Genomic DNA, 55,223 nt, shown 5'->3' with positions numbered 1-55,223 from the left:
GATCGGACATGATCAGGGCTTCCTCAATCTCGTCGAGGGTCTGGTCGTCGAGTGCGGCCTTGGTGAAAAGGCCGGTCAGATTCTCGCCGAGCTTGTCGGATGTGCGCTTGAGGCCGCCGAAGAGGCGGTCGCGCCAGCTGGTGCCGGTGTCAGTCATTATTGCGCCTCTTGCGCGATCAGCGCGCCATTCTCAAGGCCGCTGATGCGGGCCGCGACGATCGTGGAGGGGGGCTGGGGCGTGGTGAAGCGCACCGGCGCGAAATTTTCGGCATGGCCCGACAGGCCATTGCGTTCGACCAGCACCGACTGGCGGGTGCCGACCAGCCGGGCGAGCCAGGCGTCGCGCTGCGCCGCGCAGGCATCGCGCAGCAGCGCGGCGCGCGCCTTGATGGTGGCGCGATCCAGCTGGGGCATGCGCGCGGCGGGCGTGCCGGTGCGCGGCGAATAGGGGAAGATATGGCCATGGACGATGTCGCAATCGGCAACCAGCGCCAGGCTGTTGGCGAACATGGCATCATCCTCGGTCGGGAAGCCGGCGATGATGTCGGCGCCGATGCTGATGTCCGGGCGGACGGCCTTCACCCGCTCGACGATGCGCACGGCATCGGCGCGGGCATGGCGGCGCTTCATGCGCTTCAAGATCATGTCGTCGCCCGCCTGCAGCGAGAGATGCAGATGCGGCATCATCCGCGGCTCATGGGCGATGAGGTCGAACAGCCGCTCGTCAATCTCGACGCTGTCGATCGAGGAAAGGCGCAGCCGGGGCAGGTCCGGCACATGGCGCAGCAGTCGTTCGACAAGCTGGCCGAGCGAGGGGCTGCCCGGCAGGTCGGGGCCATAGCTGGTGACATCAACGCCGGTCAGCACGATCTCGCCATAGCCCGCGTCGACCAGTTGCTTCGCCTTGTCGATCACCGCGCCGGCGGGCACGGAGCGGCTGTTCCCCCGGCCATAAGGGATGATGCAGAAGGTGCAGCGATGGTCGCAGCCATTCTGCACCTCCAGAAAGGCGCGCGCATGTTCGGCAAAGGCGCTGGCCATGTGCGGCGCGGTGTCGCGCACGGCCATGATGTCGGAGACGTTGACCTTATCCGCCACCGGGGCGAAGGCGGCTGCCTCCAGCTTCTCCCGGTTGCCGATCACGCCGTCCACTTCCGCCATGGCGGCGAAGGTCTGGGGTTCGGTCTGGGCGGCGCAGCCGGTGACGAGGATGCGGGCGTCGGGGCGGTCTCGCCTGGCGCGGCGGATCGCCTGCCGGGTCTGGCGCACGGCCTCGGCCGTCACGGCGCAGCTGTTGACGACGATCAGGTCGTCCTGTGCGCCGGCCATTTCGCGAATAGCCTCGCTCTCCGCGATGTTGAGCCGGCAGCCCAGGGTGATGATGTCGGGACCGGGCACGGTCAGAAGCGGTCCCAGTCCGCCTCGCCGTCGAACACATGGGTGGCGGGGCCGGTCATGCGGATCGTGCCGCCCGGTGCCCAGTCGATCTCCAGGTCGCCGCCCGGCAGGCTGACCGTCACCGGGCCGGCCATCAGCTTGCGCCGGATCGCCGCGACGGCGGTGGCGCAGGCGCCGGTGCCGCAGGCGCGGGTGAGGCCGGCGCCGCGTTCCCAGACGATCAGGCGCAGATGCTGCGGGCCGACGACCTGCGCGAAATTGACGTTCACGCGGGCGGGGAAGAGCGGATCATGCTCGATCAGCGGGCCGAGGCGCTCGAAATCGACCGCGTCCAGATCCTCGACGAAGAAGATCACATGCGGGTTGCCGACATTGACGGCGGCCGGCGCGGGCAGGTCTTCCCAACTGGCCGACATCGTCAGCGTGTCCATCGGATAAGCGAGCGGGATCGCGTCCCAATCGAAGCGGGGCGCGCCCATGTCGACGCTGGCGCCGCCGTCCACGCCCTTGGCGTCGAGCAGCCCGGCCCTGGTCCGGATCAGCACGTCCTTGCCGACGAACAGTGGCACGCAGCGGGTGGCATTGCCGCAGGCTTCCACTTCCGAACCGTCGGAATTGAAGATCAGCATCGACACGTCGGCCTGGTCGCCGGTCTCGGCATCGCCGATGACGATCAACTGGTCACAGCCGATGCCGGCATGGCGATCGGCAATGGCGCGGGCGCGCGCCTCCGTCATCGCGACCGGCGCTTGGCGCGCGTCGATCACGACGAAATCATTGCCCAGACCATGCATCTTGGAAAAGCGGCTCATCATGGCGCCGCATTTAGTGCGGGACGGGGCAAAAGACCAGCGGTCAGGCGTTCGGGCCGCCGATGATCGCGGCATAGGTGGCCGGATCGACATTGGCGCCGGAGATGACGAGGGCGGTGGCGCCGTCGGTGGGCGGGGCGAGGCCGGCAAGCATGGCGGCGAGCGCGACTGCGCCGCCTGGTTCGACCACCAGCTTGAGCATGGTGAAGGCGAAGCGCATCGCGTCGCGCACCTGATCGTCGCTGACGACCAGGCCGCCGGCCAGCAGGGCATGGTTGATCGGGAAGGTCAGCGCGCCGGGGCTGGGCGCCAGCAGCGCGTCACAGATGCTGCGCGCGTCGGGCGAGACGCTTTCGCGCACGCCGCTGGCAAGCGAGCGGGCGGTGTCGTCGAAACCGGCGGGTTCGACCGCATAGACGCTGATGTCGGGGCGGGCGGCCTTTACCGCTGTCGCCGTGCCCGCGACCAGCCCGCCGCCACCGCAGCAGACGAGAATCTGCTTGAGGTCGGCGCCGGCGGCCTGGGCCTGCTCCAATATTTCGAGGCCGATCGTGCCTTGGCCGGCGATGATGAAGGGATCGTCGAAGGAGGGAACCAGCGTCGCGCCGCGTTCGGTGGCCAGGGCGGTGGCGATTGCCTCACGGCTCTGGGTGAAGCGGTCATAGGGGACGACCTCGGCGCCGAGCGCACGGGTGTTGGCGGTCTTGATCGCAGGGGCGTCGGCCGGCATCACGATCGTGGCGGGAATGCCGAGCAGGCGCGCGGCAAAGGCGACGCCCTGGGCATGATTGCCCGAGGACCAGGCGACGACGCCCGCCGCGCGTTCCGCAGCGTTCAGTCGGGCGAGGCGGTTATAGGCGCCACGGAACTTGAACGATCCGCTATGCTGGGCGCCCTCGAACTTCACCAGCACCCGCCGGCCGCAATGATCGTTGAGTGCGGCATTCTCGATCAGCGGGGTGCGGACCGCCGCCGGCGCGATCAGCCGCGCGGCATCGGCGACGTCGGCGGCAGTGATGGCAAGCGAATCGGTCATTTGGCGTCTCCCGGTAAGAGGCCCCTGCATAGCCGCCCGCCGGCGCCGCGCAACGATCCGCCGGGGCGATCCTGGCCCGCTTGGCAGGGCTTGTGCTTTGGCTTATGGGGGCCGCGCGCCGGGGTAGTCAAAAGCCCCGGACGCGCATGATCGCGCCGGTGCCCGCAAGGGCTGAAAACGGGAATGCGGTGCGGGGGGCGCAGCCCTTCCAAATCCGCGGCTGTCCCTGCAACTGTAAGCGGTGAGCGCGATGCGCAGGGTTCCCAGGCTCTTCAAAAGGGGAGGGCCGGAACCGGCCACTGGACCGATAGGTCCGGGAAGGCTGGCGCATCGCTGCCCTGACCCGCGAGCCAGGAGACCTGCCGGCGTCTGGTCGCTCTTGCCCTGGCCCAGGGGATGGCCATGGCGCGGTGTTTCCGTCGAGCGACGCCCATGGCGGCCGGGGCCGCATCGGTGCGTGGGGCGGGGCGCTGGCGTCTTCCCGATCCTCACGCAGCGACCGCTTGTGCGGACGCCCCGGTTCCAAATCGACGGACGCCGGGGGACGATAAAATGAAGACGTTGGGGATTTCGCTGATCGCGCTGCTGGCCGCTACGCCGGCATTGGCCCAGGATGACGATATCGTCGTCACCGCTTCGGGCATCGCACAGCCGCGCGACGAGGTCGGCCAGGCGATCACGGTGATCGATGCCGACACGATCAGGACGCGCCAGGCGGTCGATGTCGTCGACCTGCTCGCCACCACGCCGGGCGTCCGCTTCAGCCGCAACGGTTCCACCGGCGGTGTGACCGGCGTGTCGCTGCGCGGCGCGGAGACGACCCAGACGCTGGTGCTGATCGACGGGGTCAAGGTCAACGACCCGAGCGGCATCGGCGACGGCTATGATTTCGGCCATCTGTTGACCGGCAATATCCGCCGGATCGAAGTGCTGCGCGGCTCCAACTCGGTGGTCTATGGCAGCCAGGCGATCGGCGGCGTGGTCAATGTGATGACCGGCGCGCCGAGCGAGGGTTTCGAGGTCAATGCCGCGGCCGATTATGGCTATAGCGACACGTTGAACGCGAAGGCCGATGTGTCGGGCACGCGCGGCGCGGTGTCGGGCGGCGTGGGCGTCGCCTATTTCAACACCGACGGCATTTCCTCGGTCGGCCGGTCGTTCGGCGGCGTCGAGAAGGATGGCTATGAGAATATCGCCACCAATGCCAAGCTGAAGATCGCCTTTTCCGACAGCCTGAGCCTCGACCTGCGCGGTTACTATATCCATGCCGATCTCGACTATGACAGCTTCTTCGGCGCGCCGGCCGACAGCAGCGACGTCAGCAAGCTGGACCAATATGTCGGCTATGCCGGGATCAACCTGGCGCTGCTCGACGGCAAGCTGACCAACCGCGCCGCCGTTACCTGGATGCGCAACGACCGCGACTATTATTTCGTGCGCGGCACCGACCCGGACTATGGCTATTCGGGCACCAATCTGCGCTTCGAATATGAGGGCGTCTATGCCCCGGTGGATCAGGCCAAGCTGATCTTCGGCTATGAGCATGAGCGGCCGGACTATGAGTATTTCGGCTTTGGCGACATAGCGAGCGCGAAGGCGAATATCGACAGCGTCTATGCGCTGGCGGTGGTGAAGCCGCTCACGGGCCTGGCCGTCACCGGCGGGCTGCGCCATGACGATCATAGCCAGTTCGGCGGTGCGACCACCTTTGGCGCCAACGCCAATTACACGCCGAATGCCGGCGCGACCAATATCCGCCTCTCCTATGGCGAGGGGTTCAAGGCGCCGTCCCTCTATCAGCTCTACGACACCTATAGCGGCAACAGCGCGCTGCGGCCGGAGCGGTCGAAAAGCTATGATATCGGCTTCGACCAGAGCCTGGACGGGGACAAGGCTATGCTGTCGCTGACCGCCTTCCGGCGCGATACCCGCAACCAGATCAATTATGATTATGCGACCTACACCTATGGCAATCTGGACCGGACCCGCGCCAAGGGCGTGGAAGCGACGCTGACGCTGAAGCCGGTCGAGGCGCTGACGGTGGCGGCATCCTACAGCTATGTCGATGCGCGCGACCGGTCGGGCGGGGCCACCGACGGCAATCGCCTGCCGCGCCGCGCCGCCAATGCGGTCAGTGTGTCGGCCGACTATCTCTGGTCCTTCGGCCTGTCTACCGGCGCGACGCTGACCATGGTCGGCGACAGCTATGACGACACGGCGAACACGCGCCGGCTCGACGGCTATGCGCTGGCCGGGCTGCGCGCGTCCTTCCCCGTGGGCGACCATCTGGAAGTCTATGGCCGGATCGACAATCTGTTCGATGCGGATTACGCCACGGCCTATGGCTATGGCACCTATGGCCGGTCGGCCTATGGCGGCGTGCGTGTCCGCTTCTAAGGAGCGGCGCGCATGAGCGGGCGGCGGCATCCTCTGTTGCTGCCGGGGCTGATCGCCCTGCTGCTGGTCGCGGCTATCGCGTCGGTCGCGCTGGGATCGGTGACGATCGCGCCGGCCCGCATTCTGGCGGTGCTGGCCGGCGGTGGCGACATGGTGGCGCGCGCGATCGTCATCGACCTGCGCCTGCCGCGCATGGCGATCGGCCTGCTGGTTGGCGCCATGCTGGGCCTGTCGGGCGCGGCACTGCAGGGCTATCTGCGCAATCCGCTGGCCGAACCCGCCGTGCTGGGCGTGTCCAATGCGGCGGCGCTGGGGGCGGTGATCGCGCTCTATTTCGGCCTGTCCGAATTGCATCCGATGGCATTGCCACTGCTGGCGATCGTCACCGCACTGGCGGCGATCGGCGCGCTGTTCCTGCTTGCCGGGCCGTCGGAAAGCCCGTTGACGCTGATCCTGGCGGGTATCGCGGTCGCAACGTTGGCGGGGGCGGGGATCAGCCTGGCACTCAACCTGTCGCCCAATCCCTTTGCCGCGATGGAGATTATGAGCTGGCTGATGGGCAGCCTGGAAAATCGCAGCATCGACCATCTGCTGCTGGCGCTGCCCTGCATCGCGGTCGGTGCGGCGCTGCTGCTCTATGACGGGCGCGCGCTCGATGCGCTGACTTTGGGCGAGGATGGCGCGCGGGCGCTGGGCGTCGACCTGTCGCGGGCGCGGCTGCGGTTGATGGCGGGGGTGGCGATCGGTGTCGGCGGCGCGGTGGCGGTGACCGGATCGATCGGCTTCGTCGGCCTGATCGTGCCGCATCTGGTGCGGCCGCTGACCGATCGCTCGCCGTCCGCGCTGCTGTTGCCATCCATGCTGGGCGGCGCGGTGCTGCTGACCCTGGCCGATATCGGCGTGCGCGTCATCCCGACCAGCAGCGAGCTGAAGCTGGGCGTGCTGACCGCGATCCTGGGCGTGCCGGTCTTCCTCATTCACCTGATGCGGGAGCGGCGGCTATGGTGACCCTGTCGACCGAGCAACTGGACGTCCGGCTGGGCCGCCATCTGGCGGTGCGCGGCGTCGACCTGACCATGGCGCCGGGGCAGTTGATCGGCGTGATCGGCCCCAATGGCGCGGGCAAGTCGACCCTGGTGCGGGCGCTGCTGGGGCTGGTGAAGCCGGCCGCCGGACGCGCGCTGCTGGACGGCACGCCGGTCGAGCGGCTGTCGCGCCAGGCGGTGGCGCGGTCCATCGCCTATCTGCCGCAGGGCCAGACCTTGCACTGGCCCCTGGCGGTCGAGCGGCTGGTGGCGCTGGGGCGCTTGCCGCATCTGGGGCCGCTGTCGCGCCTGACCGCCGACGATGAGGCGGCGATCGAGGATGCGATGGCCCGCGCCGATGTCACCGGCTTCAAGGGGCGGATCGCCACTGAGCTGTCTGGCGGCGAGCGGGCGCGGGTGCTGCTGGCGCGGGCGCTGGCGGTGGGTGCGCCGGCGCTGATCGCCGACGAGCCACTCGCCGCGCTCGACCCCGGCCACCAGATCGACGTGATGGCCTTGTTGCGGGCGCAGGCGCAGGGCGGGGCGCTGGTCGTCACGGTGCTGCACGACCTGGCCATGGCGGCGCGCTATTGCGATCGGCTGTTGCTGATGGATGGCGGCGCGCTGGTGGCGGACGGGGCGCCGATGGACGTGCTGACGCCGGAGCGGCTGGCATCCGTCTATGGCGTCGCCGCGCGGATCGACGTCAGCGACGGCCTGCCGCTGATCGTGCCGACGACGCGGATTTGATCCGTAACGAAAAAGGGGGCCTTCCGGCCCCCTTTGCTTAGTTGCCGAAGCCGCGTGGGGCGGGATCGACCACGCTGATCGTGCCGGCGCCGACCTCGCTCACTTCCAGTGCGCGTTCGGCGATGCCGTTGCGGTTGAAGCGGAAGGCGCCGTCGATGCCGGCAAAGCCGCCCGGATCGCGCAGGCGCGCGGTGGGGAAGGGCGCGCCCGGCTTCCAGTCCTGGGCGATCCGCACCGTCAGCAACACCGCGTCATAGCCCATCGACGACAGGCGGAAGGGCGCGCTGCCATAGCGGGTGCGATATTTGGTCGCGAGCTGGCGATAGAGGCCATCCGACACGCTGGCATACCAGGCGCCGCGCAGCACGGGGCTGGTGGCCAGCGATTCCTCGGTATTCCAGATTTCGGTGCCGAGCAGGCGGGCATTGGCGCCGCCATTCTTGCGCACGATCGGCGCGACCTGCAGCGCGACCCGGCCGCTGTCCGCGATCAGCAGCGCGTCATAGCTGGACGAGGCCTGCAGCTTCTTGACCGCGGCGGTGATCGAGGCGGGGGTGCGGTCGAAGGTCTGCATCGACACGACCGTGCCGCCGGCCTGTTCGACCGCGCGCAGCAGCGCATTGCCGGCGCGCTCGCCATAGGTGCCGCGCGGCACCAGCGCGCCGAAATTGGACAGGCCCTTTTGACGGGCGAAGCCGATCACCCGCTCGATCGACTGGTTGGGGGTATAGCCCATCAGGAAGATGTTGCTGCCCGCAACGCTGGTGTCGTTGGAGAAGCTGATGACCGGGACATTGGCCTTGGCCGCGATCGGCCCGACGATGCGGGCGTCATCGGCCAGCAGCGGACCCAGGATCAGGCGGTTGCCGTCGGCCAGCGCCCGGTTGGCGGCGGCTGCCGCGCCGGTGGCGGTGTCATAGGTGGTGATGCGGACCTTGTCGGTCTTGATGTCCATCAGCGCCAGGGTGGTGGCGTTGGCGATCGACTGGCCCACGCCCGCATTGGGGCCGCTGGTCGGCACCAGCAGCGCGACGCGGTGGCGCGCGGTGTCGGTCGGCAGGCCCTGGGTCACTTCCGGGCCGGTCGGCTTGGCGGGACCGGTGGGCTGGGCAGGGCCGGGGCCCTTGGGCACGATCGACTGACAGGCGGCAAGCATGATGGTGCTGGCAACGAACAGCCATCGCGCGCTGCGCTTCATCGCCGCGAACATGTTCGCTTGCCGGGGGGCATCCGTCTCTGTCATCTGGGATCCTTATGGAAACTATATTGGCATCCGGGCTTGAGCCCGGGCTTTACATCGTGGCGGGGCCGATCGGCAACCTTGGAGACCTTACGCCGCGCGCGGCGGAAGTCCTGCGGTTGGCCGACGTGGTCGCCGTGGAAGATACACGGGTCAGCGCAAGGCTGCTGCGCCATGCGGGATCGGATCGACCGATGATTCCCTATCATGACCATAGCGCGGAAAATGTGCGGCAGCGGCTGATCGAGCGGATGGCGAGCGAATCGGTGGCGCTGCTGTCGGACGCGGGGACGCCGCTGATTTCCGATCCCGGCTACAAGCTGGTGCGCGATGCGCGGGCGGCGGGGCGCAAGATCACGACCCTGCCGGGGCCGAGCGCGGCGATCGCGGCGCTGACCCTGTCGGGCCTGCCGACCGACCGGTTCCTGTTCATGGGCTTCCTGCCGAACAAGGCGAAGGCGCGGGGCGACGTGCTGGCCGAAGTGGTGGCGCTGCGCGCGACCTTGGTCTTCTACGAAAGCGGGCCGCGCCTGTCGGAAAGCCTGTCGTCGATGGCCGTGCATCTGGGCGATCGCGAGGCGGCGGTCAGCCGCGAGATCAGCAAGACCTTCGAGGAGACGGCGACCGGCACGCTGAGCGAATTGTCCGCCCGCTATGCCGATGCGCCGCCCAAGGGGGAGATCGTCGTCATCGTCGGCCCGCCCGGCGAGGCGCCGCCGGCCAGCGCCGAGGATGCCGACGCGGCGCTGCGGGAGGCGCTGACCCGGCTGCCGGTATCGAAGGCGGCGGGCGAGGTTGCCAAGAAGCTGGGGCTCGACCGGCGGACGCTCTATGACCGGGCGAACGAACTGAAGGGAGAACGCGAGGCGTGAACCGTCAGCAGGCGGAGAAGCGCGGCCGACAGGCCGAACGCATCGCCGCCTGGTGGCTGCGCCTCAAGGGCTGGCAGATCGTCGGCCAGCGCCTGCGTACGCCGGCGGGCGAGGTCGACCTGGTCGCACGCAAGGGCGCGATGCTGGCCTTTGTCGAGGTGAAGAGCCGCGCCACCGACGCCGAGCTGGACGTTGCGATCGACCAGCGCCGACTGGCGCGGGTGGCGGCGAGCGCCGAAATATTATGGCATCAGCTGGCAAGACCCGGAGACGACATGCGAATTGACGTCATCCTCCTTGCGCCCGGCCGCCCGCCACGCCATCTGGCCAATGTCTGGCATGGGGGGTGAAGGCTCTCCATTCCGTTCGGGCTGAGCGAAGTCGAAGCCCACGCCTGAGCGCCAGCGAAGGCAAGTCACCTCGCTAACGCTCGGCGGAGCCCTTCGACTTCGCTCAGGGCGAACGGTAAAAGGAATGAAGATGACCGAACTCAACCCCCTGACCGTCGCCATGCAGATGGACCCGATGGAAGGGATCAGGATCGCCGGCGATTCGACCTTCCACATCATGCTGGCGGCGCAGGCGCGGGGGCATAAGCTCTATCATTATCTGGCGCCGGACCTGACCTATCGCGACGGCCGGGTGCTGGCCAAGGCGCGGCCGGTGAAGGTGCAGAAGGTCGAGGGCGATCATTATGCGCTGGGCGAGCCGGAGATGCTGGACCTGGGCCGCGACGTCGATGTCGTGTGGATGCGGCAGGATCCGCCCTTTGATCTGAGCTATATCACCGCCACCCATTTGCTGGAGCGGGTGCAGGAAGAGACTTTGGTGGTGAACGACCCGGCCAGCGTCCGCAATGCGCCGGAAAAGCTGTTCGTGCTCGACTATGCTCGCTTCATGCCGCCGACGATGATCACCCGCGACCTGGCCGAGGTGAAGAGCTTCCTGGCCGAGCATGGCGAGATCGTGGTGAAGCCGCTCTATGGCAATGGCGGCGTCGCGGTGTTCCATGTCGGCAGCAATGGCGCGAACCTGTCGTCGCTGGTGGAACTGTTCAAGGCTTCGTGGGTCGAACCCTTCATGGTCCAGGCCTTCATCCCCGGCGTCGCGCAGGGCGACAAGCGCATCGTGCTGGTCGATGGCGAGGTCGCGGGCGCGGTCAACCGCATTCCGGGCGCGGGCGAGATCCGGTCCAACCTGGCGGTCGGCGGATCGGCGGCCAAGACGGTGCTGACCGATCGCGAGCGGGAAATCTGCGAGGCGATGGGGCCGGAATTGAAGCGCCGCGGCCTGTTGTTCGTCGGCATCGACGTGATCGGCGGCGAATGGCTGACCGAGATCAACGTGACGTCGCCGACCGGCATCGTGTCGATCGATGCGTTCGACGGCACCGACACCGGCGGCATGATCTGGGACGCGATCGACGCGCGCCTGGCGGCACGGGCGGCGGCTTAAGCCTTGGGCAGTTTGGGCTTGGTACAACGAAATCCGTTCGGGCTGAGCTTGTCGAAGCCCTCAACTGAGCGGAGCGAAGTGCCTCCCTTCGGTCGGCCGAGCCCTTCGACAGGCTCAGGGCGAACGGAGGGGGGGCGTTCGGGCGCCAACGGATTTCGGTCATGACCGACTGGGTGCTGCGGCTGATCGATGCGGGGGGCTATTGGGGGATCTTCCTGCTGATGATCCTCGAAAATGTCTTTCCGCCGATCCCGTCCGAACTGATCATGGGGATTGGCGGCATCCGCGTCGGCCAGGGGCGGATGGCGATGGAATGGCTGCTGCTGGCGGGCACGCTGGGCACCACGATCGGCAATTATTTCTGGTATCTGGTCGGCCATATATTGGGCTTTGGCCGGTTGAAGCCGCTGGTCGACCGCTTCGGCCGCTGGGCGACGCTGGAATGGCGCGATGTCGAGGCGCTGGACCGGCTGTTCGGCAAATATGGCCAGATCGTCGTCTTCGTGTTCCGCTTCATGCCGGCCTTCCGCACGATGATCTCGCTGCCCGCCGGCCTGTTCCGCATGGGGCATGTGCGTTTCCTGATCTGGACTGCCGGCGGCGCGCTGGTGTGGAATCTGGTGCTGGCCTATGCCGGTTTCCTGCTCGGCCAGAATTTCCGCGACATCGACAAATATGTGGGACCGGTGGCGACCGCCTGCGTGGTCGGCGCGGTGCTGCTCTATCTCTGGCGGCTGGCGACCTGGCGGCCCAAGGGGTAAGCGTCTGTTTGAGAAAGCCGGCTCCAGCCCGCTCCTCCGCCTAACCGCCCGATCCAGTGTCATCCTGTCGGGTGGTTGGGCGGGGGAGTGGGCTGGAACCGTATTGAAAAATCGCCCTTTCGCGATTTTTTCAAACAGGCTCAGAAGGGCAGCTTGATGCCCACCATCACCCGCTGCGAGGTGGTGCCGTTCGCCATGGTCTGGCTTTCGACATGGACATTGCCCTTCACCTTGCCGAACAGGGTGGTCTCGGCCCGGCCGAGCGGCGGCTCCTCGCTTGTGGCAACGCCGTCGCGGTCGACTCGTTCGTCGCGGCGGCGGCCGGTGACGACGATGGCGTTGGGACTGGGCGCGGGCTGCACTTTCTGCAGGTCGAAGTCGGGCGGGATGTCAGTGCCGCCAACGCTTTGCAGGGCCATCAACAGACGCAGCATCCTGGGGTTCCTCCGGTCGCAACGGGGATCTGCCAGCGAGGCTGACGTAGGATTACGGCGAATCCATGGCCGTTTCAGGCGCGGGGATGGGCGGCGCGATAGACGTCGAGCAGATGGGCAGCATCGACCTGCGTATAGACCTGGGTCGAGGTCAGGCTGGCATGGCCGAGCAGTTCCTGAAGGGAGCGAAGATCGGCGCCGCGACCGAGCAGATGGGTCGCGAAACTGTGGCGCAGCGCATGGGGCGTGGTGCGGTCCGACAGGCCGAGGCGCCCGCGCGCGCCCTGCACCGACCGGCGAATGAGCGCGGCCGAAAGCGGACCGCCGCGCGCACCCCGGAACAGTGGCTGGTCGCGCTCCGGGGACCAGGGGCATTGCTCGGCATAGGCCTCGATCGCGGCGCGGACCTGCGGCAGCAGCGGCACCAGCCGCGTCTTGCCGCGCTTGCCGGTGACGCGCAGCGTGTCGCCCAGCGGCAATATGTCGCCCATCAGCCCCATCGCCTCGCCAATGCGCAGGCCCGCGCCATAGAGCAGCAGCAGCACCGCCCAGTCGCGCGCGCCGATCCAGTCCTCGCGCGCGCCCTCGGCAACGTCGCCGGCCAGCGCCAGTGCCTCGTCAGGAGAGATCGGGCGGGGCAGGCCGCGCTTGACCCGTGGCCCCTTGAGCTGGGGGATGCGGGCTTCCGCGCCGCCGACAAATTTCAGGAAACCGCGCACCGCCGACAATTCGCGTGCGGCGGAGATATTGCCGATGCCGTCGACCCGGCGGCTGGCGAGATAGGCGCGCAGGTCCGCCTGCTCCAGCCGGGCGAGGCTGGCGGCGGTCACGGCCTGGCCCTGATGCTCGGCGAGGAAGGAGATCAGCCGCTCGGCCGTGGCGACATAGGCCCGCACCGTATGGGTCGAGCGCCGCCGGTCGAGGCTGAGATGCTGGCGCCAGCGTTCTGGGAGGGAAGGGGTCATGTTGGAAATGCCGCGCTTAACTTCGCATATTTCCCGCACATTTTGATAGGTTGAAACAAGAGTTGGAAATCTTGTTTCGTGGAGCGGGGAATGCGGGGAGGGGCTGCGCTGCGCATGGCGGCAGCCTAGCAGAGGGGGGCGACGTAGGACAGGTGGCGCGGAGGCCCACCCCTCCACCACCGCCTGCGGCGGCGGTCCCCCTCCCCGAGCAAGCTCGGGGAGGAATGGCAGCGTGCCCTTGAAATCCGCCGGGAAATGGGCACATGGGAGCCATGGCTACCCCGTTCGATCCGGCCGATTTGCCGACCGGCATCCTGATGACGCTGTCGCCGCTGGTGGCGCGCGTGCTGGCGCCCAATCCGTCGCCCTTCACCTATACCGGCACCCAGACCTATCTGGTCGGCGGCGCGGATGTGGCGGTGATCGATCCGGGGCCGGACGAGGCCGAGCATCTCGACGCGCTGATCGCCGCGATCGGCGGGCGGCGCGTGGTGGCGATCCTCTGCACCCATACCCATCGCGACCATAGTCCGGCGGCGCGGCCGCTGAGCGTGATGACCGGCGCGCCGATCATCGGCTGTGCGCCGCTGACGCTGAGCGACGATGGGCCGCGCGCGGACGCGGCCTTTGACGCGGACTATCGGCCCGACCGGGTGCTGGGTGATGGCGAGGGGGTGGCCGGCACCGGCTGGACGCTGGCGGCGGTGGCGACGCCGGGCCATACGTCCAACCATCTCTGCTTTGCGCTGGTGCAGGACAAGGCGCTGTTCACCGGCGACCATGTGATGGGCTGGTCCACCAGCGTCATTTCTCCGCCCGATGGCGACATGACCGCCTATATGCGATCGATGCAGCGGCTGCTGGAGCGGGACGATATCGTCTATTATCCGGCCCATGGCGAACCGGTGGAAAATCCGCAGCGGCTGGTGCGCGGCATGATGGGCCATCGCAAGCAGCGCGAGGGGCAGATCATGCGCTTCCTGGAGCGTAATGGCGACAGCGCCATCCCCGACATGGTGGCGGAGATGTACAAGGGCGTGGACCCGCGCCTTTACGGGGCGGCCGGGCGATCGGTGCTGGCGCATCTCATTGACCTCAATGGCCGGGGCATGGCCGTGCCGCTGGAGGATGGGCGATGGCAGATGCGCTGAAGCGCTATGCCGGGCCGGTCGCGGTCGCGCTGCTGATCCTGATTGTCGGCGGGGCGATGCTGGTCGGCTGGCAGCGCTATAATCGCGACTATGTGGTGAGCGTCGAGGATGACGGGACGGCGGTGACCAAGGTCATTGCCGAGAAGATTGCCGGTACCAGCAGCCTGAAGGTCTCCGAACTCAGCGGCACGATCCAGAGCAGCGCGCGCGATGTGCGCGGCTTTGGCTGGCTGAAGTCCGACCAGGTGGTGAAGATGCCCTTTTCGGTCGATTATTTCGTCAATGTCGGCGCGATCGGTGCGGATGACCTGGAATGGGATGCGGAGCGCCGCACCCTGATCGTGAATGCGCCCGACGTGACCGTCGGCAAACCCAATGTCGACGAGAGCCAGCGGACTTTGGTGCGGACCAGCGGCCTGTTCGTGACGCGCGAGGCGGGCGAGGAACTGAGCCGGCGCACGTCGGCTTACGCGCAGGCACGGGCCGCCAAATCGGCCGGGTCGCCCGAGCGGATGGCGCAGGCGCGCGAATATGGCCGGGCCGCGCTGGTGAAGCTGATGGCGGCGCCGCTGGCAGCGGCCGGGCAGGGCGATGCGCGGGTGATCGTCACCTTTCCGGCGGAACGACCCAATCGCGATCGCTGGGACGTGACCACGCCGGTCAACGAGGTACTGGCAAACCGGAGACAGGCCCGCTAGGGCGCCCGGTAAGACCGAGGAGTCACAGGGTATGAACGCTTTCACTGGAATTCCGCAGGGGACGGACCTGCGCGCGGAGATCGACCGCCTGCGCAAGGAGCGCAACGCCGTCATCCTGGGCCATTATTACCAGTCGCCCGAGATTCAGGATCTGTCCGATTTCGTCGGTGACAGCCTGGAACTGTCGCGCAAGGCGGCCGAGACCGACGCCGATGTCATCGCTTTCTGCGGCGTGCGCTTCATGGCGGAGACGGCCAAGATCCTGTCGCCGCAGAAGATCGTCGTGCTGCCCGACATGGACGCCGGCTGTTCGCTGGAGGACAGCTGCCCACCCGCCCAGTTCAAGGCGTTCCGCGAGGCGCATCCCGATCATATTGCGCTGAGCTACATCAACTGTTCGGCCGAGGTGAAGGCGCTGTCCGACATCATCGTGACGTCGTCGTCGGCCGAGAAGATCCTGGCGCAGATCCCCAAGGATCAGAAGATCATCTTCGGCCCCGACAAGCATCTGGGTGGTTACCTGAAGCGCAAGCTGGGCCGCGACATGCTGCTGTGGCCGGGCGTGTGCATCGTGCATGAGGCGTTCAGCGAGACCGAATTGCTGAAGCTCAAGGCCCAGCACCCCGATGCCCCGATCGCCGCGCATCCGGAATGTCCGCCCTATATCGTCGACCATGCCGATTATGTCGGGTCGACCAGCGGCATATTGGACTTTGCCAAGACGATGCCGGGCGACACGCTGATCGTCGCAACCGAACCGCATATCATCCACCAGATGCAAAAAAGCGTGCCGGACAAGAATTTCATCGGCGCGCCGGGCGCGGACGGCAACTGCAACTGCAATATCTGCCCATACATGGCGCTCAACACGATGGAGAAGCTCTATCTGTCGCTGCGTGATCTCAGCCCGCGCATCGAGATGGACGAGACGCTGCGCGTCGCCGCCAAGAAGAGCCTCGACCGGATGCTGGAAATGGCCAGCGGCACGGTCGGCCAGGGCGATCTGGGCGCTCGCTGAGCATAGACGGGGGAGGTCGGTCACATGGTCAACCTCCCCGACAGCGACTTCGGCCTTTTCTATTATTGCCTCGAATGGGCGATCCGCATCGGCGCGCTGATCGCCGTCCCCTTTCGCCGGACGCCGGCGGCGACGCGGGCCTGGCTGCTGCTGATCTTCTTCCTGCCGGTGCCGGGGTTGATCCTGTTCTGGATCATCGGCAGCCCGCGTTTCCCCGAATGGCGGCGCGCCCGATTCGGCGAGCTTGATCCCTGGTTCGGCGGCATTGCGGCGCGGCTGCTGCCCCATGCGCCATCACCCGACCCTGATCGTGCGCCGATCGTCGACCTCGCCGCAAAGCTGGGCAAGATGCCGGCGACCGGCGGCAACCGGGTCGATCTGATCTTCGACTATATCGTCGCGATCGACCGGCTGGTGGCGGACATCAACGCCGCGCGGCAGAGCGTGCGCATCCTGGTCTATATCTTTGCCGACGATGCGGTGGGGCGGCGGGTGGCCGATGCGCTGGGCGCGGCGGTGAAGCGGGGCGTCACCGTGCAGGTGATGTATGATCCGGTCGGATCGCGGCCCTGGCGCAAGGGGATGGAAGCGATGCTGACCGCGGCGGGCGTCGAGTTGTGCGCTGCGCTGCCGTTCCGCTGGATCCGCGGGCGAACAAGGCGCGACATGCGCAACCATCGCAAGCTGTTCGTGATCGACGGGGTGATCGGCCATGTCGGATCGCAGAATATCGTCACGCGCGACTTCAAGCCCGGCATCGTCAACCAGGAACTGGTGGCGCGGGTGGCCGGGCCGGTGGTGGCGGAGCTGGAGGCGCTGGCGCGCGCCGACTGGTATATGGAGACGCACCGCTTGCCCGAGGGGCCTGTGGTCATTCCCGAGCCGGTCGGCGACGCGGTGACGCAATTGCTGCCGAGCGGGTCCAACTATCCGCTGGAGGGGTTCAAGACGCTACTGGTGTGGCAGCTGCACCAGGCGCGCAGCCATGTGATGCTGGTGACGCCCTATTTCATTCCCGACGATGATCTGGTCGATGCGATGCGCACAGCGGTGGTGCGCGGGGTGAAGGTCGACCTGATCGTGGCCAAGCCGGTGGACCAGTGGCTGGTCCATGCGGCGCAGGCCTCTTATTATGCCGAGCTGATGGCGGCGGGCATCGGCATCCACGCTCATCGACCCGAATTCGTCCATGCCAAGACGGTCAGCATCGACGGTCGGCTGGCGGTGGTCGGCTCCTCCAATGTCGACATGCGCAGTTTCGAGCTGAACGAGGAGGCGAGCCTGCTCATCTATGACGCGGAAACGGTGGCGGCGGTGGAGCTGGTGCAGCGCCGTTTCATGGCGCGGGCGGAGACGCTGGATCGCGAAACATGGCGGGCGCGGCCGCTCTATCGCAAGGTTGCGGAAAATGTCGCGCGGATGGTCGGCTCGCTGTTGTAACGGCCCCGCATCATCGCCTATCGCATCGGGCCATGAGACATAAGCTGACGCTCCGTTCCGCCCTGATGGCGATCGCCATCGCTTCCGCTCCTGCCCTGATCGCCGCCGCGCCCGCCACGGGCGACGATCCCTATCTCTGGCTGGAGGATATCGAGGGCGCCAAGGCGATCGCGCAGGTCGAGCAGTGGAATGGCGAGACGGAGAAGCTGTTGCGCGCCAGTCCGCGGTTCGAGGCGGACCGGGCGCGGGCGCGGGCGATCCTGGACGATGAAAGCCAGATTGCGGTCCCCGACAAGGTGATGGGCGACCGGGTCACCAATTTGTGGCGCGACGCGAAGAACCCGCGCGGCCTGTGGCGGTCGAGCGACCTGGCCTCCTATCTCGCCGGCAAGCCCAACTGGAAGACGATCATCGACGTCGATGCGCTGGGCAAGGCAGAGGGCAAGAGCTGGGTCTGGCATGGCGCCGACTGCCTCGCGCCCGATTACAGCCGCTGCCTGATCTCGCTGAGCGCGGGCGGCACCGATGCCGATGTGGTGCGCGAATATGACCTCGCCACCGGCAAGTTCGTCGAGGGCGGCTTTACCCTGCCCGAAGCCAAGAGCGACGTCGCCTGGGCGGACAAGGACACGCTGCTGGTCGGCACCGACTATGGCGCGGGATCGCTGACCGCGTCGGGCTATCCGCGCATCGTCAAGCGCTGGAAGCGGGGCACGCCATTGTCGTCGGCGATCTTGGTCAAGGAAGGCGTCGACAGCGACATTTCGGTGCGGCCGCGCGTCGAGCAGGATGGGGCCAAGCGCTGGGTCTTCATCGACCGGGCGCTGACCTTCTATACCAATGAGCTGTATCTCGAGGGCGCGAACGGCCAGCTGATCCGCACGCCGGTGCCCGACACGGCCGATTTCCGCGGCCTGATCGGCGGGCAGATGATCGTGCTGCTGAACAAGCCGCTGGGCGATATTCCGACCGGATCGCTGGTGTCCTGGCCGATCGCCGATGTGGCGGCGGGCAAGGCGGGGGCGCCGCAGGTGGTGCTGAAGCCGACCGCGACCACCGTGGTCGAGGAAGTGCGCACCACCGACAATATCCTGTGGGTGAAGCAGCTCGACAATGTGTCGGGCGCGCTGCTGGCGATGACCCGCGATGCCGCCACCGGCCGCTGGACCAGCCGTTCGGTGCCGCTGGCCGACAAGGCGACGGTCCATCTGGTCGGCACCGACGACAAGGGCGACCGGGTCTTCGCCTCGGTCGAGGGGATGCTGACCCCGCCCAGCCTGATGGTGGCAGGGGCGCAGGGGCCGGCGCACACGATCCAGCAACTGCCAGCGCGCTTCGACGCCAGCCAGTTCGTGGTGGAGCAGCGCTTCGCCACATCGAAGGACGGGACGAAAGTGCCCTATTTCCTGGCGCGCAAAAAGGGCGTGACGGGGCCGGTCCCGGCCTTCATCCATGCCTATGGCGGGTTCCGCGCGGCGCAGACGCCGACCTACCTCACCACCGAACCCTATCGCGCCGGGCCGCTGGGTCTGTTCTGGGTCGAGGATGGCAATGCCTATGTCCTCGCCAATATCCGGGGCGGTGGCGAATATGGCCCGGCCTGGCATCAGGATGCGCTGCGCGAGAAGCGCCAGAATGCGTTCGACGATCTGGCGGCGGTGGCCGAGGATCTGGTGAAGACCGGGGTGTCGACCAAGGGCGATATCGGCATTTCCGGCCGCTCCAATGGCGGCGTGCTGGTGGGCGCGGCGATGACCCAGCGGCCCGACCTTTATGGCGCGGTGATCGCCGGGTCGCCGTTGGAGGACATGAAGCGCTATTCGCATTTGTCGGCTGGCGCCTCGTGGGTGGCGGAATATGGCGATCCCGATGTGCCGTCGGACTGGGCGTTCATGCAGCGATGGTCGCCCTATCAGAATGTGAAGACCGGGGTGCACTATCCGCCCGCCTTCTTCTACCTGTCGACCAAGGATGACCGGGTGCATCCGGGCCATGCGCGCAAGATGGCGGCGAAGCTGAAGGCGACCGGCAGCACGGTCTATTATCATGAATATCGCGAGGGCGGCCATTCGGTCGGCGCCGACCATGCCGAGGATGCGGTGCGCGCGGCGCTGCTGCACGCCTTCCTCACCCGCGAACTGGTGGAGAAGAAGAAGTGAGCACGGCTTTCACCCTGGAGGGCTTCGATCTCGACGCCTTTGTCGCTTCGACGCTGGCTGAGGATCTGGGGCCGGAGGGGCGCGACGTCACCAGCGAGGCGGTGATCCCGGCCGACGCGATCTTCGACGGGGTGATGGACAGCCGCGACGCGGTGACGCTGGCCGGCCTGCCGATCGCGGTCGCCTTCTTCCGGGCGCTCGACCCCGATGTCGAGATCGAGCTGCTGCACCGGGATGGCGACCACGTGGCGGCGGGGACCGACATCATGCGCATCCGGGGCAAGGCGCGCGCGCTGCTGACGGCCGAGCGTTCGGCGCTCAACACGGTGCAGCATCTGACCGGCATCGCCACCATGACGCGCGCCTATGTCGACGCGATCCTGGGCACGGGCGCGACTTTGCTGGATACGCGCAAGACGATCCCCGGCCTGCGTCGGCTGGAGAAATATGCCACCCGCATGGGCGGCGCGACCAATCATCGCATGGGCCTGTGGGATGCGGCGATGATCAAGGACAATCATGTCGCTGTCGCCGGATCGGTCGAGGAGGCGGCGCGCCGTGCGGTCGCCGCCGGCATCGCCCAGATCATCGTCGAGGTCGACCGGGTCGACCAGATCGAGCCGGCGCTGGCCGCCGGGGCGACCCATTTGCTGCTCGACAATATGGATGCAGCCACACTGCGCGGCGCCGTCACCCTGGTCGGCGGACGGGTGCCGACCGAAGCGTCGGGCGGCGTCACGCTGGAGACGATCCGCGCCAAGGCGGACACCGGCGTCACCTATATCAGCGTCGGCCGCCTCACCCAATCTGCCCCTGCCGCCGACATCGGACTGGATTTTTCCCATGCGTAAATATCTGCTGCCCCTGATCGCCCTGCTGCTGCCCGGCATCGCCCATGCCCAGGCCAATCAGTGCCGCCTGCCCGAGATCATCGCCCGCCCGCAGGTGGAGGGGCCGAGCGCCGACGAGCCCAAGCGCGTGCTGCCGATCGGCTATTACACGCTGGCCGTGAGTTGGAGCCCGCAATATTGCAAGACATCGCGCGGCGGCGCCCGCGATGCCTTCCAGTGCGGGTCGGGCAATGATTTCGGTTTCACCCTGCATGGCCTGTGGCCCGACGGCTATGGCAAGGAATGGCCGCAATATTGCAAGCCGGCCGCACCGCTGCCGCGCAAGGTGATCCGCGAGCATCTCTGTTCGACGCCTTCGGTGCAGCTGATCCAGCATGAGTGGGTCAAGCATGGCACCTGCATGCCGACCACGCCGACCAAATTCTTTGCCCTGTCGCGCAAGCTCTATCAGGCGGTGCGTTTCCCCGACATGGATGCACTGGCACAGCGGCCGACCCTGTCGGCACAGGATTTCGCCAAGGCGTTCGCGGCACAGAACAAGGGCATGGTCGCCGATGGCATCCGCCTGAACGTCAGCCGCGACGGCGCGCTGAGCGAAGTGTGGATCTGCATGGACCGCAAATATCGCTACATGGCCTGTCCGCCGCAACAGGGCGGCGTGCGCGACCGGGCGCAACTGCGCATCGAGCCGCGTCGCTGACCGGGATTAACCGTCGATCGTCACTGTCGAGGGATGGTGGCGATCGAGGTGCTTGCGGATGATGCGCAGATTCTTCGTGTTCGACTTGTAGAGAAAGTCGAAGATATCGCCGGCGAAGGGAATGGCGCCGACCAGTGTGTCGACGCCGACATTGGCGGCCATACGGGTGAGCTGCCATTTCGACAGGCCGAGATTGCGGGCTTCCCACACGATCCAGGCGCCCATGGCGGCGGTCGCGATGTCGCCGACGACGGGAACGAGACCGATCAGGCTGTCCATGCCGACCCGGCGCTTCGTGCCGGGGATGACAAACAGCCCCTCCAGCACGGCCTCCATCATCTCGATCCGGCGCCGGATCGAGGCGGGGTCGCGGCCGAAGCCGGGCATGTCACGAACAAGGTCATCGAACTGCTTGGCCGAAACGGGCATTCCATCACTCTCCAAAGCCCCGTGCTGCCGGATGACGTCCGGCGCGGCAAAAAGGGCGCAGAGCCTTAGTTGGTGCTGCGGAAGAGATGGTTCAATGGGTGGCGGCCACGCGGCGAGGGCAGAAAGCCGCTGAGCCGTTTCGACACCAGCGACCAGCGGATTGGTGCGCCGAGCGGAATATAGCCATCATGGCCCTGAATCAGGCCTACCGCCTGGGCGACGCGGGCGGCACGTTCCTCCGCCGTGCTGGCGAGGCTGGCGGCCTGCAGCGCGGCTTCGCCTTCCGGGCTGCAGTGAATCTTGCGGGCACAGCCGATGCGGCCGAGATACCAGAGCGCGCTGTCATAGGCGGCGACCTCGTCGATCAGGGACAGGTCCGCCTTTTCGGCCAGGTCGACCCGTTCTGCGGCAAGGCCGATAGCGCCCAGATCGCGCGCCAACAGGCCGAACAACAGGGTGGAGCCGGGGCCGGCTGGCAGGGCGATGCGCAGCGGCGGCGGATCGCCATGGGTGCCACGCCAGCGGTCGATGATGGCGCGGCCCTGTGCGCGGCGATCATCCATGGCCTGCCCGACCCAGGCGGGCGTGGGCGGCGCCACCGGCAGGTCGAGCTGACCGGGCAGCAACTGCTCGCTGATCGCCCAGCCGCCCAGCGGGAACATCTGGAGCAACTGGTTGCGATCGACCGCCATGTTGATCGCGGCGCGCACACCGTCATCGTCGAGCAGATCGCCCTTGCCGGTGACGGCAAGGCCCAACAGTCCCTGCACCGGGTCCATCCGCACGGCGTCGCGATCGATGCCGGCGGGCACCAGCAGGGGCAGGTCGGCATAGCGGCCGCCCAGCACCAGCGCCGACTGTTTCTCGCGGAAGCGGATGATGGCTAGGGACGCACGCTCGGCGCGCAGCACGCGGGTCTGCCAGGCGGGGACGCCGGCTTCCTCCTCATCGCTGTCGGCATCGTCGCCGCTGAGGCGATCGACCGGGGCGAGCATCGCCGCGCCGCTGCGCCAGACGCTGCGATAGGGGCCGGTGCCGCCGTCGCGCGACAGCACCGCCATTTGCGGCTGGGCCAGCATCTGCAGCACATAGGGGCGGGCGGCGGCCATGCGAATCTCGATCACCTCACCGGTCATCGGCACGACCGCCTGCACCGCGTCGAGCGGTCCGTCGGGGTCGAGCTGGCGCAGCATATCGGCCCGCGCCATCAGCATGCGGGCGACATCGGGCGCGGTGACGCGGGCGCCATTGGCCCAGAAGGCGCGGCGCAGGCGGAAAATATAACTGCGCCCGTCATCCTCCACGACCCAGCGCTGGGCGAGGGCGGGCAGGATGTCGCCGCCGGCATCGAAGGCGACCAGCCCCTGGGCGGTGGCCTCCAGGATCAGCTTCGCCGCCGGATTGGGCAGATTCTGCAAGGGCTTGGCAAGTTCGGTGCGGCTGCCGATGACGCTGACCACCACAGGGCCGCTGCCTTCGTCGGAGCAACTGCCGAGCGCGAGGCCTAGGCTGGCCCCGGCGATCAGGGCAGCGCGGCGCGACAGGGCGCGCAGGCGAGGCGGGACGGCGAACATGCAGGAATGGGCTTAGCCCGATGGGGCGCCGCCGCCAACCGCGATCGGCGCTTTTGCCGATGTCACAAAACCGACATCTGAAAGACGCCGCGATGTAACATAAGATTCATACTGGCGTCCCCGAAACAGGGGAATGGACAGGAATGACGCTCCGATTGCGACTGGCCGCCGGCACCGCGCTGGCGACGCTGATGATCTCCACGCCGGCACAGGCGCAGGATAATGCGGCCTTGCAGCGCCAGATCGACGAACTCAAGGCGCAGGTGCAGGCGCTGACCGCCGCACTGGCCGCCAACAAGGGCACGCAGCCGGTGGCGGCTGCGCCAGCGCCCGCGGTGGACGCCGCTTCGCCGCCTGCTGCGCCCGTCGCCCTTGCCGCTGCACCGGCTGCGCCGGCGGCCGTCCCGGTGTCGGCCGAGGCGCCCAAGTCCAAGGCCTGGTATGAGAAGCTGTCGCTGCGCGGCTATACCCAGATGCGCTACAACGCCTTCTTGTCGGGCGACGACACGGCGCCGGCCGGCCAGTCCCGTTTGCGTTCCCCCCATGACAGTTCGATCTCGGACCGGGGCGGTTTTTCGCTGCGTCGGGCGCGGCTGGTGCTGCAGGGCGATGTGTCCGATCGGGTGTCGCTCTATCTCCAGTCCGATTTCGCGTCGGCGGTGAACAACCAGGCGGGCACCGAACGGCGCGAGGGCTTCGTCCAGCTGCGCGATGCCTATGCCGACGTCTTCCTCGACAAGGACAAGAATTTTCGCCTGCGCTTCGGTCAGTCGAAGGTGCCGTTCGGCTGGGAGAATATGCAGTCCTCGTCCAACCGGCTGACGCTGGACCGCAGCGATGCGATCAACAGCGCGGTGCCGAGCGAGCGCGATCTGGGCATTGTCGGCTATTATACGCCGACATCGGTGCAGCAGATCTGGGACCGGCTGGGGCATGACGGGCAGAAGCTGTTCGGCAATTATGGCGCGTTCGGCGTCGGCGTCTTCAACGGGCAGGGTACCAATCGGACCGAGCAGAATCGCGGACTGATGAAGGTGGCGTTCGCGACCTGGCCGTTCGAACTGGACGGGCTGGGCGGTGCCTTTGAGGGGCAGGTGCTGGAAATCGGCGGATCGGCGATGATGAACGATGTGCAGCCCGAACTGCGCAGCGGCGGCGTCAGCACGATCGCCTATGACGATGATCGCGTCGGCTTGCACGCCATTCTCTATCCCCAGCCCTTCGGCATCCAGGCCGAATGGAATTGGGGCAAGGGGCCGGAATATGACCTGGACAGCCAGTCGATCGAGACCAAGAATCTGAGCGGTGGCTATGTCCAGATGATGTATCGCCTGCCGACCGAGACGATCGGTGCGCTGATGCCCTATGCCCGCTGGCAGCATTATCGCGGCGGGTGGAAGGCCGGCACCAATGCGCCGCGGCTGGAAACCGACGAGTTCGAACTGGGTGTGGAATGGCAGCCGTGGAAGGCGCTGGAATTCACCTTCGCCTATGCCCGCATGAAGCGCGCCGAAGCCGACGAACGCCGCACCGGCCGGGCGGAAGGCAATCTGATCCGCACCCAGGTGCAGTGGAACTACTGACCGGCCATGCCCCTGTCAGGGCGTGACCGGCGGTAGCGGATCCTTCTGTGCTGCGGCCTTGCCGTCGGGGTTGAAGAGCATGATCCGGTCCTCGCTCGCATCATAGCGTGGCCAGGCGGCAAGGCCGGTGCCGTTCGGATCGCCACTGCGCGCAAAATTGACGATATAGGCGCTGATGGTGCGGCCCATATCATTGTCGCGCGGCGTGGTCGCGGCGCCATATTTGATCGCCTGGGTGTCGAAGAAATAGGGGATATCGGTGGCATGGCCGGCGCCCGGCTTGCCCACCGAAGTGGCGACATAGTCGAAGCGATAGGCATAGACCGGCAACTTCGCCGCCGCGAGCGTGGCGGCGACGGTGCGGGCGCCACCGACCATGAAGCCGGTCGGGCCGCCAATGTCGGCGCCGGTCGCGCCGACCATCACCGGCACATGGGTGAAGTTGCCGCTGGCATAGGCGGCGGCGGGATTGACCGCGATCCGGCCGTCGGGGAAGGGCGGGCTGTAGGGGCCGAGCTGGCCCTTGAACATGCCTTCCAGGTTGAGGCCGTCGATCACCTGATCGGCGGGTAGGGCGCGCAACGCCTTGAGCGCGGCGACGTCGCTGCCCTTGATCCCCTTGGTCGCGGCAAAGGCTTCGCCGATCGTGGTGGCGCTGCCGTCCTTTGGTCCCATCATCTGGCCATCGCCGCCCGACATGATGACCGCGCGCTGGAACAGGCCCTGTGACAAAGGCGAGGTCAGCAGGGCATGGACCGACATGCCGCCCGCGCTTTCGCCGATGATGGTGATGTTGGCGGGATCGCCGCCGAAACGGGCGATGTTGCGCTTCACCCATTGCAGCGCCGCGACCTGATCCATCAGGCCGTAATTGCCGGTAAGGCCCTTGTCCTCGTTTGCGGCGGCAAGGGCGGGGTGGGCGAAGGTGCCGAAGCGGCCGAGCCGATAGTTGAAGCTGACCACCATCAGCCCCTGCTTCGCCAGCGCCGCGCCCGAATAGGTGGGCGGCGACGATCCGCCATTCACGAAGCCGCCGCCATAGATCCAGAACAGGACCGGCAGCTTGGCGCTGGCGCCGGCGGGCTTCCAGACATTGGCGTAGAGGCAGTCCTCGGCCGGCGGGGTGCCAAGCGGGGCCGCGTCGCTGGGGAAGGGAAGTTGCATGCAGTCGTTGCGATAGGCGGTGGTTTCGCGCACGCCCTGCCAGCGGGCCACGGGCTGGGGCATGCGCCAGCGCAGGTCGCCGACCGGCGGCGCAGCGAAGGGAATGCCCTTCCAGCTTTCCACCCCGGCGTCGAGCGCGCCATGGACGATTCCCGCTTCGGTCTGGACCATTTGCGGCTGGGGCGTGGGGGAGCGGGCGGCGAGGGGCGCTGTGCCAAGGGTGCTGGTGCCGAGCAACAGAGCGCCCAGCCCGATGATAGTGGTCCGCCGCATCGCCTGCATCCTCCATTCCATTCTGTGGGCGGGAATAGAGGCAAATATGGCGCGGAAATCAATCGGCTTGATCCGACAAAGAAAAAGGGGCGGCGCCCGAAGGCACCACCCCCTATTTCTCTGGCCGGAGCCAGGAAGCCGGGCCTTGCCGAAGCAAGGCCGCAACAGCTTACTTCAGCTCGACGGTCGCGCCGGCTTCTTCCAGCTGCTTCTTCAGCTTTTCGGCTTCGTCCTTGCTGGCGCCTTCCTTGACAGCCTTCGGGGCGCCTTCGACCAGAGCCTTGGCTTCGGTCAGGCCCAGGCCGGTGATGGCGCGGACTTCCTTGATGACGTTGATCTTCTTGCCACCGTCGCCGGTCAGGATCACGTCGAATTCGGTCTGCTCTTCAGCAGCCGGAGCGGCGCCGCCAGCAGCCGGAGCGGCCACAGCGACAGCAGCGGCGGCCGAAACGCCCCACTTTTCTTCCAGAGCCTTCGACAGCTCAGCGGCTTCGAGGACGGTGAGGGCCGAGAGCTGATCGACCAGAGCGTTGATGTCTGCCATTTTTCAATTCCTTCTAAGGGGCGATCGCCCCGAACAAATGAGGTTCAAAAGTTAATGAGGATGAGGGGCGGCTCAGGCCGCTTCCTTCTCCGCATAGGCGTTGAAGACGCGCGCAAGCTGCGCAGCCGGTGCCTGGGTGACGGTTGCGAGCTTGGTAGCCGGGGCGACCAGAAGGCCGACCAGCTTCGCACGCAGTTCATCCAGCGACGGCATCGATGCCAGGGCCTTGACGCCCTCCGCATCGAGCAGCACTTCGCCCATCGCGCCGCCAACGATCTCAAGCTTGTCGTTGGTCTTCGCGAAATCGACTGCAACCTTGGCGGCTGCAACCGGATCGACCGACGAGGCGAGGCCGACGGGGCCGGTCAGCAGGTCGCTGATGCCGGTATAGTCGGTGCCTTCGAGGGCGATCTTGACGAGGCGGTTCTTCGTAACCTTGTAGGACGCACCGGCGTCGCGCATCTTCTGGCGCAGGACGGTCGACTGAGCGACGGTCATGCCGAGGTTGCGGGTCACGACGACCACGCCAACTTCTGCCAGCTGAGCGTTCAGCGCGGAGACGACCTCAGATTTCTGATTACGATCCATGCCATTCTCCACTTCATGTCCGCGTCGCTTGCGCCACGCGAACGGCTAAAACCCATGGCAAGCCATGGGGCAGTTAAGTCCGAAGGGGAGAGGTCGACTGGCCCATATCCTCGAAAAGGAAATCAGGCAGACCCGAATCGGGCGCGTGGCCCGTCCGGTAAAGAACTTTTCCCCGTCTAGGCTGGAGATTAAGAAGGGCAAATTCCCTTCACCAACTGTCTCGGACGGAAGACCAATGGCGTGAGCCACGGGTCTGCTGCGGGCGCTCCTACAGATTTTGGGCCACGCTGTCACGCGGAATCTGGCGCGTGGAATCTGGCGAGGAACGGTTGCGATTGCGCAACGGCATTGTGTCCTCGTAGGGCGGGCGATAGCATGATGATGCTATGCATATTTGGGTGAATGTGGCGCTTAGCGCATTCTGCTGCACGATGTTGGGCAGTGCCGGTTATGCCGAACCCGAAGATTTGTCGGATATGCCGTCGGATGAGCGGGCATCGCTTGTCGCTATAATTGCCTGGCATGATTGCATGGCACCGGTCGTTCGCAAGGTGAAGAACTGGCGTCCACTCGATGATCGTGAGGTCAACGCGCTGGGATATGCCTGCCCCGCCGAATTGCGTGCTGCGGCAGAGCGGCTGTCCGACCGTAATTGGTCGGCGGAGCAAGTTCCGCCCAGCTATTTTTCTATGAGCCGCGAGCAGCGGATTTTGTCGCATGAGCGGGAATTGGCCGAGAGCTTTTGGTGTGAATTTCGCCAATGCTACATATTGTAGCGTATCGATCCCGGCATAATGCGGCGATTGGCGGTGGAGGACGCCGTCCCCCACCGCTGATTCTGTCCTAGACCCGGTCCGCCTGCACCACCGTGTCGAGGGCACGGAGCGCCGAGACGATGCGGCTCAGATGCTGGGCGTCGGCCACTTCCAGGTCGATGATGTCGGTGTGGAAGGGGCCTTCGCGATTGACCAGTTGCAGGTTGAGGATGTTCGCCTTGGTCGCGCCGAACACATTGGCGACGGCGGCGAGCGCGCCGGGCTGGTTCTTGACGATGACCTGCAGCCGGGCGGTGCCGCCCTTGGACTTGCTGTCCCAGCTCAAATCGACCCAGTCGTCGTCCTGGCCCGCCTCCAGCGTGCGGCAGTCGATGGTGTGGACCTCGATCGGCTCGCCGGTGCGGCGGATGCCGACGATGCGGTCGCCCGGCACCGGGTGGCAGCATTCGCTCAGCTTGTAGGCGATGCCCGGAGTCAGGCCGCGGATCGAGACCGGAGCATGCTGGCGCGGATGGGCTTCCTCCAGTTCCTGACCGCTGGTGGAGCCGGGGATCAGCGCCTCCATCACTTCGGAATCGAGCAGGCGATGGGTGGCGATCGCCACCATCAGCGAAGCACGATCCTCCAGCTTCAATCGCTTGAGCGCGGCGTTGAGCGCCTTGTCGCCCAGCTCGCTCGCCAGTTCGGGCGAGAAGCGGCCGATGATTTCCTCATAGAGTTTTTCGCCCAGCGCCACTTCCTCGCCGCGCTGCTTCTGGCGGATGAAGCGGCGGATGGCGGCGCGCGCCTTGCCGGTGATGGCGAAGCTGAGCCAGCCGGGCTGGGGTTCCTGGCCGGCGGATTTCAGGATTTCGACCTGATCGCCATTTTCGAGACTGGTGCGCAGCGGCACCACCCGGCCATTCACCTTCGCCCCGACCGTCTGGTTGCCGAGCGAGGTGTGGACGGCATAGGCGAAATCGACCGGGGTCGATCCCTTGGGCAACTGGTGCAGCTCGCCCTTGGGCGAGAAGGCGAAGATGCGATCCTGGTACATCGCCATGCGGGTATGTTCGAGCAGCTCGTCGGCATCCTGGCTCTGTTCCAGGATTTCGACCAGGTCGCGCAGCCAGGCGGCATTCTGGTCGGTGGCGTCGCCTTTCTGCTTGTAGGCCCAGTGCGCCGCGAGGCCGAGTTCGGCGTCATTATGCATGTCTCGGCTGCGAATCTGCACCTCGATACGGGCATTTTCCTGATGGATGACCGTGGTGTGCAGCGAGCGATAGCCGTTGCGCTTGGGGGTGGAGATATAATCCTTGAACCGGCCCGGCACCATCTTGAAGGTCTGGTGGATGACGCCGAGCGCGCGATAGCAATCCTCGGTCGTTTCGGTGATGACGCGGAAGGCCATGACGTCGGTCAGCTGTTCGAAGCTGATGTGCCGTTCCTGCATCTTCTTCCAGATGGAATAGGGATGCTTTTCGCGGCCCGACACGGTGACGGACAGATTATGGCCGCCCAGCAGCAATTGCAGTTCCGCGCCGATCCGGTCGACCTTGTCATGGCCGCCTTCCTTCAGCTGCTCCAGCCGCTTGGTGATGCTGTCATAGGCTTCGGGTTCCAGCACGCGGAACGAGAGAAGCTGCATCTCGCGCATGAAGTCATACATGCCGATCCGCTCCGCCAGCGGGGCATAGATGTCCATCGTCTCCTTGGCGATGCGGCGGCGCTTCTGCTCATTCTTGATGAAGTGCAGCGTGCGCATATTGTGCAGCCGGTCGGCCAGCTTCACCAGCAGCACGCGGATATCGTCCGACATGGCGAGCAGGAACTTGCGCAGATTTTCGGCCGCCCGCTCATTTTCGGACATGGCCTCGATCTTGGAGAGCTTGGTCACGCCGTCGACCATGCGGGCGACATCCTTGCCGAACGCCTCCTCGATCTCGTCATAGGTGACCAGCGTATCCTCGATCGTGTCGTGCAGCAGCGCCGTCACGATCGTCTGGTCGTCCAGATAGAAGTCGGTCAGGATACCAGCGACCTCGATCGGATGGCTGAAATAGGGGTCACCGCTGGCGCGCTTCTGGCTGCCATGCTTCTGGACGGAGAAGACATAAGCGCGGTTGATCATCGCTTCATCCGCATCCGGATCGTAGCGCTTTACCCGTTCGACAAGTTCATATTGACGTAGCATCGTTTCCCGATTGTGTGGGAAGCGCCTTGCAGCGCAACAAAAAAATCCCGATCTGTGTGATTTGGGTTGCCTTTGTGCAACTTTTGCAACGGTTGCCGCTTTGCGCTATTAGATCGACATCATGAAACATAATCTTGCCCAGGACCTGGAACAATGCGCCCTTCCCGCCGCGCTGGAGGCGATGGGTGAGCGCTGGTCCTTCCTGATCCTGCGCGGCGCCCTGTCGGGCATTCGCCATTTCGAGGAGTTTCAGTCGACGCTGGGCATCGCCCGCAACATCCTGGCCAACCGCCTCGCGCGGCTCGTCGAAAATGGCATCATGCTGCGCCAGCCGATGCAGTGCGACCGGCGCAAGGTCGAATATCGGCTGACCGAAAAGGGCCAGGAACTGGCCCCCGCAATGATCGCGCTACGCCAGTGGGGCGAGAAATGGGGCAGCGCGCCGCCCTTCTGCCAGGTGCTGGCGGACAAGCGCGATGGCCTGCCGATCCGCGCGATCGCGATCCAGGCGCATGACGGCCGCACGCTGGACCTGAGCGATCTGGTCTGGCTGTGTCGCGACGAAGTCACCCCGATGGCGCAAGAGCCGGCTGCGGCGGCCTGATACCGGACGACGGGGCGGCTTCACCATGGCGCTGAAATCGCCTAGGCTGTCGGCAATGTCAGTCCATCCCCTGCAGCCAAAACCCTTTTTCGCGGACAAGAATCGCGCTTTCTGGAACCTCCAGTCGCTTGGCTGGGCCGGGGCCTTCCTGCTGCGCGGGTCGTCCACCATCGCCAATGGTCAGCCGCTGTCCAGCCTGATCCCGGTGCTGATCTCCACCGTTACCGGCTATTCGGCGACCTTGCTGATCGCGGTCGCTTTCCGTTTCCTGCAGAAACAGCGGCCGATCCTGACCTGGGGCGCGTCGATCGTCACCGTGGTCGCCGCCGCCGCGATGGTTGCCTTCATCGATGCCTGGGTCTTTTCGACCCAGAACAAGGGCAGCGAAACTGCCGGGTTGCAGCTGTTCCTGGGCGCCTTCTATCTGTCGATGACGCTGCTGGGTGCCTGGTCGGCGCTCTATTATGCGATCAACTTCTACCTGACGGTGGAGGAACAGGCGGACCAGCTGTTGCATCTGGAGAATCAGGCGTCGAGTGCGCAGCTCGCCATGCTGCGCTATCAGCTCAATCCGCATTTCCTGTTCAACACGCTCAATTCCATCTCGACCCTGGTGCTGCTCAAGGAAACGACCCGCGCCAATGCGATGCTGTCGCGGCTGTCCTCCTTCCTGCGCTACACGCTGATCAACGAGCCGACCGCGCAGGTGACGATCGAGCAGGAGATCGAGACTCTGAAACTCTATCTGGAGATCGAGAAGATGCGCTTCGAGGACCGGCTGCGCCCGTCCTTCGATGTCCATCCTTCGGTCGCCCATGCACGCCTGCCGTCGCTGCTGCTGCAGCCACTGGTGGAAAATGCGATCAAATATGCGGTCACGCCCAAGGAGGAAGGGGCGGAAATCTCGGTCTCGGCGCAACCTGCCGGTGAAAATGTCCGGATCGTCGTGTCGGACAGCGGGCCGGGATTGAACGATGGCGCAATGAAGCCACACATTCCGGTCAGCGAGGGGACGGGCGTCGGCCTGCCGAACATCCGGGACCGGTTAATTCAGGCCTTCGGGGAACGACAGCGCTTCGAAACGCGTTCCACGCAAAGCGGATTTTCGGTCATCATCGAAATTCCGCTTAACATGGATGAAACATCGAAAGTGGCCGCATGACCATCAGAACAATCCTCGTCGACGACGAAAGCCTGGCTATCCAAGGCCTTAAGCTCCGTCTGCAAGCGCATGAGGATGTCGAAATCATCGAGACCTGCACCAATGGCCGCGAAGCCATCCGTGCCATCAAGACGCATAAACCCGACCTTGTGTTCCTCGATATCCAGATGCCCGGCTTCGACGGCTTCTCCGTCGTCCAGGGGATGATGGAGGTCGAACCACCTTTGTTCATCTTCGTCACTGCCTATAGCGACCATGCGATCCGCGCCTTCGAGGCACAGGCGGTCGATTATCTGATGAAGCCGGTGGACGAAGGCCGCCTGGCCGATGCGCTCGACCGGGTGCGCCTGCGCCTGTCCGAAAAGAAGCAGGTGCAGGAAGCGGAAAAGCTGCGCGAGGTGCTGGCCGAAGTGGCGCCCGACGCGATGCACGACTTTGCCAATGGCGACGAGGATGCGCCGGCGTCGAACCGCTTCGAAAAGCTCATCAACATCAAGGATCGCGGGCAGATTTTCCGCGTCGACGTGGATTCGATCGAACGGATCGACGCGGCGGGCGACTATATGTGCATCTATACCGCCGACAACTCGCTGATCCTGCGCGAGACGATGAAGGATCTGGAAAAGCGGCTCGACCCGCGCAATTTCCAGCGCGTTCATCGCTCGACCATCGTCAACCTGAGCCAGGTGCGTCAGGTGAAGCCCCATACCAACGGCGAATGCTTCCTGGTGCTGGAATCCGGCGCCCAGGTGAAGGTCAGCCGTTCCTACCGCGACGTCGTCGCGCGTTTCGTCCACTGACGAAACGGCGCCGGCCGCCCGTGCAGGGGCGGCCGGCCGTTTGGTGCGGGATGGCCTGAACCGATCCCGGAGTCTGTTTGGAAAAATCGCGAAAGAGCGATTTTTCGGTACGGTACCAGCCCGCTCCCCCGCCCAACCACCCGACAGGATGACACTGGATCGGGTGGTTAGGCGGGGGAGCGGGCTGGTACAGCCATTTCTCAAATGGTCTCTTCCTCAGTCCATCGTCCGCACCGGACGGACGATCAATTCATTCACATCGACATCGTCGGGCTGTTCCACCGCATAGGCGATGGCGCGGGCGATCGCGTCCGGTGTCAGGGCGATGGCGCGGAAATCCTCCATCGCGGCGGCGGCGCCCGCTTCGGTGATGGTGCTGGCCAGTTCGGATTCGACCACGCCGGGCGACACGATGGTGACGCGGATATCGTCATGTTCCATCCGCAGCCCGTCGGAAATGGCGCGCACCGCATATTTGGTCGCCGAATAGACGCCGCAGGTCGGCCAGACGCGATAGCCGCCGATCGACGAGATATTGACGAAATGGCCGCTGCCCTGGGCCTTGAAGCGGGGCAGGGCGGCGGCGATGCCGTGCAGCACGCCGCGGATGTTGACGTCGATCATCCGGTCCCATTCCTCGACCTTCAAACTGTCGAAGCGCGACAGCGGCATCAGCCCGGCATTGCTGACCAGCACGTCGATGCGACCAAATTCGGCTTCGGTTGCGGCGACGAATGCCTCGACATCGGCGCGGTCGGTGACGTCGAGCGCGCGGAAGGCGACCTTGCCGCCGGCGGCGTTCAGTTCTGCGGCGAGCGCGGCCAGTCGGTCGGTGCGGCGCGCGCCCAGCATCAGCTTGGCGCCGCGCGCCGCCAGCAGCCGCGCCGTACCCTCGCCAATACCGCTGCTGGCGCCGGTGATCGCGATGACCCTGTTCTCGATAGCCATGATTCAATCTCCTATTGGGGCGGATCGACGTTCGATCCGATGGCGCATGAATGCACACGTTCGGCTTGCGAGCGGTAGAATGGTCCTGCGCCATGATTGCACGATATTCCGAATGAATGATCGGGCGTGGCCATTATCGGGCTTGTCGGTTATTCCGATTGCCTGAAATTCCTGGAAGGTGGTGCGCATGAGCCATGAGCATCTGGGCGAAGAGATCGCCCGCCATATGGACGCGGACGGCATAGTCGACACGCTGATCCCGCGCCTGACGCTGGTGCGCTGGTCGCAGCCGGGCGAGCCGGTCCATATGCTCCAGCGCCCGGCACTGTGCATCATCGCGCAGGGCGCCAAGCAGGTGATGATGGGCGACGCGCTCATAGCCTATGGCCCGGCCAGCTATCTGGTCGCCTCGCTCGACCTGCCGATCACCGGCACGGTGACGCAGGCGGATGGGGACAGTCCCTATCTCTGCTTCTGCCTCTATCTCGACCCGGTGATGCTGTCCGACATCGCGCTGGCCCTGCCGGCTGCTGCGGCGGTGGAGGAAGGGCGGGCGCTCTCGCTCCATCCGATCACGCCCGAACTGCTGGACGCGGCGAGCCGGCTCACCGGCCTGCTCGGCCAGCCGGACAGCGCCGCGCTGCTGGCGCCATTGGTCGAGCGGGAATTGCTGCTGCGGTTGATGATGGGGCCGAGCAGCGGGTTGCTGCGCGCGATTGCCAGCGGCGACAGCCGCACCGGCCAGATCGCGCGCGCGATCCGCTGGCTCAAGGCGCATTATCGCGAACCGTTCAGCGGCCCGGTGCTGGCCGATCTTGCCGGCATGAGCCTGTCGAGCTTCCACGATCATTTTCGCCGGGCGACGGCGATGACGCCGCTGCAATATCAAAAGCAGCTGCGGCTCCAGCAGGCACGGCAGATGATGCTGGCGGAGCGGATCGACGCGGCCGAGGCCGGCTATCAGGTCGGCTATGACAGCCCGTCCCAGTTCAGCCGCGAATATCGCCGCCTGTTCGGCGCGCCACCCCAGCGCGACGTCGGCCGGTTGCGCGCCATGCCGAACCGGGCGCTGGCGATCTGAGGAATCGGGGGATTTCCCTTAGCGGAACACCCATTGCCGGTTGAGGCCGAACACCACCGCCGGGGTGACGAAGATCATTGCCGGGATCGGCGACCATTCGGGCCAGCGCATATGGGTGACGCACAGATAGACCCACAGGGCGTTGAGCGCATAGCTGACCAGCGAGACGGCGACGAAGCGGAAACCGCGCGCGGCATGGCCCGACTGGCTGCCATGGCCGCGAAAGGTGAAGGCATTGTGCAGCACATAGCCGATTGCCACCGCGCAGAGATAACCGATGCCGTTGGCGACCTGCGGATGGAGGCCAACCGGCGCCGCCAGCGTCCAGTAGATCGCCGCCTGGCAGGCGGTGATGAACAGGCCGCTGATGCCATAGCGCAATATCTGCCAGAACAGGGCCTGATGGGCCGGCGACAGTCGGTCGATGATTTTCATGGAGCCCCGTTGCGCTTTGGTGTGGAGCGTCTAATCCACCGGCCATGAATTTGCAAAGCTGGCCTGCTTTTCGCGCCCGCGCGTCCCATTGGTTCGCGATCCTCACCGCCTATGCCGATCGCCACTGGAAGTGGCTGACCTTCCTGATCTGGATCGCGATCCTGGTCGGCATGCTGGTCGACCGCTGGCCCGCGATCCACTGGCTGACGCTCAGCGATACGGACGACAATATCCGCTTCGTTCAGGTGAAGGACTGGCTGGCCGGGCAGGGCTGGTATGATTTGCGCCAATATCGGCTCGATCCGCCGGGCGGCGCCAATATCCACTGGTCGCGGCTGGTCGACATCCCGCTTGCCGGGCTGATGCTGTTCTTCCGCGCCTTTGTCGAACAGGATCTGGCCGACCGGCTGGCCTGCGCGATCGCGCCGCTGCTGCCGCTGTTCCTGCTGATGTTGAGCCTGGGATCGATCGCCCGGCGGCTGGCGGGCGACGCGGTCGGCGCGCGCTGGGCCTGGCTGTTCGCGGTGCTGGCGCCGCTCGCCGCGCAGATGGGCCTGGGCATGTTCGCGCCGATGCGGATCGATCATCATGGCTGGCAGCTGGCACTGGCGCTGACGATGATGGCGGGGCTTATCGATCGCAACTGGTTGCGCGGCGGCGTGGTGGCCGGCGTGTCGAGCGCCCTGTCGGTGGCGATCGGCATGGAGATGATCGTCTATCTCGCCGCCGGCGGTGCGCTGGTGGCGCTGCGCTGGGTGTTCCGCGATGGGGCCGGGCGGCGGATGCTGCCCTATGGCGTCAGCCTCGCGGGGGCGACCTCGCTCTGCTACGTCCTCTTCGCCAGCTACGACAATCGCCACATGGTGTGCGATGCCATCTCGCCCATCTGGGTCGCGGTGTTCGGCGCGGCCGGTGCGGGCATGGTGCTGCTCGGCCGCCTGCCGCTGCGGCTCTGGTGGCAGCGGCTGATCGCCGGCATCATCGTCGGCGGCGCGGTGGGCCTGTTCTTCCTGCTCAATTGGCCGCAATGCCTGACCCCCTATCAGATCTCGCCTGAGCTGCAGCAGCTCTGGCTCGCCAATATCCGCGAGGCCAAGCCGATCACCGCGCAGGCGCAGAGCCTGGTCGTGCCGCTGATGGCGCTGCCGGCGGTGGGCCTCCTCGGCCTGCTCTGGGCGCTATGGGATGTGCGGCGCGACAGCGACCGGCTCTGGGCGTTCGCGACGATCGGCCTGATGATGCTCTTCTCGACCGCTCTGCTCTTCTGGCAGCTGCGCGCCGGGCCGGCGGCACAGTTGCTGGCGATCCCGCCCGCTGCCTGGGCCGGATGGCGGCTGGTAACGGCGATCTTCACCGGATCGCGCCGGGTGCGCATCCTGGCGGGCATCGGCGCACTGCTGGTCGGCGCCATCGCCTGTGCCTATCCGCTCTATCCACAGGTGATCGCGCTGTGGCAGCAGACGACCGGCACCAAGCCCAAGCCCTGGCGCCCGTCCGCCATCGCCCGCACCGACGCGATCAAGAAGGCCAATGGCCGCTGTCGCACGCTGCCGGCGCTGGAAGTGCTGGACCAGCTGCCGCCGGCGACCATCTTCACCATGGTCGACCTGGGGCCACGCATCATCGCCACGACGCATCATAGCGCGGTGGCCGGCCCCTATCATCGCAATGGCGCGACGATCCTCGACATGCATCACGCCTATGACGGGCCGGCCGACGCCTTCCGCCCGATCGCGGCGAAGCATCATGCGACCTATTTGCTGGTCTGTCCCAATTTCCCCGAAGGAACCATCTATCAGTCGCGCAGCCCGCGCGGCTTCTATGCGGACCTGATGCGCGGCACGATTCCGGCCTGGTTGCAGCCGGTGACGCTCAAGACGGCGATGACGCTGCCCTACACGCTCTACCGCATCGATTACTCAGCGCCGCGCCGAGCGCGCCGCTGAATATATTTGTAGTCGCATCGCTTATGCGAAAGACGGTTCCCGCTTTCGCGCGATGCTCTGGTCAGCGCCGAGCGGCAAAAAAGTCGCGCAGCAGCGCTGATCCTTCCGCCTCGGCCAGCCCGCCATAGATTTCCGGGCGGTGCAGGCATTGCGGCTGGGCAAAGAGGCGCGGTCCCTGTTCGACCGCCCCACCCTTGGGGTCGGACACCGCATAATAGAGCCGGGCGACCCGTGCGTGGGAAATCGCGCCCGCGCACATCGGGCACGGCTCCAGCGTCACCCACAGGTCGCAGCCGGTCAGGCGGAAGTCGCCGATCCGGGTGGCTGCGGCGCGAATCGCGACCATTTCGGCATGGGCAGTGGGGTCATTGTCGCGGCGGTTGCGATTCTCGCCCTCGCCGATGATGACGCCATCGCGCGTCACCACGGCGCCGATCGGAACCTCGCCCGCTGCCTCTGCCGCGCGGGCCAAGGCAAAGGCGCGGCGCATGGGCTCGGGCAAGGGAAAGGGCGAGGTCATGACCCCGCCTTAGTCGGAGAGGGAGAGCCGCACCAGCCTTCAGCGGAAGGCACGGGACTCGGCTGCACCCCCACCCGGCCTCCCATTCCAGGATAGGCTGTTGGGCGGCCGGGTGGGGGTGCGGGCTGGTGCCGTCCATGCGCCGGGAGGCGCATCAAAATGCCGCGAATCGACTCAGGGCTTCTTCACGTCCACGGTCGGAACCTCGACCGTTTCGTTGCGGCTGCCCACTTCGACCTTGGCGACGCTCGCCTCATATTTGGGCAGGGCGCCCTGTTTTACGGAGACTTCGGGCAGGCGACCCTCCTGAGTCTTCTGCAGGTCGATGAATCCGGTTGCTATCCCGGCGCCGATGACGATAAGCGCGATCAGCAGCAATCCGCCGATGAAACGCATGGCACTCTCCTCTGTTGAACGGGGGGATGAACGCGGGGCCCGGTGAAATGGTTGCGATAGTGCCACGAACCGAGCGGAAGGTTGACGGCGAGCGGGAATCCCGCTATCGGCGCCGCTTTCCGAACGAACCCGAATTTCAAAGGTTGATTGACTATGTCGCGCATTTGCGAGCTGACCGGTAAGGGTCGCCAGGTGGGTCACAATGTTTCCCACGCCAACAACAAGACCAAGCGCGTGTTCCTGCCGAACCTGCAGAACGTGTCGCTGATCTCCGAAACGCTGGAAACCACCGTCAAGCTGCGCGTGTCGACTCATGGTCTGCGCTCGGTCGAGCATAATGGCGGCCTCGACAACTGGCTGGTCAAGACCAGCGACGACAAGCTGTCGCTGAAGGCCCGTCGCCTGAAGCGCGACATCGTCAAGAAGCAGGCTGCCGCAGCCGCCTGATTCGCTTCGATTCGTTTCGGCATAAGAAGCGGCCTGGCAACAGGCCGCTTTTTTGCGTTTCTTGATATTCCCTGCGCCGCACCGGCCCGCACCCCCACCCGGCCTCCCAACAGCATATCCTGGAATGGAAGGCCGGGTGGGGATGCGGGCTGGTGTTGTGTCCAGATCCCGATCAATCCAATCGGAATTTCAGCAGCAAGGTGCGCTGGAAGAATTCGTGATTGTCGTCGGAGGCGACCCACAGGATCGTCCGGCCCTGTTCCCGGCTGAGCGCCAGCCCTTCGAAATTGTCGGCCAGCAGCGGTGGCGCTAGCCGTGCCAGCGTCCGGGCGCGCAGTTCCGTATTTGGCGCGGGATTCTCAGGCAGCTCGATCATCGCGATCGTCGCGGTGAACAGGTCCTGCAGGGTCAGGCGCCGGTTCAGCACCAGCAGGTGGCGATCGTCCAGCGCGACCATGTCGGTCGGGCGATAGCCCTGCGGCGCGACATAATGGAGGTGGATCGGATCGGCCGTGTCATGCTCGGCCGGATCGCCCGACCAGAGCAATGTGTCATGATGGCCGTCGGCGGTCATGCCCATCTCGCCGATCGCGATGAAGCGGCCGTCGGGCAGGCGGGTGAAGGATTCGATCGATCCGGTCTTGGGCCAGGCGACGATTTCGGGCCAGGTCCGGCACGCCTCCACCCGCGCGAAGCCGGGCGAATAGCGGCAGATCGCCTGGAGCAGCTCGAACCCGACCCAATAGCGGTCGCTCGCCGGATCATGGGTCATGGATTCCGAATCCCAGGACCACCAGGGCCGGTCCCTGTCCTGCGCCCTTACCGGCAGCGGCGCGATGAAGGGGCGGCGGCTGGCGCGGCCGGGCCCGACATGGAAGCCCATCAGCACGCCGGCATCGCTCAGCGCCAATATCTGGCCCGGTCCGTCGACCAGCAGCGAGGATATGCTGCCAAAGCCCGGATTGTCGCTGCCAAGCTGCCAGCCGCCCAGATAGGTGAGCGTGCCGACCCGGCGGCGATCGGGATCGCTGCTGTCGAGCGGCACCGCCCGCGCCGTCACCAGCAAGGTGCCCGGCCGCACGGCGGCGGGCTTGGTGGACGGCGGGGCAGGCAGCAGCAGGATCGCAAGAGCGAGAACGATCAGGATTCGACGCATCGCGCTCTGCCATAGGGGAAATGTCGGCGGGACGCAGCAGGGGAGTGGCGAAGCGTTGCCAGCTGAACGGTGGCTGTCACCGCCATTCAGGCTCCACTCAACGCGAATCAGTCATAAGGGCGTCAATCCTGGTGATCGGCCCGTCCGGTTCACCGCGGAAATGGCAATCTGAGGAGCAACGCCATGAAGATGAAGTATCTGATCAATCTGGGTGCTGCGCTCGCCATGGGCGCTGCCTCCCTCGCCGTCACCGCGACGCCCGCCATGGCGCGCGATGGCTGGGGCCGCGGCTATGAACGCGGCGACTATTACCGGGGTGATCGCGGCTATCGCGGCGACCGTGGCTATCGCGGTTATCGGGGCGACTATTATCGCGGCGACCGTGGCTATCGCGGCGGTTATCGCGGCAATTATTACCGCAATGATTATCGCGGTTATCGTGGCGGCTATCGCTGCCGGGACAATGGCACGGGCGGCACCATCATCGGTGCGATCGCCGGTGGCCTGCTCGGCAACGAAGTCGGTAAGGGCAGCAGCCGCTATGGTCGTGGCGACGGCACCACGGGCGCCATCATCGGCGCGGGCGTCGGTGCGCTGGCTGGCCGCGCGATCGATCGCAACTGCTGAGCGTCACCCCATCTGGTGACTTTGAAGGGCCGTCCCCGTTAAGGGGGGCGGCCTTTTTGCTATCGGGCGGCGTTGCCCCCGGCCTGTCGCCGGTCGGCGCGGGCAGCCGCGACGGCAGCGGGGTTGAGCCCGGCCTCCTGCGGCGATGCGGCACCGACGCGCGCATCCAGCTGCGCCGCGGCAGCATTGAGCGCGCTGGCTTCGGCCGCGCTGACGCCACCGACGCCATCATCCTGGCCGGAATTGCAGGCGCCAAGCGCCAGCAGGAGCAGCAGGGCAGGTCGCTTGGTCAATTGCCGATCCTTTCGCGCATAAGAAAAGGGCCGCTCCCGTTTCCGGTGCGGCCCTTTCCCAAGAAACTCTTCCCGAAAGGGAAATTACATCGCGTTGGCGACGTTGTTGGTCGCGTTCGAAGCGGCGTTCGCAGCGTTGTCGGCAGCGTTCATCGCGGCGTTCATGGCGTTGTCGGCAGCGTTCGAAGCGTTCTCAGCAGCGTTGGCGGCGTTGTTGGCAGCGTTTTCGGCGGTGTGGCCACCGCAAGCAGCCAGACCCAGCGAAGCGGCGAGAACGAGCGAAAGAGCAATCGACTTGGACATGGGCAAACCCCTCTCAGAGAAAAAAAAGATGCAGACCACTCTCGGAGAAAAGCTCACCCCCCATTGCGCCTGCGCGCTGATTCGTAATGCTTTGGGCGAAGCAAGGCAATCCCATTCCTGAGCGGGAGGGCCTGATAAGGCGCGGTTTTTGTCGGAAGTGCCCGCAATGGACGGCCATTGACGCATATAAAGATTTCTTTATATGATTGCTGCATGAGTGGCGCCCTCGACATTTTCCGGTCTCTTGGAGACCCGACACGGCTGCGCATCGTCCACCTGTTGCGGGCGATGGAACTGGCCGTGGGCGAAGTGGCGCAGGTGGTCGACCAGAGCCAGCCGCGCGTGTCGCGCCATATCCGCATTCTCGTGGAATCCGGCCTGGTCGAACGGCGCAAGGAGGGCAATTGGGTCTTCCTGCGGCTGGGCCAGAAGGCGTCGGTCCAGCCCTTCATCACCTTGTTCGACCAGTTGCAGCCGTCGCCCGCCGAAGCCGCCTGGCAGAGCGCGGATCTCGCGCGCCTTGCCGCCGTGCGGGCCGAGCGGGCGCGCGCCGCCGAAGCCTATTTCGCCGAACATGCCGAGGAATGGGATGCGATCCGTTCGCTTCATGTCGCCGAGGCGGATGTGGAAGCGGCGATGCGCGCGATGCTGGACGGGCAGGCGATCGGCCATCTGCTCGATATCGGCACCGGTACCGGGCGGATGATCGAATTGTTCGGCCCTGCCGCCGATCAGGTGATGGCGCTTGATCGCAGCCCCGATATGTTGCGGCTCGCCCGCGCCAAGCTGCCCGAGGATGCGGGCGACAAATATGCGCTGCTGCTCGGCGATTTTAGCGCGCTGCCGATCGACCCCGCCAGTGTCGACACGGTGCTGCTGCATCAGGTGCTGCATTATGCCCAGGCGCCCGAGCAGGTGATCGCGCAGGCGGCGCAGGTGCTGCGCCCCGGCGGCCGGGTGCTGATCGTCGATTTCGCCGCCCATGAACGCGAGGAGCTGCGCACCCGCGACCAGCATGCGCGGCTGGGCTTTTCCGACATGCAGATCGAAGGCTGGTTCGCGCAGGCGGGCCTGGAACTGGAGCGGGTGGACATGCTGCCCGGCCAGGAACTGACGGTACAATTGTGGCTCGGGCGCCAGCGCGGCGCCGACATCCTGCCCATCGAAGAACGGATTTCCGCATGACCCAGACTGACCGCGCCCGCCATGATGCCGAAGGGCCGCTCTATGCGGATCTGGCCGGCGACCTCAATGTGAGCTTCGAATTCTTCCCGCCCAAAACGGAGAAGATGGAGGAGCAGCTCTGGTCGGCGATCGAGACGCTGACGCCGCTGGCGCCAAAGTTCGTGTCGGTGACCTATGGCGCGGGCGGCTCCACCCGCGAGCGCACCCATAATACGGTCGCCCGCATCGCGAAGGAAACGCCGCTGGCCGCCGCCGCGCACCTGACCTGCGTCGCCGCCAGCAAGGCCGAGATCGACGAAGTGGCCGACGCCTATTGGGAAGCGGGCGTGCGCCATATCGTCGCGCTGCGCGGCGATCCGCCGGAGGCCGGCACGGCCTTCCAGCCGCATCCCGATGGTTATAAAGGCGCGGCCGAACTGGTCGAGGGGCTGCGCAAGCGCCATGATTTCGAGATTTCGGTCGCCGCCTATCCCGAAACCCATCCCGATGCGCTGAGCGCGCAGTGCGACATCGACAATTTGAAGCGCAAGATCGACGCCGGCGCGACCCGTGCGATCACCCAATTCTTCTTCGAGGCGGACACCTTCTTCCGCTTCCGCGACACGGTCGCCGCCGCCGGCATCGATGCGGACGTCATTCCCGGCATCATGCCGGTCAGCAATTTCGCCGCGGTCCAGCGCATGTCGGCGATGTGCAACACCGATGTCCCCGCCTGGATGGGCCGCCTGTTCGACGGGCTGGACCAGCATCCCGCCGCGCGCCAGCTCGTCTCCGCCACGCTGGCGGCCGAACTGTGCCGCAACCTCTATATGGGCGGCGTGCGCGACTTTCATTTCTATACGCTCAACCGGGCGGAACTCAGCTATGCGATCTGCCACCTGCTTGGGCTGCGGCCGCAGGTTGCGGTGGACGCCTGATTTGAAACCATCCCCTCCGTTCGGTTCGAGCTTGTCGAGAACCGTAAGCGCGAGGGTTCTCGACAAGCTCGAACCGAACGGGACGAGGGGATATGACGATGAACGCTGAACAGAAATTGCGCGCCCTGGCGGCGGAAAAGATCCTGATCTTCGACGGTGGCTATGGCACCTCGATCCAGAAGCACGGGCTGACCGAAGCCGATTATCGCGGCGACCTGGACCTGGCCAAGGACCAGAAGGGCAATAACGACCTGCTCTGCCTGACCCGGCCGGACATCGTCGAGGGCATCCATACCGCCTATCTCGACAATGGCGCCGACATGATCGAGACCAACACCTTCTCCTCGACCAAGATCGCCATGGCCGATTATGGCTGCGAGCATCTGGTGTGGGACATCAATGTCGCCGCGGCCAAGATCGCGCGGGCCGCGTGCGAGAAGGCGACGGCGAAGGACGGCAAGCCCCGTTTTGTCTGCGGATCGATCGGCCCGACGAACAAGACGCTCAGCATCTCGCCCGACGTCAACGATCCCGCCTATCGCGAGGTCGATTATGATACGCTCAAGGCCGACTATCGCGAACAGTGCGATGCGCTGATCGCCGGCGGCGTCGACTTCCTGCTGATCGAAACCTGCTTCGATACGCTCAACGCCAAGGCCGCCGGCATGGCCGCGCGCGAGGCGGAGGCAGCGGCAGGCCGTTCGGTGCCGGTGATGCTCAGCTTCACCATCACCGACATGTCGGGCCGCAACCTGTCGGGCCACACGATCAACGCCTTCTGGTATTCGCTGCGCCACCTGAAGCCGCTGACCATCGGCGTGAACTGCGCCTTCGGGGCGGACCTGCTGCGGCCTTATCTCGCCGAACTGTCGAAAAATGCCGACACGCTGATCCTGGCCTATCCCAATGCTGGCCTGCCCAATGAACTGGGGCAATATGACGAGCTGCCGGAAACCACCGCGAAGCTGATCCGTCAGTGGGTGGACGAAGGGCTGGTCAACATGGTCGGCGGCTGCTGCGGCACCACGCCCGCGCATATCGGCGCAGTGGCGAAGGCGCTCGACGGCCACAAGCCGCGCCAGGTGCCGGAATTGACTGTCGTGACGCGCCTCGCGGGCCTCGAACCGATGCATATCGCGGCCTAGTTTCATCCTCCCCTGGAAGGGGAGGTGGCTGGCGAAGCCAGACGGAGGGGTGTCACCCCCTCGATAGCGTGATACCCCTCCACCATGCCTGCGGCATGGTCCCCCTCCCCCTAAGGGGGGAGGATTTTTGGAAGAAACCGATGACCCAGCAATCCACCGCCACCTTCGTCAATATCGGCGAGCGCACCAACGTCACCGGCTCCGCCAAGTTCAAGAAGCTGATCATGGCCGGCGACTATGCCGCGGCGATCGATATCGCCCGCGAGCAGGTCGAAAATGGCGCGCAGATCGTCGACGTGAACATGGACGAAGGCCTGCTCGACGCGGTCGAGGCGATGACCACCTTCCTCAAGCTCATGACCTCGGAACCGGACATCAGCCGCGTGCCGGTGATGATCGACAGTTCCAAATGGGAAGTCATCGAAGCGGGTCTGAAATGCGTTTCCGGCAAGCCGGTGGTCAACTCGATCAGCATGAAGGAAGGTGAAGAGGCCTTTCTGCATCACGCCCGTCTCTGCATGGCCTATGGCGCGGCCGTGGTCGTCATGGCCTTCGACGAGACCGGCCAGGCCGACACCCAGGCCCGCAAGGTCGAGATTTGCGAGCGCGCCTATAAGCTGCTGATGACGATCGGCTTCCCGCCCGAAGACATCATCTTCGATCCCAATATCTTCGCCGTCGCGACGGGAATCGAGGAGCATAACAACTACGGCGTCGACTTCATCGAAGCCTGCCGCGAGATCAAGAAGCGCTGCCCGCACGTCCATATCTCGGGCGGCCTGTCCAACTTCTCCTTCTCCTTCCGCGGCAACGAACCGGTGCGCCGGGCGATGCACTCGGTCTTCCTCTATCACGCCATCCCCGCCGGCCTCGACATGGCGATCGTCAATGCCGGCCAGCTCGACGTCTATGACGCGATCGACCCGGCGCTGCGCCAGGCGTGCGAGGATGTGCTGCTGAACAGCGATCCCGAAGCCGGCGACCGCCTCGTCGCGCTGGCCGAAAGCTTCAAGGGCAAGGATGCGGCATCGGAAAAGGCCGCGCAGGAATGGCGCGGCTGGCCGGTCGCCAAGCGCCTCGAACATGCGCTGGTCAAGGGCATCGACATGTATGTGGTGGAAGACACGGAGGAATGCCGCCTCGCCGCCGAAAAGCCCATTCAGGTGATCGAAGGCCCGCTGATGGACGGCATGAACGTCGTGGGCGACCTGTTCGGCGCCGGCAAGATGTTCCTGCCCCAGGTCGTGAAGTCCGCCCGCGTCATGAAAAAGGCGGTGGCCCATCTGCTGCCTTACATCGAGGCGGCGAAGGAACCCGGCGCCAAGGGCAAGGGCAAGATCATCATGGCGACGGTCAAGGGCGACGTCCATGATATCGGCAAGAATATCGTCGGCGTCGTGCTCCAGTGCAACGGCTTCGAGGTGATCGACATGGGCGTGATGGTGCCCTGGCAGGACATCATCAAGGCCGCGAACGAGAATGACGCCGACATGATCGGCCTGTCCGGCCTCATCACCCCCTCGCTCGACGAGATGGTGACGGTGGCGGCCGAAATGCAGCGCGCCAACATGACCATGCCGCTGCTGATCGGCGGCGCGACCACCTCGCGCGTCCACACCGCGCTGCGCATCGACCCGGCCTTCACCGGCCCGGTCGTCCACGTGCTCGACGCCAGCCGCGCCGTTGGCGTGGCCACCGCCCTGGTGTCCGAAACGCAGAAGGCCGATTTCGTCCAGAAAACCAAGGATGATTATGAGCATGTTCGCGTCGCCCGCGCGAACAAGGGGCAGAGCCAACTCCTGTCGCTCGAGGACGCCCGCGCCAACGCCTTCGAGATGGACGAGAGCCTCAAGGCGCCGCGCCCGCTTCTGCCCGGCACCCATCGCTTCCCCGACTGGGACTTGAAGGATCTGGTCAACTATGTCGACTGGACGCCCTTCTTCCGCGCCTGGGAACTGGCCGGCAATTATCCCGCCATCCTGGAGGACGAGATTGTCGGCGAAAGCGCCCGCAGCCTGTTCGCCGATGCGCAGAAGATGCTGGGCAAGATCATCGACGAGAAATGGCTGACCGCGCGCGGCGTCGCGGGCCTGTGGCCCTGCCGTCGTCAGGGCGACGACATCATCGTCCATGTCGAGGACGAGAAGCACTATACCCTGCCGATGCTGCGCCAGCAGATCGCCAAGCGCGAAGGCCGGGCGAACATGTGCCTCGCCGACTTCATCAGCCATGATGGCGACTGGATGGGCGGCTTTGCCGTGTCGATCCACGGCATCGAGCCGCACCTCGCCCGCTTCAAGAATGCGATCGACGATTATTCGGATATTCTGCTGAAGGCCTTGGCCGATCGTCTGGCCGAAGCCTTCGCCGAGCGCCTCCACCATTATGTCCGCACCGCGCTGTGGGGCTATGCCGAGGGCGAGCAGCTGACCAACGAGGCGCTGATCAAGGAAGAATATCGCGGCATCCGCCCGGCGCCCGGCTATCCGGCCTGCCCGGAACATAGCCTGAAGCCGATCCTGTTCGAGATGCTGGACGCCCATCACGCGACCGGCGCGACGCTCACCGAAAGCTTCGCCATGCTGCCGACGGCCGCGGTCAGCGGTTTCTATTTCGGTCACCAGCAGGCCGAATATTTCGGCGTCGCCCGCGTCGGCCGCGACCAGCTGGAAGATTATGCCCAGCGCCGCGGCATCGACCTGGAAACCGCCGAACGCTATCTGCGCCCGAACCTGGACTGATGCCCGGCGCCTCCCTCCATCGGGGGGAGGTTGCCTGCTACCCCATGCCCGGCGGTGCCATGCGTGCCTCCGGGTAATTGCGGTCTTGCGCGCGGGCGGCGGTCGGTGGCTAAGTGCCGCGGACGACAGGCATGGGGGCAGGATGGCACGGCATCTCGACGAGCGGACGTTGCGGGTGGTCGGCTGGATCGCGACCGTCACCGCCATCCTCATGTATGGTTCCTATCTGGACCAGATCCGGATGAACCTGGCCGGAGACAAGGGCTCGGTGATCCAGCCGCTGGCGACCGTGCTCAATACCTGCCTGTGGGCGGCCTATGGCTGGCTGCACAAGGACAAGGACTGGCCGATCATCGTCGCCAATGTGCCCGGCATCATCCTGGGTGCGACCTGCCTCTACACCGCGCTTTAGGGCTGATCTTTACCGCGGCTTGCCTGAAACTAAGTCGCAATTGCATTCATGTTGCAGATGCGTAATAGGCTGGGCTTTCGGATGACAGCCAACGGAGCCCCGGTGACCAAGCGCATATTGTTCCAGATCCACTGGTTCCTGGGGATCACCGCCGGCCTGGTGCTGGCGCTGATGGGCGTGACCGGCGCGACCATGAGCTTTGAAGACGAGATCAGCGAGGCGCTGTCGCCGCGCCTCTATGCGCCCGGCGTGCCTTCCAAACCCGACCTGTCGCCGGACCAGTTGATCGCCAGGGTGCAGGCCGACAATCCGGGCTATTATATCGCGCGGCTGGACTGGGAAATGGCGCGCGACCGGTCGCACAGCGTGCGCCTGTCGTCGAGCGAAGGGCGCGGCCGCAAGCAGGGGCAGGTCGATCGGGCCACCGGCGCCTGGCTCGGCGCGCCGGCGGGCGAAGGCTTTTTCCATCTGATGGACGATCTGCATCGCTGGCTGGCGCTGCCGGGCGGCGGCAATGGCATCGGTCGGCAGATCACTGCCTTCAGCGCGATTGCGCTGATCTTCTTCGCTTTGTCCGGCCTTTATCTGCGCTGGCCGCGGCAGGCGCTGGACTGGCGCGCCTGGCTGGTGCTGGACCTGCGCAAGACCGGGCGCAACCTGTGGCGCGCGCTGCATGTCGTGATCGGCACCTGGGTGTTGCTCTTCTATCTGCTGAGCGCGCTCACCGGCCTGTGGTGGAGCTATGACTGGTATCGGCAGGGGGTGATCTACAGCCTGACCGGCAAGGCGCCGGGCGAGGAAGGGCGGCGGACGGAGAAGCGCGACGGGATCGCGCCGCGGCCGTCGATCGACCCGGCCTGGACCGCCTTCCGCCGCGCCACCGGCAATGACTATATCTGGGTGCGCATCACCCAGCCGGCGCCGTCGCAACCGATGAAGACGATCAGCTTCGACGCCCGGCCCGAAGGCGCGCGCCATCTGCGCCAGACCGACAAATATAGCTATGATCCGGCCAGCTATGCGCTCGAGAAGCGCGATCTCTATGATCGCCGGCCGCTGGGCGTGATCATCACCCAGAGCGTCTATGAACTGCATCGCGGCGCCTTTTTCGGGCTGCCCGGCCGCATCATCATGATGCTGACCAGCCTCACCATGCCGCTGTTCACGGTGACCGGCTTCCTGCTCTATCTCTCGCGCCGCAAGCGCAAGCAGGCGGCGCGGGCGCTGGCCGGCGATGTCGCGGCGGTTGCGGGCGGCGACATGGGCGGCGGCGACCTGCTGATCGCCTATGCCAGCCAGACCGGGACGGCCGAGATTCGTGCGCGCAATGCGGCGCAGGCGCTGGCCCATGGCGGGGTGCGGGCACAGGTGGTGCCGGTCGGCCGGCTGACCCGCGACATGCTGGCGGGGGTGCAGCGCATCCTGTTCGTCGTTTCGACCTATGGCGAGGGTGAGCCGCCGGACATGGCGCGCGGCTTCGCCAGCCGGTTGCTGCGCGGCGGGGCGATCGATCTTGGCCATCTCCATTATGGCGTGCTGGCGATCGGCGACCGGGAATATCCCGATTTCTGTGCCTTCGGCATCGCGGTCGATGGCTGGATGGCGGGGGCCGGCGCGCAGCCGCTCTTCCCGCTGATCGCCATGGGGCATGACGATGAAGCGGCGGAGCGGGCCTGGCATGATGCGCTGCATGATCTGGGCGCGGGTGAGGGCGATCGGGGCCAGACGGTGATCCCGTTCACGCCGTGGCGTCTGGTGGCGCGCCATGCGCTCAATCCCGACAGCCCGGCGCTCACCGCCTATCATCTGCAGTTCGAGCCGGTCGGCACGGACGTGCCCGAATGGCAGGCGGGCGATATCGTCGAACTCCACCCCTGCAACGCGCCCGAGGCGGTCGAGGCGCTGCTGGCCAGCCAGGCGCCCGAGGGCGACCTGTTCGCGGTGCCCGCGGCGTTGCGGGCGGAACTGGCACGCGCGATGCTGCCCGACGCCGGAACCCCGCTCACCATGGCGGCGGCGCGCGCGCTGCGCCCGCTGCCGGCGCGCGAATATTCGGCGGCGTCGATCATGGCCGATGGCGTGCTGGACCTGGTGGTGCGGCAGGTGCGCGATGATGACGGGCGGCTGGGCATCGGCTCGGGCTGGCTGACCGCGCATATGGCGCCGGGCGAGACGACGATGATGCGGGTGCGACCCAATCCGGGCTTCCGCACCGATCCGGCGGCGCGCGGCGCGATGATCCTGATCGGCAATGGCACCGGCATCGCGGGGCTGCGTGCCCATCTGCGCGCTGCCGCCCATGACGGGATGGGCGGCCACTGGCTGCTGTTCGGCGAGCGCAGCCGGGCGCATGAGCGCTATTTCGATGCGGAACTGTCGGCCTGGCTGGCGGACGGCACGCTGGCACGGCTGGACCGCAGCTTCTCGCGCGATGCGGATTGCGGCCGTTATGTCCAGCATCTGCTGGCGGACGCCGGCGCGGAACTGCGCGAGCGGATCGGCCAGGGCGCGACCATCCTGGTCTGCGGCAGCCTGGAAGGCATGGCGCAGAGCGTCCATGAGGCGCTGATCGCGATCCTGGGCGAGGCGACGCTCAACGATCTGGCCGAGGCCGGCCGCTACAAGCGCGACGTTTATTAAGGGCGGATTGGAAGCGACCAGAAGCTGCCATTGTCACCCCGGCCTTGAGCCGGGGTCCCGCTTCTTTATCTGTTGCATAGAAAAGTGGGATGCCGGGTCAAGCCCGGCATGACGGATGTGGGTAGGGCGGCTAACGACCAAGAGCGGCGGTAAATTCCTCCCCTGCAAGGGGAGGGGGACCACGAAGTGGTGGAGGGGTGTCACGCTATCGAGAGGGGGATACTCCTTCGTCTGGCCTTCGGCCAGCCACCTCCCCTTGCAGGGGAGAATAGTCTGAAAACGACCAGAAGCGGACGTTCCCTACTCCCCTCCCTTCCAGGGAGGGGCTATGTCTTGTTCCCACCCAAATCCGCCCTCTGGGGCGCCACCTTGCCTGAAGTCGGCCTCAGTCGGCCAGCATGGCGACGAGGGAGGGGGTCATATATTCCTGGCCGCCGGTTTCGGTGCGCAGGATGAGGCGGGCGGCGAGGTTGTGGCGGGTGGCGAGGGCCATGCCGCGATCGGCGCCCAGCACGGTGATCGCGGTCGCCCAGGCGTCGGCCAGCATGGCCGAGGCATGGAGCACGGTGACGGCGGCGACGCCCTCTGCAATGGGGGCACCGGTCGCAGGATCGATGCTGTGCGACAGGCGGCGATCGCCCTCCATCCGGTAGCGGCGATAATCGCCCGAACTGGCCATGGAAAGGCCGCAGAGCGCGACCCGCAGCGTCGGGAGGTCGAGACCCGGCGGGACTTCGGCATCGACCCACCAGGGCTGGATATCGGGCTTCACCCCTTCGCCGCGCAGTTCGCCGCCAATTTCCACGAGGAAGTTGGGGAGGCCGAGGTTGCGCAGGCAGGCCGCGACCGCATCGACGGCATAGCCCTTGGCAATGCCGGAAAAATCGAGCGCGACGTCGGCGGTGCGCCGGGCGCGGTCGCCATTGAGTTCGATGCAGGTCCAGGGCGCGACCGAGGCGGTGGCGCTGCCGCCGGCGAGGGCCGGGCCGAAGCCCCAGCGCGCGACGATGCCGCCGATCGCCGGGTCGAAGGCGCCGTGCGACAGACGAGCCATGGACAGGCCCGCGCGCAGCACGCCCATCATCGCGGGCGGCAGGCGGGTCCATTGGCCGATCGGGCTGCGGTTGAAGCGGCTGATGTCGGAGCCGGCTTCCCAATTGCTCATCTCGCCGATCACGGCGGCCAGCACGGCCTCGATATGGGCCTGGCAGTCGGCGGGCGGATCGACGATGCGGGCGGACCATGTGGTGCCCATGGTCGGTCCGCCCAAAGTGACGACAGCGCCCTGACGCTGGCGCCCGGCAAATTGCTCGGGCGCCAGGTCGGGCGCTATCGCGATCCGGACTGGATTGCCGGCGGGCCGGATCAGGGCGCCAGCACTTCCAGCGTGGTGATGTAGGAGGCGCGCTTCTGCGGCGGGCCGGCCGGCGGTGCGGGCGGTGCGCCCTCCGGCTTGCCGCCCTGCGCGCCCGGACCACCGGGGCCGCCGGGGCCACCTTCGCGGCCGCCGCCGGTGCTGGCGTTCAGCCAGTACATGCCGGGGGCGCCCCATTTGACGGCCAGCTTGCCATCCTTGTCGGTGACGAGGTCCATCTGGCCCAGCGCATCGCGATAGCGGATGCCGCCGGGAATGACGGTGACCTTGAGGTCGGCGGCGGGCGTGCCGTCGAGCAGGAACTGGAAGGTCGCGGTCTCGCCCGACACCAGGTCATTGGGATGGGTCACCGGGACCAGTTCGATGCCGGTGCCGGTCGGCTTGAAGATGGTGGTGGTCGGCGCGCCCAAGGTCACGAAGATCTCGTTGCGGTTGCTCGCCTCGGCGGTCTGGACATTGGTGGCGCCGGCGGGGATCGCCTGCGCCAGATTGGCCTTGGTGGTGCCGCGCGGCAGGCGCTCCTGCTTGCCGTTCAGGGTGTAGCTGCCCATCACCATGGTCGAGACATTGGCGATGCGATAGGTGCCGGGCTTGGTCAGATGCACGTCAAAGGTCGAGCGATATTTGCCGGTGGCGGCATTTTCGATCTTGCCGGTGGTGCCGTCCGGTTCGGTCACGGCGATGCCGTCGGTGCGCATCGGGAAATGTTCGAAATAGAAGAGGTCGTTGGAGACCGCCGCGTCGACCGTCACCCAGCTGTCGGTGCCCGACAGGGTGGTGGAGGAGGGCAGCATCCACTGGCGGTGGGCCTGGGCCGCGCCGGAGAGCATCAGGGCGGCAAGCGCGCCCGCGATCAGATATTTGGCTTTCATGGTCTTTGTCCCCTGTTACTTGCCGAAGCTGACGCTGACGGCGCCGAGTTCGCTGCTGCCCTGTGCCTTGGCGGCGACGCCGGGCTTGGCCGGCCAGGTGAAGGGCAGGCGGACCAGTTCGCGGCCGCCGACTTCACGGGCGGCTTCCACCACCAGCGTATATTTGCCCGGACCCAGGGCGCCGAGCGGCCCCTTGCCGGCGGTGAAGGCGATCTTCTGGTCGCCCGGCGCGCGGGTCGCGCCCGATACGCCATCGGCCGGGAAGCTCATCGTGCGGCCGGACACGCGCCACCACTGGCGGATGTCGCGCAGCCATTTGGTGCCTTCGCCCTTGGCCTTGTCGACATCATACCAGACCGCGAGCGTGCGGGGGGCGGCGCCCTCCTTCTCCAGCCAGATGGCGACATAGGGGCGGTGATATTCGGCGACCGACAGGCGCGGGATATTGACCGTGACGGTCATGGTCTGCGCGGCGGCCGGTGCGGCCAGCGCACCGGTGGCGCCAAGCGCGGCACCGCCGGACAGGATGAGCTTGGGACTGATCTGCATGGAAAGATGGACCCCCGTTAGTGGATGAAGAGGATGGCGAGCAGCGCCGGCAGCGCAAGCCCGATCGCGACCAGCGGCCAGGTGCTCGGCCGCTTGGCGGCGTGCAACTGGAGCAGCAGCAGGCCGGTCAGCGCGAACAGGAAGCAGGCGACGGCGAAGATATCGATGAACCATTTCCATACGGTGCCGGCATTGCGGCCCTTGTGCAGGTCGTTGAGGTAGCTGACCCAGCCGCGGCTGGTCGCTTCGCTGGTGACCTTGCCATCATGCCGGTCGATCGACACCCAGCCATCGCCGCCGGGACGCGGCAGGGCTAGATAGACTTCGTCCGCCGACCATTCCGCCTCGCCCGCGCCGCTCTGGCCGATTTCCTTTTCGACCCATTGGGCGATCGGGGCGGGCAGGGGTTTCTTGGCATCGGGCGCGTCATCGGCCGCGACCAGCTTCAGCAGTGGGGCGGGCAGGGTGGCGCTCTTCTCGACGGTCTGGGGCGAACCCTCGACATCGGCGGCGTGGTTGAGGGTGATGCCGGTGAAGGCGAAGAGCAGCAGGCCGATCAGGCTGATCGCCGAACTCACCCAATGCCAGGTATGCAGCTGCTTCAGCCAGAATGCCTTGGCGCTCTTCTTTTTCTTGGGCTGGGCGCGGGCGGGAGCGTGCATCGAGGGAAGGGCGAGTCCTGTAGGAAATGAGGTGGCCCGAATAACGCGAACGACTCGCAATTGCAAACCGCTCGCAACAGGAAAAATGTATCAAAATGTAAGCGGTCGGGAACCAAAGCGCCGCACGCGCGTCTCCGCCTGCCGCCTCCTGCTTGACCACCATACTTGACGGGTGCGGCACGCCCCCCTAGCGAAATCAGCTTGGACAGCGATGTCGCGGGGATGCGATGTCTGTTTATCGGCCCTTATCCAGGCCGTTGCTGGCCGTTGGGCCCGTCGTCCAGACGGGGCCGTGACAAGGGACGATTTATGCTGCTTTCGGTTGCCGCCACTGGAATGATGCTGATGGCGGGACAGGGGGAGGTCGTGGACAGCGGCGCTCCGGTGGTGCCGGCTGCGGCCGTGGCACCTGCGCCGGCGGAAACGCCCCAGACTGGTCCTGCCGATCCGCTCCAGCCCGCACCGGCGCCGGCACAGGCGCCGTCACCTGACAGTCCCTATCCGCCGCCGGTCGTGCTGCCGACGCTGAGCCCGATTGCGGAGCAGCCCAAGGAAGAGGTTCCGGTCGATCCCAATGCGATCGTCGTGACCGGCGATACCGGGCTGCGCAAGCGCGATCCCTTCGCCGCGATCAACGAACAGTCTTTCGAAGCGGTCCAGGCCGTCGACAAGGCGCTGATCGAGCCGGTGGCCAAGGCCTATAACAAGGGTCTGCCGCGTCCGGTGCGCAAGGGGCTGCGCAACTTCTTCTCGAACCTGGGCGAGCCGGTCGTGTTCGCGGCCTATATGCTGCAGTTCAAGCCGGGCAAGGCGTTCGAGACGGCCGGCCGCTTCGCGATCAACACGACGCTGGGCTTTGTCGGCCTGTTCGACGTTGCCAAGCGCAAGCCGTTCAACCTGCCCTATCGCCCCAATGGCCTCGCGAACACGCTGGGCTTCTATGGCGTGGGGCCGGGGCCGTACATGTATCTGCCGCTGGTCGGCCCGACGACGCTGCGCGACATCATCGGCGACACGGTCGACAAGATGATCCTGCCCTTCGCGGTCGGCAAGCCCTTCAACCAGCCCACGGTCGTTATCCCGATGGCGGTGCTGGACCAGTTGGGCGAGCGCGCGGCGTTCGATGAGCGCATCCAGGCGATCCGTTCCGACGACAACCCCTATGGCAGCTATCGCGACCTCTATCTCAACCAGCGCAAGGCGGAAATCGAGGCACTGCACGGTCGCTACACGCCGGGCGTGACACCGGTCTATGGTCCGGGGCTGCGCGTGCCGGGCAAGGACAAGCCGGCAGCCGACGCGCCGGCCGCTGTGGCGCCGGTTGCTGCGGAGCCAACGCCGGCGCCTGCTGCTGCGCCGGCACCCGAACCGGCCCCCGCACCGGCGCCCAAGCCGCTGATGGTGCAGCCGCTGCCCGCCGACCCGCGCTGATCGCATCGAAGGTACAGGAAAGAAAAAGGCGCCCGATCAACGGATCGGGCGCCTTTTTTCTGGGATGCTGAAACCCCTTCCCGCTGACGGGAAGGGGCGATGGCCTCAGCGGCCGAGCAGGCCGCGGGCCTGACCGGCGATTTCCGCCAGCATCGCGACATTGGGCGAGGCCGCTGCCTTGGCGCGCTGCACCAGGGCGCGGAACTGCTGGATGCGCGCACCGCGCTCGATCAGCCATTTCTCGACATGGTCCGACACGTCCTTGCCCTTGCCCTGGGCCAGGAAGTCGAGCCGCACCTGCTGCATGTCG

Annotated in this window: 55 protein-coding genes and 1 riboswitch (1 of these 56 running past the window's edge); of the genes, 30 read left to right on the top strand and 25 right to left on the bottom strand. The window is 66.1% G+C overall.

All coding sequences use genetic code 11. The annotated features are described in order from the left end of the window. The 4 genes in view from ftsY to AC13EK_RS18555 are tightly spaced (at most 40 nt apart) and all read right to left on the bottom strand, a layout consistent with a single transcriptional unit that may run on beyond the window. Positions 1-157: the start of a signal recognition particle-docking protein FtsY gene (ftsY, locus tag AC13EK_RS18570; RefSeq protein WP_069335928.1), read on the bottom strand. Its footprint begins 782 nt before the window's first position; 157 of the gene's 939 nt are visible here — the first part of the coding sequence; its start codon is at positions 155-157; its stop codon lies off the left edge, out of view. Then, entirely contained in the window at positions 157-1,398 is a 1,242-nt protein-coding gene (mtaB, locus tag AC13EK_RS18565; protein WP_069335927.1) for a tRNA (N(6)-L-threonylcarbamoyladenosine(37)-C(2))-methylthiotransferase MtaB, read from the bottom strand. Before mtaB ends, ftsY begins: the two co-directional genes overlap by 1 nt. A 2-nt stretch (positions 1,399-1,400) precedes the next feature. Continuing rightward, a complete protein-coding gene (dapF, locus tag AC13EK_RS18560; protein WP_069335926.1) occupies positions 1,401-2,213 on the bottom strand; it encodes a diaminopimelate epimerase in 813 nt (270 codons plus the stop codon). A gap of 40 nt (positions 2,214-2,253) precedes the next feature. Beyond that, positions 2,254-3,246 carry a threonine ammonia-lyase gene (locus tag AC13EK_RS18555; RefSeq protein WP_069335925.1) on the bottom strand — a complete coding sequence of 331 codons (993 nt, stop codon included), beginning with the start codon at positions 3,244-3,246 and terminating at the stop codon, positions 2,254-2,256. A 139-nt stretch (positions 3,247-3,385) separates the two neighbouring features. Next, positions 3,386-3,627, top strand: a riboswitch (cobalamin riboswitch). A gap of 171 nt (positions 3,628-3,798) precedes the next feature. Here AC13EK_RS18555 and AC13EK_RS18550 point away from each other — a divergent pair. Genes AC13EK_RS18550 through AC13EK_RS18540 form a run of 3 tightly spaced genes read left to right on the top strand, consistent with a single transcriptional unit; the run spans position 3,799 to position 7,418 of the window. Continuing rightward, the gene (locus AC13EK_RS18550; RefSeq protein ID WP_069335924.1) at positions 3,799-5,643 is read left to right on the top strand and encodes a TonB-dependent receptor plug domain-containing protein; all 1,845 of its coding nucleotides are present in this window, start codon (positions 3,799-3,801) and stop codon (positions 5,641-5,643) included. Between the two features lie 12 nt (positions 5,644-5,655). Beyond that, entirely contained in the window at positions 5,656-6,651 is a 996-nt protein-coding gene (locus AC13EK_RS18545) for a FecCD family ABC transporter permease (protein ID WP_069335923.1), read from the top strand. After that, positions 6,645-7,418, top strand: a complete 774-nt coding sequence (locus AC13EK_RS18540; RefSeq protein WP_069335922.1) for an ABC transporter ATP-binding protein — start codon at positions 6,645-6,647, stop codon at positions 7,416-7,418. Before AC13EK_RS18545 ends, AC13EK_RS18540 begins: the two co-directional genes overlap by 7 nt. A gap of 37 nt (positions 7,419-7,455) precedes the next feature. Here the strand turns inward: AC13EK_RS18540 and AC13EK_RS18535 are convergent, their stop codons facing one another. After that, complete coding sequence (locus tag AC13EK_RS18535; RefSeq protein WP_069335921.1) at positions 7,456-8,661, bottom strand: penicillin-binding protein activator; 1,206 nt, start codon at positions 8,659-8,661, stop codon at positions 7,456-7,458. 11 nt (positions 8,662-8,672) lie between these two features. Between AC13EK_RS18535 and rsmI the strand changes: the two genes are divergently transcribed. The 4 genes from rsmI to AC13EK_RS18515 all read left to right on the top strand — a co-directional run bounded on the left by rsmI (position 8,673) and on the right by AC13EK_RS18515 (position 11,746). Then, the gene (gene rsmI, locus AC13EK_RS18530; protein ID WP_069335920.1) at positions 8,673-9,530 is read left to right on the top strand and encodes a 16S rRNA (cytidine(1402)-2'-O)-methyltransferase; all 858 of its coding nucleotides are present in this window, start codon (positions 8,673-8,675) and stop codon (positions 9,528-9,530) included. After that, positions 9,527-9,880, top strand: a complete 354-nt coding sequence (locus AC13EK_RS18525) for a YraN family protein (RefSeq protein WP_004210447.1) — start codon at positions 9,527-9,529, stop codon at positions 9,878-9,880. Before rsmI ends, AC13EK_RS18525 begins: the two co-directional genes overlap by 4 nt. A 130-nt stretch (positions 9,881-10,010) precedes the next feature. Continuing rightward, entirely contained in the window at positions 10,011-10,985 is a 975-nt protein-coding gene (gshB, locus tag AC13EK_RS18520; protein ID WP_004210448.1) for a glutathione synthase, read from the top strand. A 161-nt stretch (positions 10,986-11,146) separates the two neighbouring features. Beyond that, the gene (locus AC13EK_RS18515) at positions 11,147-11,746 is read left to right on the top strand and encodes a DedA family protein (RefSeq protein WP_004210450.1); all 600 of its coding nucleotides are present in this window, start codon (positions 11,147-11,149) and stop codon (positions 11,744-11,746) included. Between the two features lie 140 nt (positions 11,747-11,886). Here AC13EK_RS18515 and AC13EK_RS18510 read toward each other — a convergent pair whose 3' ends face one another. Together AC13EK_RS18510 and AC13EK_RS18505 are read right to left on the bottom strand one after the other, a co-directional pair. Next, positions 11,887-12,180: a hypothetical protein gene (locus tag AC13EK_RS18510; protein WP_069335919.1), complete on the bottom strand. Its 294-nt coding sequence runs from the start codon at positions 12,178-12,180 to the stop codon at positions 11,887-11,889. Positions 12,181-12,254: 74 nt separating this feature from the next. Continuing rightward, the gene (locus AC13EK_RS18505; RefSeq protein ID WP_069335918.1) at positions 12,255-13,145 is read right to left on the bottom strand and encodes a tyrosine recombinase XerC; all 891 of its coding nucleotides are present in this window, start codon (positions 13,143-13,145) and stop codon (positions 12,255-12,257) included. 272 nt (positions 13,146-13,417) lie between these two features. Here AC13EK_RS18505 and AC13EK_RS18500 point away from each other — a divergent pair, with 272 nt between their 5' ends. The 7 genes from AC13EK_RS18500 to AC13EK_RS18470 are packed head-to-tail and all read left to right on the top strand — an operon-like array spanning position 13,418 to position 21,162. Continuing rightward, a complete protein-coding gene (locus tag AC13EK_RS18500; protein WP_069336692.1) occupies positions 13,418-14,296 on the top strand; it encodes an MBL fold metallo-hydrolase in 879 nt (292 codons plus the stop codon). Continuing rightward, entirely contained in the window at positions 14,281-14,994 is a 714-nt protein-coding gene (locus AC13EK_RS18495) for a DUF4230 domain-containing protein (protein ID WP_010336729.1), read from the top strand. Before AC13EK_RS18500 ends, AC13EK_RS18495 begins: the two co-directional genes overlap by 16 nt. Positions 14,995-15,025: 31 nt before the next feature. Then, positions 15,026-16,012: a quinolinate synthase NadA gene (gene nadA, locus AC13EK_RS18490; protein ID WP_069336691.1), complete on the top strand. Its 987-nt coding sequence runs from the start codon at positions 15,026-15,028 to the stop codon at positions 16,010-16,012. 24 nt (positions 16,013-16,036) lie between these two features. After that, entirely contained in the window at positions 16,037-17,452 is a 1,416-nt protein-coding gene (locus AC13EK_RS18485; RefSeq protein WP_069336690.1) for a phospholipase D-like domain-containing protein, read from the top strand. Positions 17,453-17,484: 32 nt separating this feature from the next. Beyond that, complete coding sequence (locus AC13EK_RS18480; protein ID WP_069336689.1) at positions 17,485-19,611, top strand: prolyl oligopeptidase family serine peptidase; 2,127 nt, start codon at positions 17,485-17,487, stop codon at positions 19,609-19,611. Then, entirely contained in the window at positions 19,608-20,462 is an 855-nt protein-coding gene (gene nadC, locus AC13EK_RS18475; protein ID WP_069336688.1) for a carboxylating nicotinate-nucleotide diphosphorylase, read from the top strand. Before AC13EK_RS18480 ends, nadC begins: the two co-directional genes overlap by 4 nt. After that, complete coding sequence (locus AC13EK_RS18470) at positions 20,455-21,162, top strand: ribonuclease T2 family protein (RefSeq protein ID WP_069336687.1); 708 nt, start codon at positions 20,455-20,457, stop codon at positions 21,160-21,162. Before nadC ends, AC13EK_RS18470 begins: the two co-directional genes overlap by 8 nt. 6 nt (positions 21,163-21,168) lie before the next feature. Here AC13EK_RS18470 and AC13EK_RS18465 read toward each other — a convergent pair whose 3' ends face one another. Both AC13EK_RS18465 and AC13EK_RS18460 read right to left on the bottom strand, forming a co-directional pair. Continuing rightward, positions 21,169-21,591, bottom strand: a complete 423-nt coding sequence (locus AC13EK_RS18465; protein ID WP_010336734.1) for a DUF4112 domain-containing protein — start codon at positions 21,589-21,591, stop codon at positions 21,169-21,171. Between the two features lie 65 nt (positions 21,592-21,656). Continuing rightward, entirely contained in the window at positions 21,657-23,165 is a 1,509-nt protein-coding gene (locus AC13EK_RS18460; protein WP_069336686.1) for an ABC transporter substrate-binding protein, read from the bottom strand. Between the two features lie 143 nt (positions 23,166-23,308). Between AC13EK_RS18460 and AC13EK_RS18455 the strand changes: the two genes are divergently transcribed. After that, a complete protein-coding gene (locus AC13EK_RS18455; protein WP_069336685.1) occupies positions 23,309-24,748 on the top strand; it encodes a porin in 1,440 nt (479 codons plus the stop codon). Positions 24,749-24,763: 15 nt separating this feature from the next. On the opposite strand, the gene AC13EK_RS18450 is transcribed toward AC13EK_RS18455, so the two are convergent. The 3 genes from AC13EK_RS18450 to rplJ form a co-directional block, all read right to left on the bottom strand. Next, positions 24,764-26,185: a carboxylesterase/lipase family protein gene (locus AC13EK_RS18450; RefSeq protein WP_069336693.1), complete on the bottom strand. Its 1,422-nt coding sequence runs from the start codon at positions 26,183-26,185 to the stop codon at positions 24,764-24,766. A 169-nt stretch (positions 26,186-26,354) separates the two neighbouring features. Then, on the bottom strand, positions 26,355-26,729 hold the full coding sequence (rplL, locus tag AC13EK_RS18445) for a 50S ribosomal protein L7/L12 (RefSeq protein ID WP_004210471.1): 375 nt from the start codon (positions 26,727-26,729) through the stop codon (positions 26,355-26,357). Between the two features lie 72 nt (positions 26,730-26,801). Then, positions 26,802-27,317: a 50S ribosomal protein L10 gene (gene rplJ / locus AC13EK_RS18440; protein WP_037506115.1), complete on the bottom strand. Its 516-nt coding sequence runs from the start codon at positions 27,315-27,317 to the stop codon at positions 26,802-26,804. Positions 27,318-27,748: 431 nt separating this feature from the next. Between rplJ and AC13EK_RS18435 the strand changes: the two genes are divergently transcribed. Beyond that, positions 27,749-28,093 (top strand): hypothetical protein, encoded by a 345-nt coding sequence (locus AC13EK_RS18435; protein WP_483022319.1) that lies wholly within the window; start codon positions 27,749-27,751, stop codon positions 28,091-28,093. 67 nt (positions 28,094-28,160) lie between these two features. Here AC13EK_RS18435 and AC13EK_RS18430 read toward each other — a convergent pair whose 3' ends face one another. Continuing rightward, a complete protein-coding gene (locus AC13EK_RS18430) occupies positions 28,161-30,266 on the bottom strand; it encodes a RelA/SpoT family protein (RefSeq protein ID WP_004210474.1) in 2,106 nt (701 codons plus the stop codon). 121 nt (positions 30,267-30,387) lie between these two features. Between AC13EK_RS18430 and AC13EK_RS18425 the strand changes: the two genes are divergently transcribed. Genes AC13EK_RS18425 through AC13EK_RS18415 form a run of 3 tightly spaced genes read left to right on the top strand, consistent with a single transcriptional unit; the run spans position 30,388 to position 32,832 of the window. Beyond that, a complete protein-coding gene (locus tag AC13EK_RS18425; RefSeq protein WP_010336740.1) occupies positions 30,388-30,870 on the top strand; it encodes a winged helix-turn-helix transcriptional regulator in 483 nt (160 codons plus the stop codon). A 55-nt stretch (positions 30,871-30,925) separates the two neighbouring features. Continuing rightward, positions 30,926-32,032 (top strand): sensor histidine kinase, encoded by a 1,107-nt coding sequence (locus AC13EK_RS18420; protein ID WP_004210476.1) that lies wholly within the window; start codon positions 30,926-30,928, stop codon positions 32,030-32,032. Next, on the top strand, positions 32,029-32,832 hold the full coding sequence (locus AC13EK_RS18415) for a LytR/AlgR family response regulator transcription factor (RefSeq protein ID WP_004210477.1): 804 nt from the start codon (positions 32,029-32,031) through the stop codon (positions 32,830-32,832). Before AC13EK_RS18420 ends, AC13EK_RS18415 begins: the two co-directional genes overlap by 4 nt. A gap of 216 nt (positions 32,833-33,048) precedes the next feature. Here AC13EK_RS18415 and AC13EK_RS18410 read toward each other — a convergent pair whose 3' ends face one another. Beyond that, complete coding sequence (locus AC13EK_RS18410; RefSeq protein ID WP_069336683.1) at positions 33,049-33,780, bottom strand: SDR family oxidoreductase; 732 nt, start codon at positions 33,778-33,780, stop codon at positions 33,049-33,051. A 187-nt stretch (positions 33,781-33,967) separates the two neighbouring features. Here AC13EK_RS18410 and AC13EK_RS18405 point away from each other — a divergent pair, with 187 nt between their 5' ends. Further along, positions 33,968-34,861: an AraC family transcriptional regulator gene (locus AC13EK_RS18405; protein ID WP_069336682.1), complete on the top strand. Its 894-nt coding sequence runs from the start codon at positions 33,968-33,970 to the stop codon at positions 34,859-34,861. An 18-nt stretch (positions 34,862-34,879) separates the two neighbouring features. Here AC13EK_RS18405 and AC13EK_RS18400 read toward each other — a convergent pair whose 3' ends face one another. Then, a complete protein-coding gene (locus AC13EK_RS18400) occupies positions 34,880-35,296 on the bottom strand; it encodes a GtrA family protein (protein ID WP_037516222.1) in 417 nt (138 codons plus the stop codon). A gap of 44 nt (positions 35,297-35,340) precedes the next feature. Between AC13EK_RS18400 and AC13EK_RS18395 the strand changes: the two genes are divergently transcribed. Next, positions 35,341-37,242, top strand: coding sequence for a hypothetical protein (locus AC13EK_RS18395; protein ID WP_069336681.1), 1,902 nt, complete (start codon positions 35,341-35,343; stop codon positions 37,240-37,242). A gap of 61 nt (positions 37,243-37,303) precedes the next feature. On the opposite strand, the gene AC13EK_RS18390 is transcribed toward AC13EK_RS18395, so the two are convergent. Both AC13EK_RS18390 and AC13EK_RS18385 read right to left on the bottom strand, forming a co-directional pair. Then, on the bottom strand, positions 37,304-37,762 hold the full coding sequence (locus tag AC13EK_RS18390) for a nucleoside deaminase (RefSeq protein WP_048938364.1): 459 nt from the start codon (positions 37,760-37,762) through the stop codon (positions 37,304-37,306). Positions 37,763-37,936: 174 nt separating this feature from the next. Continuing rightward, entirely contained in the window at positions 37,937-38,158 is a 222-nt protein-coding gene (locus tag AC13EK_RS18385; protein WP_004210483.1) for a hypothetical protein, read from the bottom strand. A 153-nt stretch (positions 38,159-38,311) separates the two neighbouring features. On the opposite strand from AC13EK_RS18385, the gene rpmB reads away from it, so the two are divergent. Then, a complete protein-coding gene (gene rpmB, locus AC13EK_RS18380) occupies positions 38,312-38,605 on the top strand; it encodes a 50S ribosomal protein L28 (RefSeq protein ID WP_004210484.1) in 294 nt (97 codons plus the stop codon). A gap of 172 nt (positions 38,606-38,777) precedes the next feature. Here rpmB and AC13EK_RS18375 read toward each other — a convergent pair whose 3' ends face one another. Beyond that, positions 38,778-39,761 (bottom strand): esterase-like activity of phytase family protein, encoded by a 984-nt coding sequence (locus AC13EK_RS18375; RefSeq protein WP_069336680.1) that lies wholly within the window; start codon positions 39,759-39,761, stop codon positions 38,778-38,780. 183 nt (positions 39,762-39,944) lie between these two features. Between AC13EK_RS18375 and AC13EK_RS18370 the strand changes: the two genes are divergently transcribed. Continuing rightward, a complete protein-coding gene (locus AC13EK_RS18370; protein ID WP_004210486.1) occupies positions 39,945-40,388 on the top strand; it encodes a glycine zipper 2TM domain-containing protein in 444 nt (147 codons plus the stop codon). 59 nt (positions 40,389-40,447) lie between these two features. Here the strand turns inward: AC13EK_RS18370 and AC13EK_RS18365 are convergent, their stop codons facing one another. Both AC13EK_RS18365 and AC13EK_RS18360 read right to left on the bottom strand, forming a co-directional pair. Beyond that, positions 40,448-40,681: a hypothetical protein gene (locus tag AC13EK_RS18365; RefSeq protein WP_069336679.1), complete on the bottom strand. Its 234-nt coding sequence runs from the start codon at positions 40,679-40,681 to the stop codon at positions 40,448-40,450. Positions 40,682-40,765: 84 nt separating this feature from the next. Continuing rightward, positions 40,766-40,984, bottom strand: a complete 219-nt coding sequence (locus AC13EK_RS18360; RefSeq protein WP_004210488.1) for a hypothetical protein — start codon at positions 40,982-40,984, stop codon at positions 40,766-40,768. 213 nt (positions 40,985-41,197) lie between these two features. On the opposite strand from AC13EK_RS18360, the gene AC13EK_RS18355 reads away from it, so the two are divergent. From AC13EK_RS18355 to AC13EK_RS18330, 6 genes are all read left to right on the top strand, one after another. Continuing rightward, entirely contained in the window at positions 41,198-42,169 is a 972-nt protein-coding gene (locus AC13EK_RS18355; protein ID WP_069336678.1) for an ArsR/SmtB family transcription factor, read from the top strand. Then, entirely contained in the window at positions 42,166-43,086 is a 921-nt protein-coding gene (gene metF / locus AC13EK_RS18350; protein WP_069336677.1) for a methylenetetrahydrofolate reductase, read from the top strand. The genes AC13EK_RS18355 and metF overlap by 4 nt, the downstream gene beginning before the upstream one ends. Positions 43,087-43,184: 98 nt before the next feature. Continuing rightward, positions 43,185-44,231, top strand: a complete 1,047-nt coding sequence (locus AC13EK_RS18345; RefSeq protein ID WP_069336676.1) for a homocysteine S-methyltransferase family protein — start codon at positions 43,185-43,187, stop codon at positions 44,229-44,231. Positions 44,232-44,371: 140 nt separating this feature from the next. Next, positions 44,372-46,972 (top strand): methionine synthase, encoded by a 2,601-nt coding sequence (gene metH / locus AC13EK_RS18340; RefSeq protein WP_069336674.1) that lies wholly within the window; start codon positions 44,372-44,374, stop codon positions 46,970-46,972. 142 nt (positions 46,973-47,114) lie between these two features. Continuing rightward, entirely contained in the window at positions 47,115-47,384 is a 270-nt protein-coding gene (locus AC13EK_RS18335) for a SemiSWEET family transporter (protein ID WP_004210495.1), read from the top strand. Positions 47,385-47,465: 81 nt separating this feature from the next. Then, entirely contained in the window at positions 47,466-50,024 is a 2,559-nt protein-coding gene (locus AC13EK_RS18330; protein WP_483022318.1) for a PepSY domain-containing protein, read from the top strand. 385 nt (positions 50,025-50,409) lie between these two features. Here the strand turns inward: AC13EK_RS18330 and AC13EK_RS18325 are convergent, their stop codons facing one another. The 4 genes from AC13EK_RS18325 to AC13EK_RS18310 all read right to left on the bottom strand — a co-directional run bounded on the left by AC13EK_RS18325 (position 50,410) and on the right by AC13EK_RS18310 (position 53,482). Beyond that, positions 50,410-51,279: an FAD:protein FMN transferase gene (locus AC13EK_RS18325; protein WP_069336673.1), complete on the bottom strand. Its 870-nt coding sequence runs from the start codon at positions 51,277-51,279 to the stop codon at positions 50,410-50,412. A 110-nt stretch (positions 51,280-51,389) separates the two neighbouring features. After that, positions 51,390-52,271, bottom strand: a complete 882-nt coding sequence (locus tag AC13EK_RS18320; RefSeq protein WP_069336672.1) for a DUF4198 domain-containing protein — start codon at positions 52,269-52,271, stop codon at positions 51,390-51,392. Between the two features lie 15 nt (positions 52,272-52,286). Then, positions 52,287-52,820, bottom strand: coding sequence for a DUF2271 domain-containing protein (locus tag AC13EK_RS18315; RefSeq protein ID WP_069336671.1), 534 nt, complete (start codon positions 52,818-52,820; stop codon positions 52,287-52,289). A gap of 17 nt (positions 52,821-52,837) precedes the next feature. After that, a complete protein-coding gene (locus AC13EK_RS18310) occupies positions 52,838-53,482 on the bottom strand; it encodes a PepSY-associated TM helix domain-containing protein (RefSeq protein WP_004210504.1) in 645 nt (214 codons plus the stop codon). 309 nt (positions 53,483-53,791) lie between these two features. Between AC13EK_RS18310 and AC13EK_RS18305 the strand changes: the two genes are divergently transcribed. Beyond that, on the top strand, positions 53,792-54,913 hold the full coding sequence (locus tag AC13EK_RS18305) for an MlaA family lipoprotein (protein ID WP_069336670.1): 1,122 nt from the start codon (positions 53,792-53,794) through the stop codon (positions 54,911-54,913). 105 nt (positions 54,914-55,018) lie between these two features. Here AC13EK_RS18305 and AC13EK_RS18300 read toward each other — a convergent pair. Then, a partial coding sequence (locus AC13EK_RS18300) for a hypothetical protein (RefSeq protein ID WP_483021965.1) occupies positions 55,019-55,223 on the bottom strand: 205 nt, incomplete at its 5' end.

It is taken from the genome of Sphingobium sp. L-44 (genome assembly GCF_056859495.1).
Note: the sequence above shows the minus strand (reverse complement) of the source record. Positions and strands in the feature narration are given on the sequence as shown.

Bases quoted from the DNA above. Each gene is read 5' to 3' on its own strand.
- dapF (WP_069335926.1), bottom strand. From the start codon at position 2,213: ATGATGAGCCGCTTTTCCAAGATGCATGGTCTGGGCAATGATTTCGTC.
- AC13EK_RS18555 (WP_069335925.1), bottom strand. From the start codon at position 3,246: ATGACCGATTCGCTTGCCATCACTGCCGCCGACGTCGCCGATGCCGCG.
- AC13EK_RS18550 (WP_069335924.1), top strand. From the start codon at position 3,799: ATGAAGACGTTGGGGATTTCGCTGATCGCGCTGCTGGCCGCTACGCCG.
- AC13EK_RS18545 (WP_069335923.1), top strand. From the start codon at position 5,656: ATGAGCGGGCGGCGGCATCCTCTGTTGCTGCCGGGGCTGATCGCCCTG.
- AC13EK_RS18540 (WP_069335922.1), top strand. From the start codon at position 6,645: ATGGTGACCCTGTCGACCGAGCAACTGGACGTCCGGCTGGGCCGCCAT.
- AC13EK_RS18535 (WP_069335921.1), bottom strand. From the start codon at position 8,661: ATGACAGAGACGGATGCCCCCCGGCAAGCGAACATGTTCGCGGCGATG.
- rsmI (WP_069335920.1), top strand. From the start codon at position 8,673: ATGGAAACTATATTGGCATCCGGGCTTGAGCCCGGGCTTTACATCGTG.
- gshB (WP_004210448.1), top strand. From the start codon at position 10,011: ATGACCGAACTCAACCCCCTGACCGTCGCCATGCAGATGGACCCGATG.
- AC13EK_RS18515 (WP_004210450.1), top strand. From the start codon at position 11,147: ATGACCGACTGGGTGCTGCGGCTGATCGATGCGGGGGGCTATTGGGGG.
- AC13EK_RS18510 (WP_069335919.1), bottom strand. From the start codon at position 12,180: ATGCTGCGTCTGTTGATGGCCCTGCAAAGCGTTGGCGGCACTGACATC.
- AC13EK_RS18505 (WP_069335918.1), bottom strand. From the start codon at position 13,145: ATGACCCCTTCCCTCCCAGAACGCTGGCGCCAGCATCTCAGCCTCGAC.
- AC13EK_RS18500 (WP_069336692.1), top strand. From the start codon at position 13,418: ATGGCTACCCCGTTCGATCCGGCCGATTTGCCGACCGGCATCCTGATG.
- AC13EK_RS18495 (WP_010336729.1), top strand. From the start codon at position 14,281: ATGGCAGATGCGCTGAAGCGCTATGCCGGGCCGGTCGCGGTCGCGCTG.
- nadA (WP_069336691.1), top strand. From the start codon at position 15,026: ATGAACGCTTTCACTGGAATTCCGCAGGGGACGGACCTGCGCGCGGAG.
- AC13EK_RS18485 (WP_069336690.1), top strand. From the start codon at position 16,037: ATGGTCAACCTCCCCGACAGCGACTTCGGCCTTTTCTATTATTGCCTC.
- AC13EK_RS18480 (WP_069336689.1), top strand. From the start codon at position 17,485: ATGAGACATAAGCTGACGCTCCGTTCCGCCCTGATGGCGATCGCCATC.
- AC13EK_RS18470 (WP_069336687.1), top strand. From the start codon at position 20,455: ATGCGTAAATATCTGCTGCCCCTGATCGCCCTGCTGCTGCCCGGCATC.
- AC13EK_RS18465 (WP_010336734.1), bottom strand. From the start codon at position 21,591: ATGCCCGTTTCGGCCAAGCAGTTCGATGACCTTGTTCGTGACATGCCC.
- AC13EK_RS18460 (WP_069336686.1), bottom strand. From the start codon at position 23,165: ATGTTCGCCGTCCCGCCTCGCCTGCGCGCCCTGTCGCGCCGCGCTGCC.
- AC13EK_RS18455 (WP_069336685.1), top strand. From the start codon at position 23,309: ATGACGCTCCGATTGCGACTGGCCGCCGGCACCGCGCTGGCGACGCTG.
- AC13EK_RS18450 (WP_069336693.1), bottom strand. From the start codon at position 26,185: ATGCGGCGGACCACTATCATCGGGCTGGGCGCTCTGTTGCTCGGCACC.
- rplL (WP_004210471.1), bottom strand. From the start codon at position 26,729: ATGGCAGACATCAACGCTCTGGTCGATCAGCTCTCGGCCCTCACCGTC.
- rplJ (WP_037506115.1), bottom strand. From the start codon at position 27,317: ATGGATCGTAATCAGAAATCTGAGGTCGTCTCCGCGCTGAACGCTCAG.
- AC13EK_RS18435 (WP_483022319.1), top strand. From the start codon at position 27,749: ATGTTGGGCAGTGCCGGTTATGCCGAACCCGAAGATTTGTCGGATATG.
- AC13EK_RS18430 (WP_004210474.1), bottom strand. From the start codon at position 30,266: ATGCTACGTCAATATGAACTTGTCGAACGGGTAAAGCGCTACGATCCG.
- AC13EK_RS18425 (WP_010336740.1), top strand. From the start codon at position 30,388: ATGAAACATAATCTTGCCCAGGACCTGGAACAATGCGCCCTTCCCGCC.
- AC13EK_RS18420 (WP_004210476.1), top strand. From the start codon at position 30,926: ATGTCAGTCCATCCCCTGCAGCCAAAACCCTTTTTCGCGGACAAGAAT.
- AC13EK_RS18415 (WP_004210477.1), top strand. From the start codon at position 32,029: ATGACCATCAGAACAATCCTCGTCGACGACGAAAGCCTGGCTATCCAA.
- AC13EK_RS18410 (WP_069336683.1), bottom strand. From the start codon at position 33,780: ATGGCTATCGAGAACAGGGTCATCGCGATCACCGGCGCCAGCAGCGGT.
- AC13EK_RS18405 (WP_069336682.1), top strand. From the start codon at position 33,968: ATGAGCCATGAGCATCTGGGCGAAGAGATCGCCCGCCATATGGACGCG.
- AC13EK_RS18400 (WP_037516222.1), bottom strand. From the start codon at position 35,296: ATGAAAATCATCGACCGACTGTCGCCGGCCCATCAGGCCCTGTTCTGG.
- AC13EK_RS18395 (WP_069336681.1), top strand. From the start codon at position 35,341: ATGAATTTGCAAAGCTGGCCTGCTTTTCGCGCCCGCGCGTCCCATTGG.
- AC13EK_RS18390 (WP_048938364.1), bottom strand. From the start codon at position 37,762: ATGACCTCGCCCTTTCCCTTGCCCGAGCCCATGCGCCGCGCCTTTGCC.
- AC13EK_RS18385 (WP_004210483.1), bottom strand. From the start codon at position 38,158: ATGCGTTTCATCGGCGGATTGCTGCTGATCGCGCTTATCGTCATCGGC.
- rpmB (WP_004210484.1), top strand. From the start codon at position 38,312: ATGTCGCGCATTTGCGAGCTGACCGGTAAGGGTCGCCAGGTGGGTCAC.
- AC13EK_RS18375 (WP_069336680.1), bottom strand. From the start codon at position 39,761: ATGCGTCGAATCCTGATCGTTCTCGCTCTTGCGATCCTGCTGCTGCCT.
- AC13EK_RS18370 (WP_004210486.1), top strand. From the start codon at position 39,945: ATGAAGATGAAGTATCTGATCAATCTGGGTGCTGCGCTCGCCATGGGC.
- AC13EK_RS18360 (WP_004210488.1), bottom strand. From the start codon at position 40,984: ATGTCCAAGTCGATTGCTCTTTCGCTCGTTCTCGCCGCTTCGCTGGGT.
- AC13EK_RS18355 (WP_069336678.1), top strand. From the start codon at position 41,198: ATGAGTGGCGCCCTCGACATTTTCCGGTCTCTTGGAGACCCGACACGG.
- metF (WP_069336677.1), top strand. From the start codon at position 42,166: ATGACCCAGACTGACCGCGCCCGCCATGATGCCGAAGGGCCGCTCTAT.
- AC13EK_RS18345 (WP_069336676.1), top strand. From the start codon at position 43,185: ATGAACGCTGAACAGAAATTGCGCGCCCTGGCGGCGGAAAAGATCCTG.
- metH (WP_069336674.1), top strand. From the start codon at position 44,372: ATGACCCAGCAATCCACCGCCACCTTCGTCAATATCGGCGAGCGCACC.
- AC13EK_RS18335 (WP_004210495.1), top strand. From the start codon at position 47,115: ATGGCACGGCATCTCGACGAGCGGACGTTGCGGGTGGTCGGCTGGATC.
- AC13EK_RS18330 (WP_483022318.1), top strand. From the start codon at position 47,466: ATGACAGCCAACGGAGCCCCGGTGACCAAGCGCATATTGTTCCAGATC.
- AC13EK_RS18325 (WP_069336673.1), bottom strand. From the start codon at position 51,279: ATGGGCACCACATGGTCCGCCCGCATCGTCGATCCGCCCGCCGACTGC.
- AC13EK_RS18320 (WP_069336672.1), bottom strand. From the start codon at position 52,271: ATGAAAGCCAAATATCTGATCGCGGGCGCGCTTGCCGCCCTGATGCTC.
- AC13EK_RS18315 (WP_069336671.1), bottom strand. From the start codon at position 52,820: ATGCAGATCAGTCCCAAGCTCATCCTGTCCGGCGGTGCCGCGCTTGGC.
- AC13EK_RS18310 (WP_004210504.1), bottom strand. From the start codon at position 53,482: ATGCACGCTCCCGCCCGCGCCCAGCCCAAGAAAAAGAAGAGCGCCAAG.
- AC13EK_RS18305 (WP_069336670.1), top strand. From the start codon at position 53,792: ATGCTGCTTTCGGTTGCCGCCACTGGAATGATGCTGATGGCGGGACAG.